The 57,671-nt window shown below is 41.1% G+C and carries 53 protein-coding genes, 2 tRNA genes and 2 riboswitches (2 of these 57 only partly in view); of the genes, 41 read left to right on the forward strand and 14 right to left on the reverse strand.

Annotation, left to right across the window (positions count from 1 at the left end; translation table 11 throughout):
- Both clpB and DESME_RS15630 read left to right on the forward strand, forming a co-directional pair.
- A protein-coding gene (clpB, locus tag DESME_RS06935; protein WP_006715432.1) for an ATP-dependent chaperone ClpB crosses the window boundary here: on the forward strand, window positions 1-2,128 show its 3' portion. The gene continues 464 nt to the left of window position 1, outside the view; the window shows 2,128 of its 2,592 coding nt (coding positions 465-2,592); its start codon lies off the left edge, out of view; the stop codon is at window positions 2,126-2,128.
- Between the two features lie 611 nt (window positions 2,129-2,739).
- On the forward strand, window positions 2,740-3,102 hold the full coding sequence (locus tag DESME_RS15630; RefSeq protein WP_006715430.1) for a putative signal transducing protein: 363 nt from the start codon (window positions 2,740-2,742) through the stop codon (window positions 3,100-3,102).
- A gap of 15 nt (window positions 3,103-3,117) precedes the next feature.
- Here the strand turns inward: DESME_RS15630 and DESME_RS06945 are convergent, their stop codons facing one another.
- A complete protein-coding gene (locus tag DESME_RS06945; protein WP_006715429.1) occupies window positions 3,118-3,618 on the reverse strand; it encodes a DivIVA domain-containing protein in 501 nt (166 codons plus the stop codon).
- Window positions 3,619-3,820: 202 nt separating this feature from the next.
- Here DESME_RS06945 and DESME_RS06950 point away from each other — a divergent pair, with 202 nt between their 5' ends.
- Both DESME_RS06950 and DESME_RS06955 read left to right on the forward strand, forming a co-directional pair.
- A complete protein-coding gene (locus DESME_RS06950) occupies window positions 3,821-4,030 on the forward strand; it encodes a hypothetical protein (RefSeq protein ID WP_006715428.1) in 210 nt (69 codons plus the stop codon).
- 16 nt (window positions 4,031-4,046) lie between these two features.
- Window positions 4,047-4,244 (forward strand): spore coat protein, encoded by a 198-nt coding sequence (locus DESME_RS06955; protein WP_006715427.1) that lies wholly within the window; start codon window positions 4,047-4,049, stop codon window positions 4,242-4,244.
- An 87-nt stretch (window positions 4,245-4,331) separates the two neighbouring features.
- Here DESME_RS06955 and DESME_RS06960 read toward each other — a convergent pair whose 3' ends face one another.
- The 7 genes from DESME_RS06960 to DESME_RS06990 all read right to left on the reverse strand — a co-directional run bounded on the left by DESME_RS06960 (window position 4,332) and on the right by DESME_RS06990 (window position 9,628).
- Window positions 4,332-4,952 (reverse strand): sigma-70 family RNA polymerase sigma factor, encoded by a 621-nt coding sequence (locus DESME_RS06960; RefSeq protein WP_006715426.1) that lies wholly within the window; start codon window positions 4,950-4,952, stop codon window positions 4,332-4,334.
- Window positions 4,953-5,071: 119 nt separating this feature from the next.
- Window positions 5,072-5,533 (reverse strand): 6,7-dimethyl-8-ribityllumazine synthase, encoded by a 462-nt coding sequence (ribH, locus tag DESME_RS06965; RefSeq protein WP_006715425.1) that lies wholly within the window; start codon window positions 5,531-5,533, stop codon window positions 5,072-5,074.
- Window positions 5,534-5,601: 68 nt separating this feature from the next.
- On the reverse strand, window positions 5,602-6,804 hold the full coding sequence (locus DESME_RS06970) for a bifunctional 3,4-dihydroxy-2-butanone-4-phosphate synthase/GTP cyclohydrolase II (RefSeq protein ID WP_006715424.1): 1,203 nt from the start codon (window positions 6,802-6,804) through the stop codon (window positions 5,602-5,604).
- 28 nt (window positions 6,805-6,832) lie between these two features.
- A complete protein-coding gene (locus DESME_RS06975; protein WP_006715423.1) occupies window positions 6,833-7,483 on the reverse strand; it encodes a riboflavin synthase in 651 nt (216 codons plus the stop codon).
- 12 nt (window positions 7,484-7,495) lie between these two features.
- On the reverse strand, window positions 7,496-8,626 hold the full coding sequence (ribD, locus tag DESME_RS06980) for a bifunctional diaminohydroxyphosphoribosylaminopyrimidine deaminase/5-amino-6-(5-phosphoribosylamino)uracil reductase RibD (protein WP_006715422.1): 1,131 nt from the start codon (window positions 8,624-8,626) through the stop codon (window positions 7,496-7,498).
- A 159-nt stretch (window positions 8,627-8,785) separates the two neighbouring features.
- A riboswitch (FMN riboswitch) is annotated at window positions 8,786-8,899 on the reverse strand.
- 44 nt (window positions 8,900-8,943) lie between these two features.
- Window positions 8,944-9,477, reverse strand: coding sequence for a GNAT family N-acetyltransferase (locus DESME_RS06985; protein ID WP_025248711.1), 534 nt, complete (start codon window positions 9,475-9,477; stop codon window positions 8,944-8,946).
- A 74-nt stretch (window positions 9,478-9,551) separates the two neighbouring features.
- A tRNA-Pro gene (locus DESME_RS06990) sits at window positions 9,552-9,628 on the reverse strand.
- 222 nt (window positions 9,629-9,850) lie between these two features.
- Here DESME_RS06990 and DESME_RS06995 point away from each other — a divergent pair.
- From DESME_RS06995 to DESME_RS07055, 13 genes are all read left to right on the forward strand, one after another.
- Window positions 9,851-10,711: a DegV family protein gene (locus tag DESME_RS06995; RefSeq protein ID WP_006715420.1), complete on the forward strand. Its 861-nt coding sequence runs from the start codon at window positions 9,851-9,853 to the stop codon at window positions 10,709-10,711.
- 444 nt (window positions 10,712-11,155) lie between these two features.
- Window positions 11,156-11,932, forward strand: a complete 777-nt coding sequence (locus tag DESME_RS07000) for an ATP-binding protein (protein ID WP_006715419.1) — start codon at window positions 11,156-11,158, stop codon at window positions 11,930-11,932.
- Window positions 11,933-12,014: 82 nt separating this feature from the next.
- Window positions 12,015-14,033 carry an anaerobic carbon-monoxide dehydrogenase catalytic subunit gene (cooS, locus tag DESME_RS07005; protein ID WP_006715418.1) on the forward strand — a complete coding sequence of 673 codons (2,019 nt, stop codon included), beginning with the start codon at window positions 12,015-12,017 and terminating at the stop codon, window positions 14,031-14,033.
- Window positions 14,034-14,052: 19 nt separating this feature from the next.
- The gene (gene acsB, locus DESME_RS07010) at window positions 14,053-16,233 is read left to right on the forward strand and encodes an acetyl-CoA decarbonylase/synthase complex subunit alpha/beta (protein WP_006715417.1); all 2,181 of its coding nucleotides are present in this window, start codon (window positions 14,053-14,055) and stop codon (window positions 16,231-16,233) included.
- A 113-nt stretch (window positions 16,234-16,346) separates the two neighbouring features.
- Complete coding sequence (acsC, locus tag DESME_RS07015; protein WP_006715416.1) at window positions 16,347-17,675, forward strand: acetyl-CoA decarbonylase/synthase complex subunit gamma; 1,329 nt, start codon at window positions 16,347-16,349, stop codon at window positions 17,673-17,675.
- Between the two features lie 87 nt (window positions 17,676-17,762).
- Window positions 17,763-19,673, forward strand: a complete 1,911-nt coding sequence (locus DESME_RS07020) for an ASKHA domain-containing protein (protein ID WP_006715415.1) — start codon at window positions 17,763-17,765, stop codon at window positions 19,671-19,673.
- 45 nt (window positions 19,674-19,718) lie between these two features.
- Window positions 19,719-20,477 (forward strand): ATP-binding protein, encoded by a 759-nt coding sequence (locus tag DESME_RS07025; protein WP_006715414.1) that lies wholly within the window; start codon window positions 19,719-19,721, stop codon window positions 20,475-20,477.
- Between the two features lie 58 nt (window positions 20,478-20,535).
- Window positions 20,536-21,504, forward strand: coding sequence for an acetyl-CoA decarbonylase/synthase complex subunit delta (locus DESME_RS07030; RefSeq protein WP_006715413.1), 969 nt, complete (start codon window positions 20,536-20,538; stop codon window positions 21,502-21,504).
- A 19-nt stretch (window positions 21,505-21,523) separates the two neighbouring features.
- The gene (locus DESME_RS07035; protein ID WP_025248712.1) at window positions 21,524-22,318 is read left to right on the forward strand and encodes a methyltetrahydrofolate cobalamin methyltransferase; all 795 of its coding nucleotides are present in this window, start codon (window positions 21,524-21,526) and stop codon (window positions 22,316-22,318) included.
- A gap of 157 nt (window positions 22,319-22,475) precedes the next feature.
- Window positions 22,476-23,390: a hypothetical protein gene (locus DESME_RS07040; RefSeq protein ID WP_006715411.1), complete on the forward strand. Its 915-nt coding sequence runs from the start codon at window positions 22,476-22,478 to the stop codon at window positions 23,388-23,390.
- A gap of 68 nt (window positions 23,391-23,458) precedes the next feature.
- The gene (locus DESME_RS07045; protein ID WP_006715410.1) at window positions 23,459-24,598 is read left to right on the forward strand and encodes a sensor histidine kinase; all 1,140 of its coding nucleotides are present in this window, start codon (window positions 23,459-23,461) and stop codon (window positions 24,596-24,598) included.
- Window positions 24,595-25,233 carry a response regulator gene (locus DESME_RS07050; RefSeq protein ID WP_006715409.1) on the forward strand — a complete coding sequence of 213 codons (639 nt, stop codon included), beginning with the start codon at window positions 24,595-24,597 and terminating at the stop codon, window positions 25,231-25,233. Before DESME_RS07045 ends, DESME_RS07050 begins: the two co-directional genes overlap by 4 nt.
- Before the next feature lie 33 nt (window positions 25,234-25,266).
- On the forward strand, window positions 25,267-26,943 hold the full coding sequence (locus tag DESME_RS07055) for an MBL fold metallo-hydrolase RNA specificity domain-containing protein (protein ID WP_006715408.1): 1,677 nt from the start codon (window positions 25,267-25,269) through the stop codon (window positions 26,941-26,943).
- Between the two features lie 12 nt (window positions 26,944-26,955).
- On the opposite strand, the gene DESME_RS07060 is transcribed toward DESME_RS07055, so the two are convergent.
- Complete coding sequence (locus tag DESME_RS07060; protein ID WP_006715407.1) at window positions 26,956-27,549, reverse strand: HD domain-containing protein; 594 nt, start codon at window positions 27,547-27,549, stop codon at window positions 26,956-26,958.
- Window positions 27,550-27,789: 240 nt separating this feature from the next.
- Here DESME_RS07060 and DESME_RS07065 point away from each other — a divergent pair, with 240 nt between their 5' ends.
- The 7 genes from DESME_RS07065 to DESME_RS07095 all read left to right on the forward strand — a co-directional run bounded on the left by DESME_RS07065 (window position 27,790) and on the right by DESME_RS07095 (window position 33,088).
- Window positions 27,790-28,536 carry a DnaD domain-containing protein gene (locus DESME_RS07065; RefSeq protein WP_006715406.1) on the forward strand — a complete coding sequence of 249 codons (747 nt, stop codon included), beginning with the start codon at window positions 27,790-27,792 and terminating at the stop codon, window positions 28,534-28,536.
- Window positions 28,537-28,558: 22 nt separating this feature from the next.
- Window positions 28,559-29,377, forward strand: a complete 819-nt coding sequence (locus DESME_RS07070) for an ATP-binding protein (RefSeq protein WP_006715405.1) — start codon at window positions 28,559-28,561, stop codon at window positions 29,375-29,377.
- Between the two features lie 81 nt (window positions 29,378-29,458).
- Window positions 29,459-30,049, forward strand: a complete 591-nt coding sequence (locus DESME_RS07075) for a hypothetical protein (protein ID WP_006715404.1) — start codon at window positions 29,459-29,461, stop codon at window positions 30,047-30,049.
- Between the two features lie 197 nt (window positions 30,050-30,246).
- Window positions 30,247-30,969 (forward strand): phosphatase, encoded by a 723-nt coding sequence (locus DESME_RS07080; RefSeq protein WP_006715403.1) that lies wholly within the window; start codon window positions 30,247-30,249, stop codon window positions 30,967-30,969.
- A gap of 105 nt (window positions 30,970-31,074) precedes the next feature.
- The gene (locus tag DESME_RS07085; protein ID WP_006715402.1) at window positions 31,075-31,782 is read left to right on the forward strand and encodes a hypothetical protein; all 708 of its coding nucleotides are present in this window, start codon (window positions 31,075-31,077) and stop codon (window positions 31,780-31,782) included.
- Window positions 31,783-31,874: 92 nt separating this feature from the next.
- Complete coding sequence (locus tag DESME_RS07090; protein WP_006715401.1) at window positions 31,875-32,504, forward strand: hypothetical protein; 630 nt, start codon at window positions 31,875-31,877, stop codon at window positions 32,502-32,504.
- An 11-nt stretch (window positions 32,505-32,515) separates the two neighbouring features.
- Window positions 32,516-33,088 (forward strand): ANTAR domain-containing response regulator, encoded by a 573-nt coding sequence (locus tag DESME_RS07095; protein ID WP_006715400.1) that lies wholly within the window; start codon window positions 32,516-32,518, stop codon window positions 33,086-33,088.
- A 44-nt stretch (window positions 33,089-33,132) separates the two neighbouring features.
- Here the strand turns inward: DESME_RS07095 and gap are convergent, their stop codons facing one another.
- Window positions 33,133-34,137 carry a type I glyceraldehyde-3-phosphate dehydrogenase gene (gap, locus tag DESME_RS07100; protein ID WP_006715399.1) on the reverse strand — a complete coding sequence of 335 codons (1,005 nt, stop codon included), beginning with the start codon at window positions 34,135-34,137 and terminating at the stop codon, window positions 33,133-33,135.
- 210 nt (window positions 34,138-34,347) lie between these two features.
- On the opposite strand from gap, the gene DESME_RS07105 reads away from it, so the two are divergent.
- The 3 genes from DESME_RS07105 (at window position 34,348) to DESME_RS07115 (ending at window position 37,271) form a co-directional block, all read left to right on the forward strand.
- Window positions 34,348-34,776, forward strand: a complete 429-nt coding sequence (locus DESME_RS07105; RefSeq protein ID WP_006715398.1) for an OsmC family protein — start codon at window positions 34,348-34,350, stop codon at window positions 34,774-34,776.
- Window positions 34,777-34,957: 181 nt separating this feature from the next.
- Window positions 34,958-35,938, forward strand: coding sequence for a phosphodiester glycosidase family protein (locus DESME_RS07110; RefSeq protein WP_006715397.1), 981 nt, complete (start codon window positions 34,958-34,960; stop codon window positions 35,936-35,938).
- 40 nt (window positions 35,939-35,978) lie between these two features.
- The gene (locus tag DESME_RS07115) at window positions 35,979-37,271 is read left to right on the forward strand and encodes a hypothetical protein (protein ID WP_006715396.1); all 1,293 of its coding nucleotides are present in this window, start codon (window positions 35,979-35,981) and stop codon (window positions 37,269-37,271) included.
- Window positions 37,272-37,367: 96 nt separating this feature from the next.
- Here DESME_RS07115 and DESME_RS07120 read toward each other — a convergent pair whose 3' ends face one another.
- The gene (locus DESME_RS07120; protein ID WP_006715395.1) at window positions 37,368-40,136 is read right to left on the reverse strand and encodes a UPF0182 family membrane protein; all 2,769 of its coding nucleotides are present in this window, start codon (window positions 40,134-40,136) and stop codon (window positions 37,368-37,370) included.
- A 200-nt stretch (window positions 40,137-40,336) separates the two neighbouring features.
- Here DESME_RS07120 and trxB point away from each other — a divergent pair, with 200 nt between their 5' ends.
- The 13 genes from trxB (at window position 40,337) to DESME_RS07185 (ending at window position 54,200) form a co-directional block, all read left to right on the forward strand.
- A complete protein-coding gene (trxB, locus tag DESME_RS07125; RefSeq protein WP_006715394.1) occupies window positions 40,337-41,251 on the forward strand; it encodes a thioredoxin-disulfide reductase in 915 nt (304 codons plus the stop codon).
- 239 nt (window positions 41,252-41,490) lie between these two features.
- Window positions 41,491-42,324: an electron transfer flavoprotein subunit beta/FixA family protein gene (locus DESME_RS07130; RefSeq protein ID WP_006715393.1), complete on the forward strand. Its 834-nt coding sequence runs from the start codon at window positions 41,491-41,493 to the stop codon at window positions 42,322-42,324.
- Window positions 42,324-43,604 (forward strand): electron transfer flavoprotein subunit alpha, encoded by a 1,281-nt coding sequence (locus DESME_RS07135; protein ID WP_006715392.1) that lies wholly within the window; start codon window positions 42,324-42,326, stop codon window positions 43,602-43,604. Before DESME_RS07130 ends, DESME_RS07135 begins: the two co-directional genes overlap by 1 nt.
- A 12-nt stretch (window positions 43,605-43,616) precedes the next feature.
- Window positions 43,617-44,909, forward strand: coding sequence for an FAD-dependent oxidoreductase (locus tag DESME_RS07140; RefSeq protein WP_006715391.1), 1,293 nt, complete (start codon window positions 43,617-43,619; stop codon window positions 44,907-44,909).
- The gene (locus tag DESME_RS07145; RefSeq protein ID WP_006715390.1) at window positions 44,906-45,184 is read left to right on the forward strand and encodes a ferredoxin family protein; all 279 of its coding nucleotides are present in this window, start codon (window positions 44,906-44,908) and stop codon (window positions 45,182-45,184) included. The genes DESME_RS07140 and DESME_RS07145 overlap by 4 nt, the downstream gene beginning before the upstream one ends.
- Window positions 45,185-45,342: 158 nt before the next feature.
- Window positions 45,343-46,320 carry a rhomboid family intramembrane serine protease gene (locus DESME_RS07150; RefSeq protein WP_006715389.1) on the forward strand — a complete coding sequence of 326 codons (978 nt, stop codon included), beginning with the start codon at window positions 45,343-45,345 and terminating at the stop codon, window positions 46,318-46,320.
- A gap of 223 nt (window positions 46,321-46,543) precedes the next feature.
- Entirely contained in the window at window positions 46,544-48,574 is a 2,031-nt protein-coding gene (locus DESME_RS07155) for a penicillin-binding protein (RefSeq protein ID WP_041484142.1), read from the forward strand.
- Between the two features lie 66 nt (window positions 48,575-48,640).
- A complete protein-coding gene (gene pepV / locus DESME_RS07160; RefSeq protein ID WP_006715387.1) occupies window positions 48,641-50,044 on the forward strand; it encodes a dipeptidase PepV in 1,404 nt (467 codons plus the stop codon).
- A gap of 88 nt (window positions 50,045-50,132) precedes the next feature.
- Window positions 50,133-51,230 (forward strand): M42 family metallopeptidase, encoded by a 1,098-nt coding sequence (locus tag DESME_RS07165; protein WP_174377956.1) that lies wholly within the window; start codon window positions 50,133-50,135, stop codon window positions 51,228-51,230.
- Window positions 51,221-52,237 carry a M42 family metallopeptidase gene (locus DESME_RS07170; RefSeq protein WP_006715385.1) on the forward strand — a complete coding sequence of 339 codons (1,017 nt, stop codon included), beginning with the start codon at window positions 51,221-51,223 and terminating at the stop codon, window positions 52,235-52,237. Before DESME_RS07165 ends, DESME_RS07170 begins: the two co-directional genes overlap by 10 nt.
- 22 nt (window positions 52,238-52,259) lie before the next feature.
- Window positions 52,260-53,270: a M42 family metallopeptidase gene (locus DESME_RS07175; protein WP_006715384.1), complete on the forward strand. Its 1,011-nt coding sequence runs from the start codon at window positions 52,260-52,262 to the stop codon at window positions 53,268-53,270.
- A gap of 80 nt (window positions 53,271-53,350) precedes the next feature.
- Window positions 53,351-53,426 (forward strand) — tRNA-Lys (locus DESME_RS07180).
- Window positions 53,427-53,582: 156 nt separating this feature from the next.
- Complete coding sequence (locus tag DESME_RS07185) at window positions 53,583-54,200, forward strand: 4Fe-4S dicluster domain-containing protein (protein WP_006715383.1); 618 nt, start codon at window positions 53,583-53,585, stop codon at window positions 54,198-54,200.
- Here the strand turns inward: DESME_RS07185 and DESME_RS07190 are convergent.
- Window positions 54,179-54,880, reverse strand: coding sequence for a Crp/Fnr family transcriptional regulator (locus DESME_RS07190; RefSeq protein WP_025248714.1), 702 nt, complete (start codon window positions 54,878-54,880; stop codon window positions 54,179-54,181). The genes DESME_RS07185 and DESME_RS07190 overlap by 22 nt on opposite strands.
- Before the next feature lie 96 nt (window positions 54,881-54,976).
- Window positions 54,977-55,109, forward strand: a riboswitch (molybdenum cofactor riboswitch).
- Here DESME_RS07190 and DESME_RS07195 point away from each other — a divergent pair.
- Window positions 55,104-56,126: a molybdopterin-binding protein gene (locus tag DESME_RS07195; protein WP_006715381.1), complete on the forward strand. Its 1,023-nt coding sequence runs from the start codon at window positions 55,104-55,106 to the stop codon at window positions 56,124-56,126. Its footprint overlaps the riboswitch before it by 6 nt.
- A 43-nt stretch (window positions 56,127-56,169) precedes the next feature.
- On the opposite strand, the gene DESME_RS07200 is transcribed toward DESME_RS07195, so the two are convergent.
- Together DESME_RS07200 and DESME_RS07205 are read right to left on the reverse strand one after the other, a co-directional pair.
- Complete coding sequence (locus DESME_RS07200; RefSeq protein ID WP_006715380.1) at window positions 56,170-57,525, reverse strand: VWA domain-containing protein; 1,356 nt, start codon at window positions 57,523-57,525, stop codon at window positions 56,170-56,172.
- Window positions 57,522-57,671 carry the final stretch of an AAA family ATPase gene (locus DESME_RS07205; RefSeq protein WP_006715379.1) on the reverse strand. 747 nt of this gene lie beyond the right edge of the window, so 150 of the gene's 897 nt are visible here — the last part of the coding sequence; its start codon lies off the right edge, out of view — the gene reads right to left on this strand; it ends in the stop codon at window positions 57,522-57,524. Before DESME_RS07205 ends, DESME_RS07200 begins: the two co-directional genes overlap by 4 nt.

Here is a 57,671-nt window from a genome sequence, read left to right on the forward strand (position 1 = left end):
AAACCCAGAGGGCACTTATCAGGCCTTAGAGCAATATGGACGAAATCTTGTGGAGCAAGCACGCAGAGGTAAGCTTGATCCTGTGATCGGACGGGATGAAGAAATTCGTCGAGTGATTCAGATTCTCTCACGGCGGACCAAAAACAATCCGGTTCTTATCGGCGAGCCGGGTGTCGGTAAAACGGCAATTGTTGAGGGCTTAGCCCAGCGGATCGTACGTGGTGATGTTCCGGAATCAGTGAAAGATAAGAAGCTTATTGCTTTAGATATGGGTTTACTGATTGCAGGAGCCAAATATCGAGGCGAATTTGAGGAACGTCTGAAAGCGGTACTCAAGGAAATCCAGGATCATGAAGATGTCATTCTCTTCATTGATGAATTACACACTGTGGTGGGTGCAGGTGCTGCTGAAGGCGCTATGGACGCCAGTAATATGCTTAAACCAATGCTGGCCCGTGGTGAACTTCGCTTAGTTGGGGCCACAACCCTCGATGAATATCGTAAGTATATTGAAAAGGATGCAGCTTTAGAACGTCGCTTCCAACCCGTTGTTGTAGATGCACCCAGTGTTGAAGATACAATTTCAATTCTTCGCGGTTTGAAGGAACGCTACGAAAGACACCATGGAGTGCGCATAACGGATGGGGCAGTTATCGCAGCAGCAGTCCTCTCTGACCGCTATATTAGTGATCGCTTCCTCCCGGATAAAGCGATTGATTTAATCGATGAAGCAGCTGCCAGCCAGCGTATGGAAATAACGAGTGACCCATTTGAGCTGGATCAGATCAAGCGACGGGTCCTCCAATTGGAAATAGAACGTGAAGCCCTTAAAAAAGAAAAGGATGAAGCAAGTAAAGAGCGGTTGACTAAAATTGAAGAAGAGCTCGCCAATCTTAAAGAACAAAAGAGTGGATTAGAAGCCCAACTCCAAGGAGAACGAGAAATCTTAGCTCAAATTAAACAACACAAAGACGAACTGGATCAAGCTCGTACCAAGATGGAACAGGCTCAACAAGTGTATGATTATAATAAAGCAGCAGAGCTTCAATATGGTATTATTCCACATTTAGAAAAAGAACTGAAGGAATTAGATGAGCAGTTAACTGGGCGAAAAAATTCCTTGCTTAAGCAGGAAGTCGATGAACAGGATATTGCCGAAGTTGTTTCTAAATGGACAAATGTTCCGGTTACGAGACTTCTCGAAGGAGAAATGGCTAAGCTTGTGCATATGGAAGACAGGCTTCATCAACGCGTTGTTGGTCAAGATGAGGCTGTCGTGGCTGTTTCTGATGCAGTTAGACGTGCACGTGCAGGATTGCAAGACCCTGATCGTCCTTTAGGATCCTTTCTCTTCCTCGGGCCCACGGGAGTGGGAAAAACTGAACTGGCGAAAGCCTTAGCTGAATTTCTATTTGATGACGAACAAGCTATAGTTCGAATCGATATGTCAGAGTATATGGAAAAGCATACAGTTTCACGGTTGATTGGAGCTCCTCCAGGGTATGTTGGCTATGAAGAAGGAGGGCAACTGACTGAAGCAGTACGGCGTAAACCCTATAGTGTGGTTTTATTTGATGAAATTGAAAAGGCACACCGAGATGTGTTCAACGTACTTCTTCAGCTACTCGATGACGGCCGTTTAACTGATGGTCAAGGGCGGGTAGTCAATTTTAAAAATACGGTTGTTATCCTAACAAGTAATATTGCCAGCCCAGCAATCCAAGAAATGAACCGTTCATCAGCTGGGCAAGAAGAAATCAGAACCCGTGTCACTGAAGAACTGAAAAATTACTTTCGCCCAGAGTTTCTGAATCGTCTCGATGATATCATTGTTTTTAATCCGCTCGGGCAAGAGCATATCGGTAAGATTGTTGAGATTCAGCTTCAGCAACTTCACGATCGTCTTGCCGAACGCAAGTTAATCATTAAGCTGAGTGACAAGGCCCGAGGCCAGATTGCTCAAGAAGGTTATGATCCCATCTATGGGGCACGACCACTCAAACGTGTTATCCAGCAACGACTTCAAAACCCACTAGCAATGAAACTTTTACAAGGCGAATTCAAGGAAGGACAGCAAATTCATGTGGATTTTAATCCTGAAGGTCATTTCATTTTTCGTTCCCTGTAATAGACGATTTAATAGATCAGCATCTCAATCAAATTATTGATCCCTTTTTGGGGATTAGGTATTTCAATTCTATTTATTGACTAATCCTGGCAGTTGCATGAGAGCAATTGCCAGGATAATTATGATGATTACAATATTTCATTGATATTCTCTATGAAATTTATTGTAAAAATATCAGTGAGGGTAGAGTTAAAGAAGAGATGGATTAACTTGCAGTCTTGAGTTTCTCAGTATAAACTAATACTTGAAACCTTTTTCATAAATAGGACTTTATTAACTGGGAGAAGGATGTGACTTATGCAGAGGAACAAGTTTGAAATGTTTCTTTTTATCCTCGTTATTGTTTTCATTTTTTTCTCGGGCCAACTTGAGCCAGCAATTACCATGACCATTACCGGAATCTTACTCGGCATCATTTTTATTTATCGGGCCCGCTCTAAAAAAAGGTAAATCTTTTGGTTACTTTGCCCAATCATGAATTCTCTAGCAATAGAAACAGTAACTTCGGTGATTGGTGTTGGAAAGAATAAAAGGGTAAGCAACAATGACAACAAAGGCTTGGCAAAAATATGCCAAGCCTTTTGTCTCAATTTGAGATGGAGGGGAGAACCATGTGGTCTTTTCTAGTCAGTGTAAATAGCGAGATGGAAGCTGATATTATCAATGGAATTCTAGAGGAAGCCAATATCCCTACGCAGAAAAAGTACCCCGGTGACTTAAAAGCCTCTTACGGAATCATTAACGGAGTCGAAGTTTGGGTTCCTAGTAATTCTCTTGAACTGGCTCAAGCATTGCTTGCAGCATTACCCCAACAGTTAGAAAGTTTGACCCCTTTCACCGAAGACGCTGGAAACGAACTTAACTCCTCTGCGAATGATTCGCCTAAGGCGAGATGGCGCTGGCTTTACAAATCTATCCTCATCTGTTTTATCTTAATTTTATTTGTCCTTTTTTATGGGTTTTCGCGAGGGTAGATCTTGATACCATAACTAGAGCTCTAACGTTTGACGAAGAAGTTCGAGTTGAGCAGATGCCTTCTCCATCCGTATTTCAAGCGCTTCTTTTTCCAGTGTAAGTTCGGATACCTGGTCTTGTAACTGATTCAGTGACGCTTCAGTTTTTATCTCTTCTTCTTTAAGTTCAGCTACCCTCTGCTCAGCTCGTTGAGTCGACTCATGTAAAAGAGTTTCGACCTCGTTCTTAGCGTTTTCTAAGAGCGTTTGAGCATCCTGTTCAGCATTATCTTTAACTTGACCGGCGACACGTTGTGCACTGAGCATAGCGTCTCGAAGGTCTTTTTCCATACCTTCATAGGACTTTAGACGATTACCCCATTCTGCGTTTTGTTCACGCAAACTATTGATTTGTAAGCGAAGTTCGCGATTAGAAGCGTTAGCTTCATCTAACTTATGTTGAAGTTCTGCATAAGCATTGTCCACTTCATCTGGGTCATATCCACGCATAATCTTTCTAAAATTAAGAGATTCCATTATACATCAGCCCCTTATGCGAATTTTATTATTATGTATAAAAAATATGCAATATCATTACCTTATTCAGTTTATCATGATAAACTTTTTCAGGATAGCAAAATTTTGCTTTTAAAATCGAAGTCTGTAACTCCGTGTATAAATAATAGAATATTTACGCATCCTGTAAGTGAAGTTTAAATCTAAAAAGGGGGATAGGGCAATGCAATATAATGAGGCTGAGACAAAAACTATCTTAGATGAAGGTATGATAACACGTAGCTTAATTGAAACAGAAGTCTCCATGAAAAAATGCCAGCTTTATAATGAAATGGCCACCGATCCTGCGGTCAAATCCTTTTTTAAAGACCAAGCTAAAGGACTTGAAAATGTCATGGGCTTCTTTAAAAATGGGATAAGTGATTTGAAATAGGGAAGGAGAGAATGGCATGAATATGTTTACCGATCTGGATATGCTCTATGATTATGAAAAAGACGTCGCTAGCGCTGCAGCTGGTTATATGACCTTTGCTACACGGGCCCATCATGATGAACTTCGTGATCGTTATCTACGTCTGGCTAATGAAGCAACGAATGCTCATTCAAAAGTTAGTAAACTAATTACGAAAACCGGAGGAATTGCTTAAACTAAGTCAGATTTAAGTTAAAGTGCAAAGAAGAAAAACGTGGGATTTTATTTGACTATCCCACGTTTTTCTTTCTTTTGGAAATGATTAGCCTGCAATTTGACGTGAACGGTAGGCGATTGTTTTACGGCGAATTCTTTGGATCGCATTGTCCAAAGATTTGGGATTCAAGCCTAAATGCTTCGTGACTTCACGTTGCTTCATACCTGCTAGAAAATGATAACGAAATACAGTGAGTTCCAAGCCCGAAAATTCACTCGTCAATTCATGTAGGAAGGAACGTGCTTCATCAGCCGCAACAATTCGCGACTCAGGGTTCTCGATATTAGGAATAATGTTGAGAAAACTTTCATCTTGATCCTCAGATAGAGTATTATTCAGAGAGAAGGCATTATTTAAATTCAAGTGTTTTTGTCTGTTATAGGCTCGTAAGCAATCAATCAGCTTTCGTTTAATGACCATACGTACGAAATGTAAGAAAGGAATCTTTGAGCTCGGATTATACGACATAATTGCCTTATATATTGCAATGCGGCCTTCTTGAAGTAAGTCTTCATAATCCGCTCGTGGTAAAAAATATTTGCAGGCAATTTTTCGAACCTCAGGCTCATAATCTTCGATGAGCTGATTCATTAAAAATTGATTTCCAGAGCGCGCAGCTTCAAGTTTTTGGTTATCTTGCTCAATCTTATCATTTAGTGAAGTCAATTGCGCTCATCTCCTCGTAAAAAAATACCCTACCTAAAGAGTCTAAAAAATATGCACTCTTTTGGCAAGGTATTTTTTGTGGACATTTACCCTAAATATTACATAAATTCCTTATTATCTTACAGCTGTTTCAATAAGTTAGCAGTTTCAATTGCGGTTACAGCAGCATCGTAGCCTTTGTTTCCACCTTTGCTCCCTGCCCGTTCAATAGCTTGGTCAATGGAGTCAGTCGTCAATACGCCAAAGATGACAGGGGTATGTGTTGACAGACCAACGTTGGCAACTCCTTTACTTACTTCAGAGCTGACGTACTCAAAGTGAGGAGTCGCCCCACGAATAACAGCCCCTAAACAAATCACAGCATCATAGCGCTTGCTTTCTGCAAGTTTCTGAGCAACTAAAGGTATTTCGAAGGCTCCTGGCACCCAGACAAGCTCAATATCTTCTTCTGAAGCTCCATGCCGATTCAATGCATCCAATGCTCCGCCAACAAGTTTACCTGTGATAAACTCGTTAAAACGTGCTACAACAATACCAAATTTCAAGCCCTCAGCGATCAAATTTCCTTCATAAGTTTTCATGGTTAATCATCCTTTCATATCTCTCTTTTTGATCATCTATTAAAGAGTTGAGTATTACACTCAATATGTTAACGAACCTCATGTAAAATATGGCCCATCTTTGATTTCTTAGTTGTCATATAGCGTTCGTTTTCGGCTTTAAGCGGGATTTCAATCGGTACGCGATCGATAACTTCTAAGCCGTATGCTTCAAGACCCACAATTTTACGGGGATTGTTCGTGAGTAAACGTAATTCTTTAATTCCTAAATCGGCGAGAATCTGGGCTCCAACACCATAATCTCTTAGATCGGCAGGAAACCCAAGCTCAAGGTTAGCTTCAACTGTATCCTTTCCTTCTTCCTGAAGCTTATAAGCTCGTAATTTATTGAGTAAACCGATTCCACGGCCTTCTTGGCGCATGTAAAGAAAGACCCCGCGTCCTTCAGTTTCAATAGCTTCCATCGCAACAGCTAATTGGTCTCCACAGTCACACCGACGTGAATGGAAAACATCACCGGTTAAACATTCCGAGTGGACACGAACTAAGACCGGTTCTCCATCATCGACTTTGCCTTTAACTAAAGCCATATGCTCTTGACCATCCAATAAGCTGCGATATCCAACCGCTTCGAAATCCCCGAAATCCGAGGGAAGATGGATGCTCTGTACACGCTCAACGAGGAGTTCCGTTCTGCGACGATAACGAATTAATTCTTCAATCGTTACGATTTTTAACTCATGTTTCTCTGCAAACTTCATTAACTCAGGTACTCTAGCCATCGTTCCATCATCATTTAAAATCTCACAAATAACGCCTGCGGGTTGTAAACCGGCTAGACGGGCTAGGTCAACTGAGCCTTCTGTATGCCCTGCGCGTACTAGAACGCCGCCATCGCGAGCTCGTAATGGGAAGATGTGCCCCGGCTGATGAAGATTTTCAGGTTTACTTTTGGGATTGGCCAAAACGGATACGGTCTCAGCGCGCTCAAAGGCTGAAATTCCAGTTGTACTTTTATCACTATCGACACTGATAGTAAACGCTGTTCCTTTTGGATCGGTATTATGAGCAACCATTTGATCTAAATTTAATTCAGTAAGCCGTTCACCGGTCATGGGCACGCATACGAGTCCGCGAGCATTCGTAACCATAAAATTAATGGCTTCAGGTGTTACTTTCTCTGCCGCCATCACCAAATCGCCTTCATTTTCTCGGTCTTCATCATCCACGACGATAATCATACGTCCTTGACGAATTTCTTCAATAGCTTCCTCAATTGTGCTAAATTCCATTACAATCACTCCCTGTACATTTTAAATTTTAAAGAAACCCATGTTGGGCTAAAAATTCCACGGATATGTCCTTGCGGACTTCTAGAGCAGGTTGACTTCCTAAAAATTGAGCAACATATTTACCAATTAAATCAGTCTCAAGATTTACTCTTGAGCCTACTCCTTTAAATCCTAAGGTGGTTTCCTGACGCGTATGGGGAATCAAGGAAACGGAGAAACTGCGTTGATCGACCTTTACAATAGTTAAGGAGATTCCGTCGATGGAAACAGATCCTTTGGGCAAAATGTATTGAAGCAGGGAAGGGGAGGCTTTAATCTCAAAAACCTCGGCAATTCCGATTTTTGTTTTCTTATAAATAGTCCCTATTCCATCAACATGCCCACTTACTAAATGTCCTCCCAAGCGTGTTGAGAGCTGTAACGCTCGCTCAAGGTTGACTTGACTGCCCCGGACTAATTCATCTAAATTGGTTTTTTGTAAAGTCTCCGCCATCACATCCACTGTGAACTGAGTTTCCTGGAGTTTTACAACAGTTAAGCAGACACCGTTGACGGCGATGCTATCCCCAATTTGCGTCTCTATTAATACTTTGTGGGCATTAATGGTCAAGTAGGCTGCATCAGGCAGAATCTGAAGATCGGCTACTGTTCCCAGTTCTTCAATAATTCCAGTAAACACGAAATCACCTCCTTAATCTTCAGCTGTATAAGATTTTTGCACTTGTGCTCGGACTCTAAGATCTCCTGTCTCTAGACTAATTTCCTCGATATCGAGCGGGATTGCTTTAGACATCTTATCAATTCTAAGGCCAGATAAGGGAGAAGGACCTTTTCCACCTATCAATTTTGGGGCAATGAAGAAATCAACTTCATCCACTAATTCAGCTTGAAATAAGGCTCCTGCTAAGCCTCCGCCGCCTTCAAGCAAAATGCTGTTCCACCCTCTGGTCACAAGGTCAAGCAATAGTTTTTTTAAGGGGACGTGCCGTGCTGTAGGATATTGCCAGACTTCAACTTGAGGCAAATTATTTAGATGCTCGATTTTGGTAGGAGAAGCGGCTTGGGAGGTTGCGATAATACAAGTTGCTGAAGAAAGAGGGGAAAGGACTTGTGCTTCCAGCGGAATTTTTAGAGATCCATCAACGATGACTCTGACAGGATCACGTCCTTCTGGTAATCGACAGGTGAGAGCTGGATCATCTTTAACTACTGTTTCGCTTCCTACAAGAATAACATCGAGTTGATTCCTTAATTCGTGTGCATAGAGGCGTGAAGATTCACTACTGATCCAGCGTGAATCACCAGTCTCAGTTGCGATCTTTCCGTCTAGTGTTGAAGCTACTTTATAAACAAGATAGGGGAGACCGGTTTGGATTGCTTTGAGAAAAGGCTGGTTTAATTTTTCAGCTTCAGCAGCACATAACCCCACTTCGACTTGAATTCCTGCTTCCCGTAGACGATTGATGCCTTCGCCACTCACGTGCGGATTAGGATCTTGCATAGCGATAACGACTCTGTGAATTCCTGATTTAACTAGGGCATCCGCACAGGGGGGAGTTCTGCCAAAATGTGAGCATGGCTCTAGGCTTACATAAGCGGTTGCATCCTTGGTTTTTTCGCCAGCTTGCCTCAAGGCATGAACTTCTGCATGAGGGGTGCCTGCTTTATGATGGAATCCTTCTCCAATAATCTCGTTATTCTTTACAATAACACAACCGACTAAAGGGTTTGGACTGGTTTTTCCGATCGCTTGAGCAGCCAGTTGTAAAGCACGGCGCATATAGTTTTCATCATTTGCATTAAAATTTGGTATGTCAATCATGGATCTTCCCTCTAAATCATTATGATTTCAATCTAAGTTTAGTTTGTAATAATTTAGGTTTCCCCGTTTGGCTTAAATAAATAGAAAAGCACCCGAAAAACCTCCGGGTGCTTGACGCACAAACCTAAAAAAGAACATAAAGACACAGAAATACTGTGCTAGCTCCTCTTTCCATCCAGACTATACTGTCGGCTCTGGACTTTCACCAGATCAGCCTTTCGGCTCGCGGGCTTTACCGCCGGTAAGGAATTTCACCTGTCCCCAGAGGGTATTATCATTTGAAATTGTTTATATCATACTCTAAATCATGTTGAAATTCAACTGTGATTGAAAAACTCTGAACGAAGCAAACCAAAAATCACGGCATCGTGATATTGTCCTTCTACAAAATGGGCATCTCTCAGCTTTCCTTCTAAGACAAATCCCAGTTTTTCATAAGCTTTAATTGCGCGTAGATTGCCATCCCAAGTATCTAGACTGAGACGATGAAAATTCCATTGCCCAAATAAAAAATGAAGGAAAGTTTTAAGCGCGTCAGTACCGTATCCTTGTCCCCAATGATTCTTATCTCCAATCACGATGAAAAGTGTAGCCGATTGGGCAGGAATATTTACTTCGCGAAAACCAAGTGTACCGATAAGTTCGTGTTGTAAATTGGTAATCGCATAACGATGTTCATCTGAATCTGGATCAAAAAAGCGACCTTCGAGTTCATCCTTGCTTAGTAGAGTATTAAGAGGCCAAGCTCCACTTGACCAAAGATTGACTTCTTGGTCATTATACCATTGATAAAATAATTCAATATCGTCTGAATCAAGAGGACGAATCAATGTTTTATGACCTTTTAACATGCAATCACCCATATTCATCAAAGTAGATATACAACAAAGGGTTTCCTCATCATGAGAAAACCCTTAACTAACAATGGTCGGGGCGACAGGATTCGAACCTGCGGCCTCTTGGTCCCGAACCAAGCGCGCTACCAAGCTGCGCTACGCCCCGTTTATCGAACGTGTTTTATATTAACAAACGGCAGGCATACTGTCAAGTATCCTTTTTAATCTCTACATGATTTCAACCTGTTTTTAAAATCTCTTGACTTAAGGCTTTTCTGCGTTTATTGCAGGAGAACTGTTTTTTAGTTATACTACTTAGGGTGATATTTTTTAAATAGAAATTTTTATAAAGTGTACAAATAGAATACTTATAGTGGAGGATACATTTTTGCGTAAAACTGCCATTGTTATGGATTCGACAGGATATCTGACTCCGGATATTCTTGATAAAAATAATATTTTGATCGTCCCTCTGACCGTAACAATTAAGGATGAAAGTTTTCCTGAAAATGAACTTTCTAACGAGAAATTTTTCATTAAATTAGGTAAAGGGACTTCAATGACCTCACAACCTTCAGTGGGTGCGTTCCTCCAAACTTATCAAGCCTTGATTACTGCAGGATACAAGGAAATTGTAAGTATCCATTTATCACGAAAAATTAGTGGTACGATAACTACTGCTCAAATGGCACGAGAATTACTTCCTGATGTTCCTATAGAAATATTCGATTCGGGTTCTTCAGCTTTAGGATTAGGACTTCTTGCTTGGGCCGCTACAGAGTGGGCTGATATAGGTCTTAGTGCCTCAGATATCATTAATCAGCTATCCAAATTAAAATCACAAACAGAGCTATATTTTATCGTTGATACACTGGAATATCTGCAAAGAGGCGGGCGAATCGGAGGAGCATCAGCGTTATTTGGAACTTTATTCAAAATTAAACCTATTCTCTACTTTAATGTTTCTGGTGAAATCGATGTGTTTGAAAAGGTTCGAACTAAGGGAAAAGCTTGGCAGAGAGTTTTTAAAGAGTTCGAACGAGCAAATTCCTTAGGAGTATCTTACCGAATTGCAGTAATGCACGTCGGTTTACCTGAAGAGGCAAAAGAAATTGCTAAGGCACTTAAGGAGAAATATCCAGCCCATGAAATCCGCGTGTTTGAAGCTGGACCTGTGATAGCTACTCATGTCGGACCTGGAGCTTCTGGGCTAGCCTTTCATCCTTGGCCGATGTCAACGAGAATTTAATCTGGCTTATATTCTATTGGATAGAGAGTTTATATATTATTTTAAAACATGGATTAAAATGAAAATGTGAACACCTTTTTAAGTTATACGTTAAAAGGTGTTTTTTCTTTCTATTATCGACATGAAAAGATAAGTAGTCTGAAGATTATTGTATATATGTAATTTTCAGAATTATTTGAGTATAGTTTCACAAAGAAGGATTATTAAAAACAATCGACGAAACTATTTAACAGTGAAATACAACGATTCACTCGAAAAAATATTCCATTGAAGGTTAACAATTAAATTTTCTGAATCTTTGCAGGATTTAGTGAACTTTAATAGAATAAACTTAAAATGGGATTTTTGCTATAAAAAGGAGTAATGAGAGAATATAAGAGCATGCAATTATATGTTTGAAATATGCATGATTTCATGATTCATAAGAATAGGAGATGATCCCAATTGAAGATTGCTATTTCAGGAAAAGGTGGGGTCGGTAAAACGACCTTTGCTGCAAATTTGGCCTTTTGGTTAGCAAAACGAGGTATACAGGTTCTTGCCGTTGATGCTGATCCTGATGCGAGTTTGGGTACAGTTTTAGGCATCTCAGATGATATATTAGCAGACTTAAAGCCGATTGTTGATATGAAAGAACTTATTGAAGAACGAATGGGGGGGAGTGGCGCTTTCTATCCTCTCAATCCTAGGGTTGATGATATTCTTGATGATTACTCGATTTTATTAGGGGATCCTGTAGGATTGATTCGTTTTTTTAGGATGGGAAATATCAAAGGTGGCGGAACCTCATGCTATTGTAAAGAAAATAGTTTTCTTCATGCACTTGTGAATTCCTTAATCTTAGGCGAAGATGACACGGTTATCTTAGATATGGGAGCAGGGATAGAGCAATTGACTCGAGGTACAGCCCAAGGGGTAGATATCCTCGTTATTATAACAGAAGCCAGTACAGTCAGTGTACATACCGTTAAGGTCATCCAAAACTTAGCGTTAGAATTAGGAATTCCTAAAGTTGTCGTCGTCGGTAATAAAATCCGCAATGTTAAGGAAGAACAACTTTTGCAAAGCCAATTTTCGGCGGAGACATTGTTGGGCCTTATTCCTTTTAGCGAGGAATTGCTTGATATGTCTGTCAACACTGGCTCGGCCGGTTTTCCTACTGGTACCCCAGGTTTTCAACTAGAAAACATTTACAAAAACATTATTTCAGAGGGGAGATGAGGAAGTCCGGTTTTAGATTCCAATTTTATGAGTTCATTCTGAGTGAGTAATCTGAGTGAGTAAAAAGGAGGAGGTTTGAATTATGCCCAGATATCGGGATTTAACACACACTGCCCGACCATCGGATGCACCGCGTGTGATCGAACCAAAAAATCCCTTGCGCACCATTGACCAAGGTGCTCTGGAAATGCTCAAAGTAGCGCAAGAGCAACATATTGAAACTGTTTTTGACCGTTTTGTTGCTCAACAACCTCAATGTGGATTCGGATATAAAGGAGTTTGTTGCCGGATCTGCTTAGCCGGTCCTTGTCGAGTGAAAACTGAAGAAGGCCCAGGTAGTAAAGGAATTTGCGGAGCTACAGCTTATACGATTGTTTCACGAAATTTAGTTCGAATGATCGCAGGAGGGGCAGCTTCCCACTCTGAACATGCTCGCCATGTTTTACACACCGCTCACGCTATGGTCGAAGGGAATGCACCAGATTACGAAATAAAATCACCAGAAAAGCTTCATAAATTAGCTTCCAAGCTTGGTGTTTCTATCTTGAATCGTGAAGATCAGGAGATCTTTAAAGATGTGACTGAAATTGCTTACGAAGATTTTGGACGATATCAAGACCGGCCACTCGCTTTCCTAGAAAGTTTACTTATTGAGCAACGCCGCAATAAATTCAAACACACAAATGTTATGCCACGTTCAATTGATGGCACCGTAACCGAGCTCATGGCTCAAACGGCAATGGGTGTAGATAATGACCCTGTCAATCTTATTTTCGGAGGCATTAAAGGCGCTCTTTCTGATTTGGGCGGAGAATATATCGGGACTACTTTAAGTGACATTCTTTTTGGTGTTCCAGAGCCGATTGTATCGGAATCTAACCTTGGGGTCATTGATCCTAAGATGGTGAATATTGCTGTTCATGGTCATAATCCAGTTCTCAGCGAAATGGTCGTTACAGCTGCTCGCAAGATGATAGATGAAGCTAAAAAAGTGGGAGCAGAGGGTGTGAATATTGTCGGGATTTGCTGTACTGGAAATGAACTGTTAATGCGCGAAGGAGTATATTTAGCAACTTCTTCAGCTTCCCAGGAAATGGCGATTTTAACAGGCGCACTTGATGCGATGGTTGTTGATATTCAATGTATTTATCCATCTGTTCAACAAGTGGCTGAGTGTTTCCACACAAAGATAGTAACCACTGAAGCTATCATGAAAACTCCTGGGGCACAGCATATCGCGTTTAATGCAGAAACAGCAATGGAAGATGCACAGAAGCTGGTTCGAATTGCAATTGAAGCTTATAAGAATCGGGATCCTCAAAAAATCTCAATTCCCAATGAGCGTCATAAACTTGTCGCCGGTTTTAGCCTTGAAGCTTTAACGAATATTTTCTCCAAGATCAATCCTAATCGTCCAATTTCAGTCCTCACTGACGCTATTTTGAATGGTCAACTAAAAGGGGTCGTTCAAATGGCAGGCTGTAACAATCTCAGACGTCCTCAGGACGAATCCCATATTGCTATTCTTAAGGAACTTGTGAAGAATGATGTCCTCGTGGTAGCAACTGGGTGCTCAGCTGGAGCAATAGCGAAAGCCGGGTTAATGAGCCCAGCTGCTGTTGATGCTTACGCAGGAGAGGGACTGAAAAGTTTTCTTAAGACTCTAGAAAATGCCAATCCGCAACTTAGCACAGGCCTACCTTTGGTCTTCCATATTGGCTCCTGTGTTGACAATAGCCGGGGTATAGACCTCGTTATGGCGATGGCTAATGAGCTTGGTGTTGATGTTCCGAAAGTTCCTTATGCTGCGTCTGCTCCTGAAGCCATGCATGAGAAGGCAGTAGCGATCGGTACCTTCGGTGTGGCCATGGGTTTACCAGTTCATGTTGGAGCTATGCCATTTATTGAAGGAAGCGATATTGTCTACGGAATTACTACTCAGATTGCCCATGATGTTTTTGGCGGTAATTTTATCTTTGAGATGGAGCCACAAGAGGCTGCTAAAAAGATTCTTGATGCTTTAGAATATCGAACTTGGAAACTCAGAGTTCATAAACAAGCTTCTGAAAAATTCGATACTCAAATCGCTCAAGGTTGGTAAGGAAAGGAGGAACTGTCCAATGTCCATGGAGCAAATTTATGAAGACGCTATTAAAGACCCTTCACAAGAGCCTAAAAAACTGTTACGCAAAGCTTATGACGGTACAATTACTGCCATGACTTATGCTGAAATTCTGCTTAATCGCGCCATCAAAGATTACGGTAAGGAACAAAGTATTGGTTATCCTGACACCGCGTATAACTTACCGGTTATTACTTGCCTATCCGGACAAAAAGTTACAACCTTAAATGAACTCGTCCCTATTCTTAACCGGATGAGGAATCAAGTGAAAACAGGGCTAACTTTCGAAAATGCACGTCTCTGGGGGGAATCTGTCCTCTATGCTGCAGAAATTATTGAAGTCCTCCATTACTTACGTGGGGATGAGCCTAAAGTAGCGCCCTGGACTGGTTTCTTAGGTGATCCTATTGTCCGTAAACATGGGATTAAGATGGTTGACTGGACAATACCTGGTGTTGCTGTCATTCTCGGTCGGGCTAAAGATTCTAAAGCAGCCAAAAAGATCGTGGATAATCTTATGGGAAAAGGGTTTATGATTTTTCTTTGTGATGAAATCATCGAGCAACTTCTTGAAGAGAACGTCAAGATTGGAGAAGATTATATCGCTTTCCCCTTAGGAAATTTCACATCAGTTATCCATGCTGTAAACTATGCTTTCCGTGCTGGCTTGGCCTTCGGCGGAATCCCAGCAGGTGAACGTGAACAACACCGTGACTATCAGCGTCGTCGTATTCGGGCTTTTGTTCTTAGTCTCGGTGAATTAGATGATGTCAAAGTAGCCGCATCAATGGGAGCAATCTTTATGGGTTTCCCTATTCTTACCGATCAAGAATTGGGAAGTGACATGCAAATACCAGATTGGTATATTTCCGAGCCTGATTACGAAAAAATAGTTCCACTCGCACTTGAGGTTCGAGGAATTAAGCTAACGAATATTGAAGTTCCGATTCCAGTTAACTTCGGGCCTGCCTTTGAAGGAGAGACTATTCGTAAAGGTGATACTTATGTCGAGTTCGGCGGTGGAAAAACAACAGGCTTTGAGCTTGTTCGCATGGTTGCCCAAGATGAAGTCGAAGATGGTAAAATCACGGTTATTGGACCTGAAATTGATTCAGTGCCAGAAGGAACCCGCTTACCCCTTGGTATTATGGTGGATATCTACGGTCGTAAGATGCAAGAAGATTTTGAAGGTGTTCTTGAGCGCCGCATCCACTACTTTACAAACTATGGAGAGGGTATATGGCATGTCGCGCAACGGGATCTCTGCTGGGTTCGTATTTCGAAAGATGCACGTGCTAAGGGCTTCTTAATGAAACACATTGGAGAACTTCTCCTCGCTAAATTTAAACAAGAATTCCCAGCTATCGTGGACCGTGTTCAGATCACCATTCTTACCGATCAAGCTGCCGTTAATGAGAATATAGTCAAGGCTCGGGAACGCTATCGTATTCGTGATGCTCGTCTTAAAAGTTTAACTGATGAAAGTGTTGATACCTTCTATTCCTGCCTCCTTTGTCAGTCCTTTGCACCAAATCATGTTTGCATCACAACTCCTGAACGGGTTGGCCTGTGTGGCGCAGTCAGCTGGCTTGATGCAAGAGCAGCTTATGAAATTACGCCGACCGGACCCAACCAGCCAATTCCTAAAGGACCGGCGATAGATGAAGTTAAGGGTATGTGGCAAAGTTGTAATGATTATCTTCGTCCTGCTTCTAACAATACGTTAGACGAAGTTAACCTCTATACGTTAATGGATAAACCAATGACCTCCTGTGGCTGTTTTGAAGCGATTATGGCAATTGTTCCAGAAGTTAATGGCCTCATGATCACTACTCGTGAACATAGTGGTATGACTCCATGTGGTATGACCTTCTCAACCCTAGCAGGAACCGTTGGCGGTGGCTTGCAGACTCCTGGGTTTATGGGTATCGGACGTTCATATGTTGTCAGCCGTAAATTTATTCCTGCTGATGGTGGTATTGCACGCATTGTCTGGATGCCGAAAGAACTTAAGGAGTTCCTGCGTGAAGATTTTGTACAACGATCCATCGATGAAGGTCTGGGCGAAGATTTCATCGATAAGATTGCCGATGAAACCATTGGGACAACGGTCGAAGAAATTATGCCTTTCCTTGAGGAAAATGGGCACCCGTGCTATTCGCTTGAACCTTTAATGTAATGCGAATTTAATTCTAACTATAGTATGTTTCCCGAATCTTTACCCCTCTGCTTTAGACCTTTTCACGAAAAGCAGAGGGGAATATCAAATCAGAAGAAAGGGGTAACCGTCACATGGGATTAACTGGACTAGAAATTTATAAACAGCTTCCTAAGAAAAACTGCGGGGAATGCGGAACTCCAACTTGTCTAGCTTTTGCGATGGCTTTAGCCGCGGGTAAAGGTGCCTTAGAGACATGTCCATATGTAACTGATGAGGCTCGTGAAAATCTTGCTTCTGCCTCTGCTCCACCAATTAAAGCAATTAAGTTCGGAAATGAATCTGTTCTTGGTGATGAAACGGTTCTATTCCGTCATGACAAAACGTTCTATCATCCAACAACTTTACTTATTAAAGTTTCGGATAAGCTTACAGACTCTGAAATTGAGGCGAAAGTCCAAGAAATTGAAGGCCTAGAGTTTGACCGGGTTGGATTACACTACAGTATTGATGGAATTGCAGTGGTGAATGAATCTAGTGATCAAGACCGTTTTAGCCAAGTCGTTGAGAAAGTCGCTTCGGCTACTTCGCGTTCATTGATGGTTCTTAGTGAAAATCCGGATGCTTTAAAAGCTGCTGTACCTGGAATTGCTTCTCGGAAACCGTTAATTGGTCCAGCAACCTTTGAAAATTATGAGGCTGTAGTAAACTTCGCGAAGGAGCAAAAAGTACCTGTAATCCTCAAGGCTGATGGTTTGGACGCTTTAAATGAATTGGTTGAAAGTGCTCAAAAACTGGGGTACAAAGAATTTGTTCTTGACCCGGGTTCGCGTAGCACGAGCCAAACTTTGGCTAACCTAACCCATTTACGGCGGCTAGCTATTAAAAAGAAATATCGTCCGTTTGGTTATCCAGTAATTGCCTTCACTGGCAAAAATGAACCGTTAGATGAGATTGCAGAAGCCTCAGTATATGTGGCTAAATATGCAAGTGCCATAGTCTTAAAAACTTCTATTAAAGCACATATTCTTCCGCTTATGGCGCTCCGCCAAAATCTATATACTGATCCGCAAAAACCAATTCAAGTTGAGCCCACGCTTCACGTGATCGGAGATGTTAATGAGAATTCTCCTGTCTATGTGACGACTAACTTCTCGCTGACCTACTACAGCGTTGAAGGAGAAGTTGAATCCAGTAAAATTCCAAGTTACATCCTTCCGATTGATACGGATGGAACTTCAGTCCTAACGGCTTATGCAGCCGGTAAATTCGAACCGGAAAAAATTGCGGATGCTTTAGCTGCCAGTGGTGTTGCGGAAAAGGTTAATCATCGTAATTTAATCATACCGGGGGCAGTTGCTGTTATTTCTGGAAAGCTCCAGGAAAAATCGAGCTGGAAAGTTGTTGTTGGGCCTCGTGAGTCGAGTGGTATTATTTCCTTCGTCCGAACCATGCAAGGTTGACCAGGTTTAAATTATATGTAGTGGATTAGAAAGAAAGCAGATAAGACTGCCAAAAGAGGGATTAGAATAAACAGGGGAGGGAAAGTCATGGCCCAATATCAAATCACATTCATGCCAGAAAATAGAGCCATTGAAATTGAGGCAGGAACCTCCCTGCTCAAAGCGGCTTCCAAAGCCGAAATCTATATTAAATCAGGCTGTGGCGGCGCTGGAACATGCGGAGCTTGCAAAGTTACGGTTGTTTCTGGCGAAGTCGAAACGACTGGAACAGGAAATTTGAACCCAGATCAAATTGCTCATGGTGTGCGTCTAGCTTGTCAGTCCTTTGTGCAAGGTGATTTAACAGTAGAGGTACCACCAGAATCTCGCCTTCAGGAACATCAGGTACTGATGGGAGATGTTAAAAAAGGGATTTTACAGGAATCTACAAACGACATCCTTGACAAATATGGGCATAAACCATTAGCGAATAAAATCAGAGTTCAGCTTCCTGAACCCACGTTAACAGACAATGCGAGTGATTGGGCCAGGCTATCTGTGGAACTCAAACGGAACCTTCCTTATGAAAAAAATATTGAGATACCATTATCGGTCTTACGTGATTTGCCCGAAATTCTTCGTCAAGCGAACTGGGATGTTTCCCTTACCTTGACTGATTTGGACGACAAGTACACGATAACTCGGATCGAACCAGGAAATGAGCAACCACCGTATGGGTTAGCCATTGATATCGGTACAACTACTGTTGTTGTTTACCTTGTTAATCTTAAAACGGGTGCGATTGAGGATAAACAGGGAACATACAATAAGCAAGCTAAATTCGGTGATGATGTCATTTCCAGGATTGTCTATGCCGTTGAGACACCTGATAGTATGCAAGAGATTCACCAAGCTGTAATCGACACTATAAATGAACTAACGGACAAATTGCTTGCACGTCAAAACTTAATACAGGCCGATCTAACAGCAGCAGTTGTAGCTGCCAATACTACAATGACCCAACTATTCCTTGGGATAAACCCACGATATCTTCGTTTAGAACCATATATTCCTACAGTTAGTCTTACACCCTCTGTTCCAGCAAGAGAACTCGGCCTACATATCCTGCCTGAGGCCTTAGTTCATTCCTATCCGTCTGTTGCCAGTTATGTAGGCGGAGATATTGTCTCAGGTGCTCTCATTACGGATATGGCGAATAAGGAGGAGGTTACTCTCTTTATTGATATTGGCACAAATGGTGAGATTGTACTCGGAAATCAAGACTGGCTCGTTTCCTGTGCTTGTTCGGCCGGTCCATGTTTTGAAGGTGGCGGAATTAATTTTGGGATGCGTGCCATGTCGGGCGCAATCGAGCGAGTTGAAATCGATCCTGAAACTTTGGACGTGAATCTTACTGTTGTAGGGCGAATTCTTCCTGTCGGGATTTGTGGATCTGGACTGGTAGATTGCTTAGCGAAAATGCGTAAAGCAGGAATTATTGATCGAGCGGGTAATTTTCAGCTTGAACGCTCTTCCTATTCAGCACGCTTACGTCAAACGCCAGATGATAAAGAATTTGTCCTTGCTTGGGCGCATCAAGCTGGTGGGGATAAGGATATTGTCATTACGGAAAATGATGTTAAGAATCTGATCCGGGCAAAAGGCGCTATCTATGCGGGTATTCGATCTTTGCTACAAATGGTGGCTATGGACATTGATTTGATTGATCGGATTGATATCGCTGGTGGCTTTGGAAACTACCTCAATGTTCCTGACTCGGTTCAAATTGGTTTACTTCCTGACTTGCCAGCCGAGAAATATGAATTTATTGGTAACTCTTCTGTTAAAGGGGCTTGCTTAGCCTTGTTATCACAAAAGGCCTGGCGCGAAGCGGCTGACTTAGCGCGGAAAATCACGTATGTAGAGCTCTCCATCGGGACTACTTTTATGGATGAGTTTGTATCAGCCCTTTTCTTGCCTCATACTGACTTGTCCCTATTCCCTACGGTTGAAGGATAAACTACATCCTGACAATTCTTACAAAAAGCTTGGAGGTATATTAATATGGCAAAATACGTAGCCGTTGCAGGAAAAGGCGGGGTAGGAAAAACAACATTCACAGCCCTTTTGCTTAGACAAATTATAAATAACAATCGTGATATTTCTATCTTAGCTGTTGATGCTGATCCAAATGCCAACCTAAATGAAGCCCTTGGGCTCGAAGTTACAGCGACAATTTCTGATCTCTTGGAAGAGACGAAAAATCCTAAAGCGATCCCAGCAGGGATGCCAAAAGATGTGTTCGTTGAATACAAACTTCAACAAACACTTGTGGAATCACAAGATATTGATCTTTTGGTCATGGGCGGACCGCAAGGCCCGGGTTGTTACTGTTATCCCAATGATCTTCTTCGAAAATACTTAGAGAATTTGGGAAGTAACTATGACCTGATTGCCATTGATACCGAAGCAGGTTTAGAGCATATCAGTCGTAGAACGATTCCGCATGTGGACATGATGTTTGTTATTAGCGATTCTTCAGCTCGTGGAATTCGCTCCGCTGGACGTGTTCATGATTTAATTAAAGGTTTGCATTCGGCAGTGGGTGAAGTTTATTTAGTAGTTACTAAAACTTCAGATAATAGTTTGGATGCGCTTTCTGAAGAAATTGCGAAAACCGGACTCAAGTTAATCGGTGAAATTCCACTTGATTCTTCGGTCGTGGAACTTGATTTAGCAGGGCAAGCCCTCTACAATCTTCCCGATGACTCAAAAGCAGTTCAAGCGGTGCAGAAAATCCTTGAACGAACTCAAATTTTTTAATGTACCAGATTGCTTCTTAAACTCCGAATTCAAAAAGGCTAGAGAGGAGAGAAATGCGATGCCCATAACACTCGTAAAAGAAAAATATCAGAGTAAAGTAGGTCAAGTTATTATCGGCGCTACTCCAGATCAAGGAGGCACCCGTACGAAGGTTATCGTAGCTGGGGGAGACAGTGCCTTACCTTTTCTCCATTTTGAAGGAAAGGTCGAAAATCGTCCTGTAATCGCGATGGAGGTTACCGATATCATCCCCCCTTGGAATGATGTAATCAAGGAACAGTTTGGTGATGTTTTAGATAATCCGATCGCTTGGGCGAAAAAGTGCGTAGAAGAATATAATGCTGATATGATCTACTTAAAACTCATAGGCGCGAATCCAGATGGCGAGAACAGGAGCCCCGAGGATTGCGCTCGCATTGTAAAAGAAGTTTTAGGTGCAGTGGGTGTTCCCCTAGTAGTTGTGGGTTGTGAAGATTCAGATAAGGATAATGAAGTCATGGCTGCTGTTGCTGAAGCAGCGGCCGGTGAAAATCTCCTCATCGGTTTGGCAGAGCAGGATAACTACAAATCCATTACAGCTGCAGCGATGGTGCACAAGCATAATGTCATAGCGCGTTCTCCACTTGATATTAACATTTGTAAGCAATTAAACATTCTTATTAGTGAAATGGGTTTACCCCTGAACCGCATTGTGATTGACCCAATGATCGGAGGCTTAGGCTATGGAATTGAGTATGCTTACTCGATTATGGAGCGTGCTCGTTTAGGTGCTCTTGCTAACGATAAAATGCTTTCGATGCCGATGATCTGTACAGTAGGTTATGAAGCTAATCGAGCAAAAGAAGCGAATGCCTTAGCAGAAGAATTCCCGGGTTGGGGAGAGCTTCAAGATCGATCCATTCTCTGGGAGACTTTGACTGCAACTGCACTTCTTCAGGTTGGTGCTAGTATTCTTCTTATGAGAAATCCTGCAGCAGTGCGACTTGTGCAACAAAATATTGCGGATCTTATGGAAGCTAACGCTTAAAAGAAAGGGTGTGTTTTTGTTGATCATTATCGGTGAGCGGATTAATGGAATGTTTAAAGATATTGGAGACGGCCTCCGTAATAAAGATCCTAAACCCTTACAACAGTGGGCTTTAACACAACAAGAAGGGGGAGCCCATTATCTCGATGTCAACTCGGGCCCTGCAGTTCCCACGGAAGAAAGACCACAAGCTTATGAATGGATGGTTAAAGTCATCCAAGAAGTATCCGAATTACCGCTATGTTTAGACTCAACCAATTACAATGCGATTGAAGCGGGTCTTAAACTTTGTAAACGTCCTGCGATGATTAATTCAGTTCCTGCAGAGCGCCCCAAAATCGAGAGAGTTTTCCCGATGGCAGTTCAATATAACGCATCTGTAATTGGACTAACTATGGATAAAAAGGGGATTCCAAAGGATTCAGAAAACCGCCTGGCGTTCGCTATGGAGCTTGTCGCAGCCGCTGACGAGTTTGGCTTACCAATGGAAGATCTTTTTATTGATCCGCTCATTTTACCAGTTAATGTTGCCCAAGAGCATGCACCAGAAGTGCTAAAATCCCTTCAAATGATTAAAACGTTGTCTAACCCTGCTCCTCGGACAGTCCTAGGTCTCTCGAATGTATCTCAAAAATCTCCTGACCGTCATTTAATTAATCGAACATATATGGCAATGGCAATGGCTTGTGGGCTTGACGCAGCCATTATGGATGCTAATGATGACGATCTTGTCGATGTTGCGGCTACAGCTGAAATTTTGTTGAACAACAGCATATATGCAGATTCTTATTTGAAAGTTTTCCGTCAACGTTAATTTCTTATAGAAAGAAGTTAAATTTTTATAATTCGAAGATACCTGCTCTCGAATCACGGGAGTAGGTATTCTTCGTTTTTTATTTAATGTTTGTATCATACAATCCTGACAAATCGCATAGCTATCAAATTAGAATAGCTAGCGGAGGTGGACAAACATGGAGACCTATTTCAAAGAAAATACAGATGTCCAAGCATGGGTTGATTTATTGATTGAAAAGATTTTTACCGTATGCCTGCTCAATGGTTCTGATGCCGATTCGGAATTTTCACGAGGAAGGCAGGCTGCCAATAGGATAGCTGGCATTCTTCAAGGCCTTTCTGATTTTCCTGAAGATACACTGAAGGAAGGAATTCGCCAACTTGTAGAGCAACGTCTTCCAGACCCTCGCGTGATCGATAACTTTCCTCAGTTCTATCGTCTGATGGAGGATATGATTAAATCAGGATTACCAAACGTACAAACTAGTGAAGTTGAATCGGATATACCCGATTCAGCGCTTTCTGAAGAAACACCAAGTTCAAAAATCAAACTCACGCGAAGACCTGAGAAAACAGAGAACTATTCTCAAGTAATTATTCCCGAAGTTGCTGTTTTCGATAATGAGAATTGTGTTGCTATCAATGTTTTTGCAGGATTTTCTCCCCTTACCCCACCTAATGAGCCTATTCCTTCAATTCTTCCTGAACCGAAAATTGCTTCCTCTGAAGCAGGACTTACTTTAATTGAAACAGAAATTCCTCCTAAGATAGAACGTGTTAAATCGTACCCGGTCGAAGGCGAACAATTATTAATGATCCTCAAAAAACTTTATCCTGAAATGCAACCCCTTTGGAATATAAATATAGATGAAATTCCGATTTTTATACAAATTGATAACCTTGCCTTTTTAATTTCCAAGGAAAACTTCTCCGAAACAGAGGACATGAAAAAAAGATTGGAGAAACAAGGCTTGACAGTAATTATTTGTCAACAAGAAGACCTATTTTATTCTAGGCGCTTAGAACGTTTCATCCGTCAAGCATTGCGGAAGTCGGTAAATGCGAAGACTTCTTCATCCTTTTTAAGTTAAAAGGTAGGATTCCTAAAATTGCTGTCGAATACTATAAATTATATTAACACTTGAAATGAGGGACGACAGTGGCAGACCGCTTGGGTGAGATTATGAAGAAAACCTTATTGGCTATCGAAACAGGAAAAGAGGAAATTTTCAACATTGCTGAATCATCAAGAACAGAAACGCAACGCCTAACCCAAGAACTTGCCCGGCTCCGGATGGACATTTCAGAAACAATCAAACAAGTGGACCAGTTTCAAAAAGTAGATCGTAAGATGCGTCAACAGTTAATGGAAGTAAGTCGGGACTATAAAAAGTTTACTGAAAAAGAAATGATGGAAACCTACGAAAATGCTAAAGAGACCCAGGTTCAATTACAACTTCTCGAAGCAAAAGAATTACAATTACGTACGCGTCGCGATGATATAGAACGTGCTTTAAGGCAAATGATGATAACGATTGAGCGAGCAGAGAATTTAATGAGTCAGGTCAGTCTAGCCATTAATCTTCTTCAAAGTGGAATTGACGAAATGACCCAAGATCAGAATTTAGAAAAACGCCAAGAAGTTGCTCTTCGAATTATTATGGCCCAAGAAGAAGAGCGACGGCGTGTTGCTCGCGAAATTCATGATGGACCAGCTCAAAACTTGGCCAATATTGTTTTGCGTTTAGAAATTACGGAAAAACTATTAGAGCTTGATCCAAAACAAGCTAAGAATGAACTTCATGATTTGAAGGCGCTTGTCCGCTCGAACTTACAGGATATTCGCAGAATCATTTTTGATCTTCGTCCAATGGCACTTGATGACCTTGGAATAGTTCCCGCATTACGTCGTTTTATGGATAATTTCCAATCAACTTATGAAATTGAATGTGAATTTAAAGTGAATGGGCGGGAGCATCGTTTGCTTCCAGCGATGGAAGTTGCGATCTTTCGCCTGATTCAAGAAGCAATGACCAATGTTGCGAAGCATGCGCATTCTGAAAAGGTTAAAATTGAAATTAACTTTAAAGAGGATATAACGATTGCACGAATCATTGATTTTGGTCAAGGATTTGATTTCGATGCAGTGTTAGATAATCCCGGTGAACATTTTGGACTTATCGGAATGAAGGAAAGGGTAGAAATGTTTTCTGGACATTTTTCCATTATATCTCCCTCTGGGGTAGGCACGACGATTGAATTATCAATCCCCTATAAAAAAGAGGAGGAAATGGAATGATAAGAGTAGTAATTGCTGATGATCATCCGCTCCTCCGTGAAGGATTAAGACGAATTCTTGAATTCGAAGAAGGAATCCAAGTTATCACTGAGGTAGGCGATGGGCAAGGAGCTATAAATATTGCCCGGTCACAAAAATTTGATGTTCTGCTTATGGACTTAAATATGCCAGGGGTCAATGGCTTAGAAGCCTGTCGTGTCATACGACGTGAACACCAAGAAATTGGTATTCTTGTACTTACAGTTGATGATTCTGATGAAAAAGTCTTTCAAGTTCTTCAGCTCGGGGTTGCTGGATATTTATTGAAAGATGTGGAGCCCAAGACCTTGGTCGAATCGATATTTAAAGTCAATAATGGTGAACCCATTCTCTCTCCAGCAGTAACGGGTAAACTTTTAGGACAATTATCGCATCCTCCTCAATATAAACAAAATTATGGACTGAGTGACAGGGAATTAGAAATTCTGACCTATGTTGTAAAAGGAGCTTCAAACAAAGAAACTGGACAAGCTCTTTTTATAAGCGAAAAAACAGTGAAAAATCATCTCTCCAGTATTTTTCGTAAACTCGAGGTAGAAGATCGTACCCAAGCTGCTTTAAAAGCGATCAAGCTTAAGCTAGTAAGTTTGGATTAACATTTTCTTATTGTAATGGAGGATTATTTATTGATGAAGATTAGTTTTTTCGGCGCTGCTCAAGTTGTCACGGGCTCATCTTATCTGATTGAACTGAATGGATTCCGACTCCTCATAGATTGTGGGTTATTTCAAGGAAACAAAACGCTTAAAGAACTGAACTACAATGATTTTCCGTATAACCCAGCTGATATTGATGCTTTGATTTTAACTCATGCACATACCGATCACTCCGGACTTATTCCCAAGCTAATTAAATACGGCTTTAAAGGGAAAATCTGGACGACATTGGAGACGGTTAAACTCTGCTCAGTTATGCTTCCAGATAGTGGACATATTCAAGAAATGGAAGTTGAACGTCTCAATCGCAAACGTAAACGTGCTGGTTTAGAATTATTAACTCCTATCTATACCTCAGATGAGGCTCTCGAAGCTATTCGCTTTTTTCAACCTGTTAATTATCAAGACACAATCGAATTAGCCCCAGGAGTATCTTTCACACTCTATGATGCGGGACATATTCTCGGATCTGCTCACATCTTTCTTGAAGTTGAAGAACCGGGCTTCCATAAAAAAATCGTCTTTTCTGGGGATATTGGTAATCAGAATCAACCTTATATTCAGAACCCTCAGATCCTTAGTGATGCGGATATTGTCGTCATGGAAACAACCTATGGTGCACGCTTGCATAATGAAAAAGCTAACCGAACTGAACAGTTAGCTAATGTCATCCGTTCTTCTCATAAGTTAGGGGGAAATCTGATTATCCCTGCCTTTGCAATTGAGAGAACTCAAGATCTTTTATATTATATTCACGAACTTCAGACATCAAATGAAATCCCAATTCTGCCCATCTATGTTGATAGCCCTCTCGCTATTTCTGCAACAAAAATTTTTCAAACAAATTCTGCTCATTTTGATGCTGAAACGCAGGCCCTTCTTACTAAGGGTGATAGTCCGCTCATGATGTCAAACCTTCATTTTAGTCAAACAACAGAAGACTCGATGGACTTGAATGAGATTGAAGGTGGAGCCATTATTATTGCAGCCAGTGGTATGGCTGACGCAGGGCGGATTAAACATCATTTAAAACATAATCTTTGGCGTGAAAACGCCACAGTCCTTTTTGTTGGTTATCAGGCAGAGGGTACTTTAGGACGGCGAATTATTGAAGGGGCTGATGAAGTCACAATTCATGGTGAAAAGGTCGCAGTTCGGGCGCGGATTATGAGGATCGAGGGTTTTTCTGCGCACGCGGATCAAGCGGAATTGATGGATTGGCTTGCATGTTTAGGTACTCAAGCTGAAAAAATTATTTTGGTGCATGGCGAACTTGACTCACAAAACGTATTTTCTGAGCTTGTCGAGAAGAAGTTCGGTAAGAAACCAATGATCCCACAACTTGGTGAAACCTTCTCTTTTAAAGCAGAAAACATGGAGCGTATTTTACCTGACTATCCCTGGTTGCGCTCTCTACCAGTTGCTTCTCCCAATGTCAATCCTCCAGAAGATAAATCTCCAACGCTTTCTCCAAATAAGTCTGAACGTAGAGTTTCTCAAGCACTGGTTAATAGGGCTTATCTTCGCTTACGACATAAATTAAAAGCATTAATCGATCAGGGACAAAGAACGCATCATTTAGATCAGGTCCTCGCACAATTAGATGCTATTTCTCGTTGGTTGGATGATCAACAGCCGAAGAAACATTAGAATAAAATTTTCTTACAATATTGCAGCGAAGTCGGACGATTGTCGCTTAATTCCTGAGAGAAATCTTAACATTTCTTCTCTACGTTTTACAGCTAGACGTCGTCCTGCTTTAGTATAGACTTTATTAGGTAATGCTTCAGCAAAGGTCCGAGCTCGTTCAAGTGCATCTTCAGGTGTTCGTATTAAATCATCATGCCCGATCAAGCTGAATAACTTCATCAGTCCAATATTTCCTAAATTATCTAAGATATCGGCATCTCTTAGATAAATGGCTTCATCGCTTCGACCCGGTTCGGAATAATACATATGCGTTTCAATTGCTTCAAGGACGATTGGAATTTTAGTGGAAGGAAAGGCCATGCGTTGTAAGAGATTACTTGCTACTCCTTTCGAACGGAGAGTATGATCCATATTAGGCCGTGCATATGCTGGATATCTTCCTGTATCATGGAGCATGGAAGCTATATATAGGATTTCTTCATCAAGAGACAAGTGCTGGGAGAGGTCTTTACTCAAAAGATAGACCCTGGTACAATGTTTGAGGCCCCATGCAGAGTGAGCTCCAGATTTTTCGAAAATATGTAATATGTCTTCTCTTTGACTCATGTGACAAACCTCCTCGTTAACCTTCTTTGAAGTTATACGCTAAAGGAACACAAAATACCTCCCAAAATTTAGAAAATAAATCTCGTGTATATTGCAAAACGAGGGCATTTTTTTGCGTTCTTCATAATTATCGTCATAAATCGCTTTTAATCGAAAGGATTAGTGTAATAGATACCGAATTTCAATTAGGTGCTCTTTGTAAATTTTGCTGATCGCTACAGTCTTTGAGGAGTGAATTAGATGTCTAAAGTCAATGTATATGGGAGTTTTATGCAAGCTCTTTTCTTTTCAAACACGGTCTCTGTTCCAAAGTACTTTCTCTCGCATTATTCTAAATTAGGATTGAGCAACGAAGAAGCGATGCTTATTATTCATATCTTTGGGGAAGCTGATACATCGAAGGTTTTGAATCCTGAAGACATTGCTCAACGAATGAATCTTGAGCTGGCTCATGTGGAAAGGATTCTTGCTAATCTAACTAAACAAAGTTTCTTGGACATCGAAAGGCGCTGGGATTCTACGGATAAAGTCTGGTATAATGGGTATAATTTCGTAGGACTGATTGATGAATTAGCTGAATGCTGGGCTATTGAGCAGGTTAAACAATTTGAAGAAGAACAAAAACAGGCTAACCAAGGTCAATCCTATTCAGACCCTTCCTTAGAACATTTAATGCGTGCTTTTGAACAAGAGTTAGCTCGTCCTTTGACGGAAATTGAATGTAACTTTATCCGTGATTGGCGAGCTACACAGTTCACGGAAGAAATGATTTTAGAAGCGTTAAAGAGGGGGGTCAGTGCTGGAATTCGCAACTTTCGGTATATCGACTCCATTTTAAGAGAGTGGGAAAAGAAGGGCCTTCGCACACGAGCTGAAGTAGAAGCTGATGATGTTTACTTTCAAACGCGTCAAGAAAGTAAAGGAAAAACTAAGGCAAAAACCGTGCGAAAAATTCAGCCGGATAAATATGAGAACTTTTATCTCTAACTTCTAAGAGAGGAGGAAGAACGTGAAAAGTCTTAAAGAGCTTATGCAAGATGACTATCTTGCCGATCTAAAAAAGCGGAGGGAGACAGCCCAGATTTCCGAGTCAGCTTCACCGCTTACAAAGTCAGAGTTCAAATGCCCGATCTGCTATGATCGGGGAATTATTGTTCAAGATGATGTTGCTTATCCATGTTCCTGTATGCAACAAAAAAAAATGGAAAATCAATTTCGTCACGCACGCATGGCTAGGGGATTGATCAATTGCCGATTCGAAAACTTTCGCCAGGAATACTACCGATCTTTAAATTCTCAGGATCGTACCTATTTTGAAAATGCTAAAAAAGCACTTTTAGCTGCCCAAGAATTTGTGCGTCAATGCTTACAAGACAAACATGGATTAGGAATCCTTTTTACAGGTCCGGTTGGGTCTGGTAAGACCTTTTTAGCCGCCTCGATAGCGAACGCTTTAATGGAAAAGGAAAAGCAGGTATTATTTCTTGTTGTTCCAGATCTTCTCGATGAATTAAGAGCAACCTATAAATCAGAAGCAAATGAAATTGATCTTTTAGATACTGCTCGGGAAATCCCTATTCTTATTCTAGATGATCTAGGAGCGCATAATTATACAGAATGGACCCGTAATCGAATATATTCAATTATTAACTATCGATTAAACGAAGAATTACCCACCGTAATTACAAGCAATCTTCCCCTCGAGGATATGGAAGAGCATCTTGGCGCTCGTACAACTTCAAGACTAATTCAATCTAGTCGTATTTTTAGACTCAATGTTGATCAGGATATTCGGTGGATTAAATATCAAGAGCGTGAAAAAAGATAAAAATATTTTCTTAAAGTATGCATGTCTGACAAGGACATGCATACTTTTTTCTAAGAGAATAATTTATGGAGGTGGCTAGTCATGGCCAAAATTATTGCGATCAATCGTAAATATTTAACTCTGACCCTGAGCGCACTGTTGATTTGCTTCATTGGGATCGCTGGAGTGACGCTTTGGAAAACAGCTAACGCGAGTACAACAAAGACGAACATGGTTCCTGAGGTGAAAATGTTAGGATTGGCCGTAGAACCAGCTTCCCTCACACAAGATTTAACGTACGGTTCCGTAACACTGAAAGGGAGTCAAGTCATCACGAGTAAAACGTTTGATTTTATTGTAACTGTCCAAAATACAACGGGACAAACAATGTCTAACATTCCGGTCGAATTAGAAGTTTCTCTCATTGGGGATGAGAAGCAAAAGGTAAGCAAGCTCGGAAATCTTCCTTCCCTTGAACCTGGTGCAACAGCCCGTGTAGCTTTTCGCCAAGTGAAAGCATTAGGAGATGCTCAAGGGAAAAGCGCAACTGCAGGACAACATAAAATTACCTTAAGGGTAAAACCAAATGCAGCTGGAGGAGTGAATCAGGTCACCGAAGCAACATTCTATTTTAATGTGGATACAGCCGCGAAAGCTCCTAAGTCCGCTAACTCTGCAGCCAAAAGTAACTAATCCTGTGCTATTGAAGATCAATCATAATCTCGTAACCGTCATACTGATATGCTCCCCTTGACAGGGAGCATATCATATAACGGGTGCGGGGTTTTATTTTTTACTGACCAAATATATAGATTTTGTTACAGATAGCATAAGTGCAAGCATAGTTAACTTAATTCCAGGGTTATAATATTCAAGGAGGTGTAGTTACCTTGGAAATTTTAGCAGATTTACATACCCATACAATAGCTAGCGGGCATGCCTATAGTACACTCTCTGAAAATGTTTCTGCTGCCGCGCGCAGAGGAATAAAACTTCTCGGGATGACAGACCATGGCCCAAGCATGCCCGGGGCACCCGATTTATATTACTATGGTAATTTTTCAATTATTCCTCAGATGCTCTCCGGAGTTCGAATCCTGCCAGGGGTTGAAGCAAATATAACCAGTCATGAAGGTGAATTGGATATTCCTCTCCGTTACTTAAAACAAATGAGCATAGTTTTAGTTGGTCTGCATGTGATCTGTTATCCTGGCGGAAACTCTGAACAGAACACTGAAGCATATTTAAAAGCGATGTCAAATCCGTTTATCGATGTTATGGTACATCCTGGACGTCCAGAGTTTGCAATGGATTTGGAAAAAATTGCTTATACATCTGCACAGTTAGGAGTACCCGTGGAAATCAACAATAGTTCCTTGAGTTCTGAGAAGGGTGGCGCTTGGAGCAACTGTCATTATTTTGCCCGCAACGCTGCAAAATATGGCTGCCCAATTGTTTTAGGAAGCGATGCACACTTTTGGGATCGAGTGGGAGGATTAGACCTTGCGCTCGAGCTGGCTGCAGAGGCTGGGATAAGAGAAGAACAGATCTTAAATTATTCACCAAGTCGGATTTTATCTTATCTCGAGCAACGGAGAAGACATAGATGTTAAATCGGTAGATTACCTTCTAGCACACTCTTCTTGATATATCCATATATTGTCATAGATGAAACGTAGTTTAACTCAAACATCAATTAGAGGAAGGAGGGAAAATATATGAATTCTGGGAATCCTTCCATTGATCAAGGATCATTTACCCCCATCAATATGGGGATTTTTATCTCCGTGCCCCTTAGTAGTGCAGAAGGTAGTCCAGGTTTGGCCTATAGACAGCCTCTATTGACAGGCCATATCTTTTCCTCGGCAGGCGTATTAATTGGTGCCGAATTTTTTTTGTTGTTAGCAAAGTATATTTTCAAACTCGAGTCAATTCCGATTTGGGATTTGGCAAATCAACAAATCATCGAAATGCCTATCAATGAATTGCAAGAATTTTTGGAAATTCTCAACGTAAATGAAAAAGATTCTACACCATCAACTTCCTTATCTACAGGTTCCTCTAACAGAGCGGTATCTTCATTAGGTTTTCCTGCTGGCTCTCGAGGGTTTATTTCACCACTGCCTCCAGAGGCGCCTTTAGTCGTTTCTGTATATATAACTTCAGATTATACTAATAATCTTTATTCTCCAAATCTTTGGATTCTTGTTCCTTTGATTGCCTTTCCTGGTTTACGAGGTGCATTGCCAATATTAATTTTAACCTTGCTTGGAACAATATTTGTGCGTACAGTTGTAGCTCCAGAAACAACAGGTGCAAAACCTTTACCTAAACAGGGTGATCAGTCAAATTCATCCCTAAAATTTAGTTCAGAAGAATTGTTGCAGATTCTCAGCCGTTTTGGTAAATATTTTAGCTCTAATTAATTTGTTCGTCATAACAATTTATAGTACAATGAGCAGGGTGTTAAAATAATGTAGAGAAAATCAAGTTAAAGTAAAAGGACGTGCAACGTTTCATGCAATTACGACTACAAAAACCATATGGTAGAGAGCAAATAGCTGCGTTAATAATTTATTGCTGTATAGCTCTTACCCTTTTTTCTGTAATAGGTGTTCGAGCTTTGGAAGTTCAAGCTATTAATATTGAAGCGGTTGACCGCGCTCTCTATACTGTAATTACGCAAAAGGGACCCGTAAATGTTGAATCTAATGACGTTTTAAGAATTGAAAGAACATATACAAAAGCAGCTGTTACAGGTGCACCTGTAGAAATTGATAAAATCTATACGACTAAAGGGTTTATTTATTCTTCCTCAACGGATTATTATTATGAAAATACACGCCAACTCATAAACTCTGTTGACTTCGATGGTCTTGCAATGTGGGAACGTGAGAATACAACATGGCAGTCGGTGCAACCTTATGCTTATGCAATCGGCACGCCTAAATCATTGATACCTTGGTTGTTTTTCTTGCTTTCTATTCAATATTATATGTTAAGCATCGGAGGATTAGCTCTCATAATTTTAACCTTCCCATTACCATGGAAAGAACTGAAGGAAGAAAATAGAGATAAACGACTTAGCAAACAACCTCAAGAACAAGACTTTAGTTCTGAGGAACAGCTGAGTTCGGCAGCTAAGTAGTCACATCTATTATGAAACGAGCCTTAATAATCGGAAATTCACGACAAATATCAGAACTTAAAACAATAATTCCTTTGGCAGATTACCAGGCGATTGCTACGACGTCCAATGGAATTGAGGGTTTACGTCTCCTTCACCGCTTTGAACCTGACTTAGTCATAATGACTTGGAACATTCTTGGCCTGAGTACTTTTGATTTATTGCAAAATATTGTTTCGCAAAGACTTTGTCCTGTTATGGTCGTCATCTCACAAGAGGATATAAGTGCCTTGCCTGAAATTGTAAAATTAAACCCACATTATGTACTTGTTCAACCTCTTCGCGCATTTGATTTAATAACAGGCGTTCTCTATATCGAACACCTTTTTTTACAAGAACAAGAAACGCTTAAGAAAATTACTCGTTTAGAGAATGATCTAAAATTACGTAAAGTTCATTATCAAGCCCTCCTTATGCTTATACAAGAAAAAGGATATGACGAAAAAACAGCTTATCGAAAGATGCAACAATATGCGATGTCGAAAAGAAAAACTTTATATTCTGTCGCCATGGAAATAATTAAAGGAAACTGGTTACCAGAATAAAAAAAAGAGCCCGATGGCTCTTTTTTTGTACTATTAGGATAGGACTATAATTGATTTCCAACCCATTCAACTAAGTCTACAACTCGGCAGGAATATCCCCATTCATTATCATACCAGGCAAGAACTTTTAATAAATTATCTTCCATAACCATAGTGGATAATCCGTCTACTGTTGTAGAAACGGAACTGCCATTAAAGTCACTGGAGACAAGCGGAAGCTCTGTATAATCCAGGATGCCCTCCAGAGCGCCACGACTTGCATCTCTAAAAACAGCATTTACCTCTTCTTTGGTGGTAGCTTTTTCAATTTCAACGACTAAATCCACTACAGAAACGTTGGGAGTAGGGACTCTCATTGCGAATCCGTTGAGTTTTCCTGCTAGTTCTGGGAGGACTAAAGAAACAGCTTTAGCTGCACCCGTAGTCGTAGGGATAATATTCATACCAGCAGCTCTTGCACGGCGAAAATCTTTATGCGATACGTCTAATATCTTTTGATCATTAGTATAGGAGTGAACTGTCGTCATGAATCCCCGTTTAATGTGAAAGGTTTCATTCAGTACTTTAGCCACGGGAGCTAAGCAGTTTGTAGTACAGGATGCATTTGAAATCACATGATGGATCATGGGGTCATAAGTTTTTTCATTGACTCCCATGACGATGGTGATATCTTCCTCCTTGCCAGGAGCACTTATGACGACCTTCTTCGCTCCATTTTTAAGATGCTTTCTACATGCGGGGCCATTATTGAATTTTCCACTGGCTTCAATAACAACATCAACTCCTAGGTCTCCCCAGGGAATATCAGCGGGATCAGTATGAGAAACAACCTTAATCAGGTGATCATTGATTAGAAAGCCGCCCTCAGTATATTCAATTTTTCCAGGGAAAACACCATGAACAGAATCATATTTAAGTAAGTGGGGGAGGATTTCCCCTGAAGTTCGGTTATTAACTGCCACAATTTCTACATCCTTGCGCCCACTTGCTACTCTAAGAACATTCCTTCCGATTCGACCAAATCCGTTAATACCAACACGAATTGCCAATGATCGCACCCCTTTTCTTTTAGTGGTATTTCTTGCATAGATATCTTAGCATTTTTTTGAGTATGACACAATTATTTTTTATGCATTACTTTATTCCTTAAGTGATTTTATTGTGACATACTTTAGGACTGATTTTTTTGATTATACAAACTTTTTATTCGAGTCTAAATGAGGTAAACTAAAGCTATTAACGTCAAGGAGGATTTGAAAATGCAAGTTAAAGTTAGAAATATTAAAGGAATGCATTTTGAAGGAGAAGGACAATCAAAAATCCGTACCCAAATCGATTCAAGTGTAACGAACGGTGGAAGTGGTATAGGATCGAGCCCGATGGAAATGGTACTCATGGCTATAGCAGGTTGTAGTGGTATGGATGTTGTATCCATTTTGGAGAAAATGCGTATTCACTATCAACGCTTTGAAATTACCGTCCAGGGCGACCGAGCAGCTGAGCATCCAAGGGTTTTTACGGATATCGAAGTTGAATATCAATTTTGGGGCGAAGGGCTTGAAGAGGAGCATGTTCAACAAAATTTAAAGCGAGCTATTGATTTATCCGTGGAAAAATACTGTAGCGTTGCCAACATGATTGACAAAGTTGCTAATTTAACGTACAAATTGGAAATCAACCCAAAATGAAGGCCAAAATGAAGGGAATTTGATAATTATGAACTATTGAATGAATATAGCTCATTTGCTATACTAATGTGTATCGATGTTGAAAATGAAGGCCGCACTCATATCAAGGCGGCTTGTTTTTTTGAGTAGATTTAAGAATAAACTATTTATATCAAGAAATAGAGGAGAAAAGGAATTTAATATGAAAAAAAGGAAAATGAGGACTCAAAAAATCCGTTGGAAGATGATTATTTCCTTTATTGCATTTAATCTTGTTTGCGTAACTATCCTCGCTCCCTTTATTGTTTTTTGGGGACCCTTCGAAGCGATAAAAGTAATGGCGGTTGGCTCTATTGCAACTTCTCGACATCCGCAGGTTGTTCAACTTTTTCTTTCTGAAGAAAAAATTAGTGAAATCATGCATACGTATGATTCTGCTGGTGCATCAACGGGTCTAAATGTTGAGACCGCTCAAGTGATGAATGATCCATCCTCAGGTATAACGATTGAGGATATAAAGGGTCAGAATTTCAAAGGAAAAGTGATGCTCATTAAAGATCCGACGCGGATCAAGGTTGCAGTGACTCAGGAAATTGGAGTTGCTGGTGAACGATTGAGTGATTTCGTTAAGGATACCAATGCTGTTGCTGCAATTAACGCGGGGGGCTTCTATGACCTCAATGGAAAAGGAAATGGAGCTTTTCCTGATGGGCTAACAGTTCATAATGGAGATATTGTTCACAACAATGTCGATAATAATCAAGTCAATCTAATAGCGCTTGATAAGAAAGGCCAATTGACAATTGGGGATATGTCAGCCGATCAAATTGCTCATAACAACATTCTAGAAGCCGTAACTTTCGGACCCAATCTTGTGGTTAATGGTCAACCTGTAGTTTCTGGAGACGGAGGGTGGGGGATAGCTCCACGAACTGGTATCGGCCAAAAAGCGGATGGGACAATAATCTTTGTAGTAATTGATGGTCGACAACCTACTTGGAGTATTGGCGCAACTTTACGCGATATGATGAACGTCTTTATCGAGTATGATGCCGTGAATGCGGTTAATTTAGATGGTGGATCTTCTTCTGAGATGGTTTATAATGGTAAGGTCATGAACAAACTCTGGAATGTATTTGGAGAACGTTATCTTCCAACAGCTTTTGTTGTGTTGCCAAAATAACCCTCTGAGGTAAAGAAGGAATTGAAAAGGGGAAACACTCGTGAAAAAAAAGCTTCGAATGATCGTGAGCTGGACCCTCGTGTCCTTAATGCTACAAATTCCAACTTATTATTTGTTAAATCGTCAAATTGAAAAAGTGATGACTCCACCCGAAACACAGGTGGTTGTTCGCACTTTAAAAACGAATATTCCAGGTAAGTCCTTTGAAAATATGCAGATTTCCTATGCTAAGGATTATATCGCCTATGAAGATGATGGTGTGCTGAAGGTTTACAACCTCGAACAAGAAAAGCAGATATTCTCAAAAGCAGCACCAGGTAATGACAAGAATTTAGGAGTTCTCTATTTTCAATGGTTGCCAGATCGAAATACTTTAATTTACTTTTATGCTCGAAAGAATCCTAATCCTGTGACGACTGAAGTTGTACCGGTGGACCCTACACCAAACTCGCAATCAACTACGTCTGAGAGTTCAGGTACTCAAAATACTGCCCGTACACAATCCAATCCTTCGACGCAAGCTACAAATTCTAATACGATTAAGACAGAGGATCCGCATCAAGCTTCTACAGTACCTACAAAACCTGCTCAACAGCAGCGAGTAGTTACACGCTATAATAATCCTCAAATAACCGATCTTTATACGTTAGAATTACCAGAGAGTAGTGACACGACGACTCAGCCAGATGATCGATTTAATGAGAGTATCAATAGTTTCCCTACTGGCGGAAAAATTACCAATATGGTCGTCTCAACGTTTACTAATCTAATGTATCTGACCATTAAGAGTGGCACAAATCTTCAACTGATGGAAATTGATGTTATGAAAAATGTAAGAAATTTAAATCGTTCAGCTGAAGTTATTACAGAAACTGCTGCTTCTGATAAATTTGGAACGCTTTATATTGAAAGCAAAATTGGAAAATTAAAGACGATTCAAGCGCTTGAGGGTTCGAAACGCCAAACTATTTCTGACGATGAAAAGGAGACAATTCTCGGAAATCGGGAGGGTACCCTTTATCTTGGTAAGATTGAGGGTAATAATCTTGTCCAAATTCGCGCAGCAGCTGAGAACGCAGATTCTGCAAAGCTAGAATTTAAGACGGTGTGGGAAGGATCAATCCCCTTCGAAAATTCTAAAGTTATTATTGGTATAAATAAACAGATTGTGATTTACTCTAATCAAATAGCCAATATCATTCAAAGTGATGGTCAACAAAAGCAAGTAAACTTATCAGGAAAAGAGAATTTTATCTCCCAAGATGGTGCAGAACTTGTAGAACTTACTCCTAATGGAAATACAACGGATATTGAGCTTAAACCTCTTGAGTGACTTGTGAGACGGCAATAATCATTAAAAAGGGTCATCCCTGGAAGGTTTTATTTCTGGGAATGTCCCTTTTGTCTTTTGATGCATTTATCAGTTCATTTATGGATCAGTACCAGATGAGGGTTCAGGTTGTAAAGACTTCAATTGGGTTTCCAGTTGATCTAAGATTCCTCGAAGTTGGTTCATTTGCTCTAAAATATTTGCGACATCAACAGGTCCCATGGTCGAGGAATTCGCAGCGAGAGCTGGAGTTTGCATCGAAACGGGTGTTGAGACACTGTTGCCTGCTTTCAGTTGAGGAACATCTGGTCCAAAAATTTGCGTTAGAGCCTCTCCCAAGGTTTCTGTCATGACCAGCTTATCTTCATAGACCATGATTACCCGCTTCATTTCAGGAATGCTTCCACCTTGAGTAGCTTGCAGGTAAATAGGTTCGATATAAATGAAGTTTCCTTGAACAGGTAATACCAGAAGATTACCTCGGATAACATTCGAACCTTGTTGATTCCAAAGCGCTAGTTGTTCCGAAATATCAGGATCTTGGTCGATCCTTGATTCGACTTGGAGAGGTCCATCGACCTCGGTGTTTTTCGGAAGTTTATACAAAAGGAGTTCTCCGTAATGATCATCATCCATGCGGGCTGCCATCCAGGCGATCATATTATTGCGTGTGTTAGTACTACTAGAAGCGGGAGTAAACGGTAACATTAAAACGTACTCGGATTGTCCGGTGCCGGGAATTTGGAGTATCGTATAATAAGGATCAATGTCATGAGGTTGAGAACTGAAAAGTTCTTTAGAGATATCCCAAGCGTCCTCTTTGTTGTAAAATACTGTAGGGTCAGTCATATGAAAGTTCTTTAGCATATTGCTTTGAATGGTAAATAAAGTTTCTGGATAACGCAAGTGAGATTTTAGGCTTGGGGGCATCTGGGATAAACTTTTGAATACTCCCGGAAATATTTTCTGATAGGTTTGTAAAATGGGTTCCTGAGGACTGATAGCGTAAAAATCAACAGTTCCATCATAAGCATCAACCACGATTTTAACGGAATTGCGGATGTAATTTAGATTAAGATTAGAATTAGTATAGTTACTTGAGTAAGGTAAGGCATTTGATGTAGTATAAGCGTCGATAATCCATTTGAGGCGTCCTTGATCGATGATAAGATAAGGATCAGGGTCGTATTTTAGAAAAGGGGCAAGTTTTTGGACACGTTCTATGATGTTTCGATGTAATAAGATCCGACTTTGGAAGTTGACTTCATTGGCCAAATAGAAGCGAGCGGTTCCATGTTTGAGTGAAAGCATTAATTTATTAAATGGAGTTAAATGAATTCCCGTTATGCCCTCATAGTTGCTCTCTGCGTTCATATTCCCTTGCGGATAATCAAATTCTTTGATAGTAGTGTTTACAACCACCCAATCATTGGTCAATTCTCCATAATAAATACGCGGTTCTTTAAGATAAAACTCAGGGTGCACTGTGTTTGGCGGAACATCCTTAATCGCGAAACTTGGAAGGCCTTCAGTGGTAACTTCATTGGCAAAAGAGGCAGCAACTCCATAACCGTGAGTATATTTAAAACGAAGATTAACAAATGTCTTAGCATTGCTATCCAAATCGTCAGTGGATAGTTCTCGAGCAGAAAGCATAACTTGTCGATTCTCTCCCTCGATGGGATAGCGATCAATGTCAATATCATTGAACTTATAATAAAGTCTGATTCCCTGCTTTTGAGTAAAAGTTTTGAGTAAGGGACGGGGATCATTGAGACGAATATTGTTCAGGGTGGCTTGTTCGTTATTGAGGACTAGAGATGTCAATGGTACATCCCCTTGATAATTCTGCTCTTGAATTAAATCCAAACCATAGCCAAAACGGGTCATCGCAATTTCATTTTGAATATATGGGGTTTCCTTTGCTAATTCATTCGGTATGACGATAAAAAACTGGATCAAAGTAGGATACACTCCATAGAGAAGGGAGCCGGCGACAATGAGGGAGACAAGAGGAACAGTTAAGAGTCTTACTTCATGTAAAAAGAGAGCAAAGAAGGCGGCCAGAAAGCCGAGATTGCTTAATACGACAAGAAAGTTTAAGACGGGTAAATTAGCCGTTAAATCAGTATAGCCTGCACCGACCACATGGCCGTGCTGTGAATAGAGGAGTTGATACTTATCTAAATAGTAGCCAAATGCTCTAAGAACAAACAGCACAGAAAATAATAAAGCGAGATGACGCCGTGCTACAGAACTAATACCTATAGCATCTCGTTTCCAAAATTTTAAAGTGTGAAAATGTAAAACACCAGTTACTGTATAAAATAGCGTAGTGAAAAAAGTAAGAATAAAAAAGGGGCCATAGAAAGCGTTATAAATCGTTTGAAGAAAGGGTAATTGGAAAAAGTAGAAGCCTAAATTCTTTCCAAAGACAGGGTCCTCTTGACCAAAAGGGGTATATTTTATAAAAGAAAGAACTTCCAGCCAACCCGTAAATCCTGCGATAAAACTTACTCCGAAACTGACCAAAGCGGAAATAACAAGTAGCCATATCGTGACACGTTTTTGGCTTAAATGATAAACTGGACGGTCCATTTCATGTACTACTCGAAGGCGATTTCTCAGCTTTTCGGTAACAAAGGTCAAAATAGAATGACGAATCGAGAAGAGTGTCCCTGCAATAAAGAGGAAGAGAATCGTCCCATTTACAATTTGAATAAGTGCTTTACTTAGGAGTGGAGTCCAAAATAGTTGCTCATAGCCCAAATCTTTAAACCACAACCAATCTTCATATAAGCCGCTCGAAGCTGTTAAAAATATGATCAGAAAAACAACTCCAACGATAATCCTTATAATACGGCTCAAAATTAGACCTCCTTTGATATCAGACTTGATATTGTGCCCAATTTGAAATGTTTTAATATAATTACGTTTATATTCTTCTGGTGGAATGAAAATACCTTCATCAAAGGCTGGAGTAAATATATCCTCTTTATTTTTTTGGCAACTATGTTATACTAGAGATACCCATATGGGGTATAAACTATCAACTGGGAGTGTTTGCTATGTATGATGTCCTAATTATAGGAGCGGGTCCAGCAGGACTGACCGCTGCAATTTATTCCGCCCGCGGTGGATTAAAGACGGGTATTATTGAAATGGGAATGCCTGGAGGACAGGCTGCATCGACTGAAAAAATTGAAAATTATCCGGGATTTCCAGAAGGAATCGGCGGCTATGAACTGATGAATAAATTCCATCAACAAGCGGAAGCCTATGGTGCTGAATTTATATTTGAGGAGGTTCAAACGTTTGAACTTCAAGCATCTGTTAAAAAAATCCATACGGATTCTAAATCTTTAGAGTCCAAGACCGTAATCATCGCTGCAGGTTCAAAACCACGTTCTTTGAATATTCCTGGAGAAGATACTTTTCATGGCCGAGGCGTTTCATACTGTGCAACTTGTGACGGCGCTTTTTTTAGAGGTAAAAAAGTAGTCGTGATAGGTGGAGGTGACTCAGCTTTAGAAGAAGGAACTTATCTTACTAAATTTGCTGATGAGGTGACCATTGTTCATCGACGTGCAGAATTTCGTGCAGCCCAAATTGCGGTAGAACGTGCTAAAAATAATTCTAAAATCAAATTTGTTTATAATTCGATTCCCGAAGAAATATTAGGAATTGACCATGTTGAAGGGATAAGAATACGAAATCTTCAAACAGAAGAAACGACGATCTTGCCTGTAGATGGAGTATTCGTTTATGTTGGGACAGAACCCAATGATAAATTTATTCAAGGAGAACTTGAAGTCGGAGAGAGGGGCTATATAAAAACAGGAAATCTTCTCCAAACGAATATCGAGGGCGTTTTTGCCGCAGGTGATATTCGTGATACCCCTTTGCGTCAAGTTGCGACTGCCGTTGGAGATGGTGCTCTTGCAGCTGTTGAAGTCGAAAAATACTTGGCCCACCAGAAATAATAAGGCATTTAAAGTAAAAGGCACTGTAAAATACAGTGCTTTTTATTTTGATTTTCACAATACACTATAATGCTAAATTTTAACATTATGTTTCAGATATTTCAAAATGTTTTAATATATTAGAATTTCCTGGCCAGAAATGCTTGTATTTTTCACAAGTTTGTACTATCATTTATTGTGTTAACGTTTAAGAAGAAGTTCACAAGTGATCAAGACAGAAGGATGAGGAGGGAGCTAGTTTGCATTTCGTAGTCTGTTTAAAGCAAGTACCGGATACTTCCGAAGTACGGATTGATCCCGTGACGAATACGCTTATGCGCCAAGGTGTGCCTTCGATTATTAACCCTTATGATGCACATGCATTAGAAGAAGCCATTCGTCTAAAAGAAAAAGTGGGAGGGAAAGTTACCATCGTGAGCATGGGGCCCCCGCAAGCCCTCGAAGCTTTGAAAAAAGGGATGTCCTTCGGAGCGGATAGAGCAATTTTGCTCAGTGACAGAGCTTTTGGTGGCTCTGATTCATTAGCTACCGCTTATATCCTATCAAACGCAATTGGAAAAATTCATGAAGAGGACCCGATCGATCTCGTTTTTGCAGGAAAAGAAGCAATTGATGGTGACACCGCACAAACAGGTCCCGGAATTGCGCAACGTTTAGGTTTTCCTCAAATTACGTACTCTATTAAGGTACGCGAGATTACAGAAACAACAATTACAGTTGAACGTAAAACTGAGGGCGGGCGTCAGGTTGTCGAAGCTCAATTGCCTGCGCTTCTTACCGTCGAGAAAGAGCTTAACGATCTTGGTTACGCCTCTTTGCCGAATATGATGAATGCAGCTAAATATGAACCTGAAATCTGGAGCGCTCAATCATTAACGTTTGATGCGACTCAAATGGGTCTTAAAGGATCGCCAACGAGTGTAGTACGTATTTTTGCACCCCCAGTTCGTTCCGGTGGAGAAAAAATCGACGGTACTAAAGATCCATCAGGTACTGCAAATGCACTTGTAGAGACCTTATTTAAAGAAAATATTATTTCAGATCGCCCCCTAGCGAAGGGAGGAAAAATCTAATGGCTGTTATTATTGACAAGGCTAAATGTATCGGATGCGGTGCATGTACAGTAGAATGTCCCTTTGAAGCACTTGATCTGGTGGATGGATTAGCCGTAGTTGATCCGGAAAAATGTAAAGATTGTACCAAATGTACTAAAATATGCCCTGGAGATGCACTCAGCATGCCGGAACGAGCCGATAAGCCTAAGGCAAAATCTTCTGAAGCCTCAGCAGAACAACCGGTTCAAGAGAAGAAAGTCGTAAAAACTGCACCGGTAGCTGGTGGGGATGTTTGGAGTGGCGTTTGGGTCATTGTTGAATATTTAAATGGAAATGTTTCTGGAGTATCTTGGGAATTGCTTGGTGAAGGACGAAAGCTTGCAGATGCGCTTGGATGCGAACTGGCTGCTGTGGTTACAGGCTATCAGGTAGAGCATGTGATCAGCGAAGCATTTGCTTATGGAGCTGAAAAAGTTTATATCGCGGATAATTCAGTGCTCAAGGATTATCGTACTGAACCATATGCCGATGCAATTGTCAAACTTGTTCGAAAATATCAACCGGAGATTATCCTTTGCGGTGCAACCTCGATGGGACGTGACGTTTTCCCAGCAGTTGCTACTCAAATGCAGACAGGCTTAACTGCGGATTGTACGGTTCTAGAGATTGATCCTGAAACCAAGCTGTTAAAAATGACACGTCCAGCCTTCGGTGGAAACATTATGGCGACAATTCAATGCCGTACTCATCGTCCCCAAATGTCAACTGTACGTCCTCGCGTTATGGCAATGCCAGAACGGGTTGAGGGACGCGAAGGGACTATTGTTAGGGAAGAATTAGCACTTAATGATGCTGATTATCGTACGAAAGTAGTTGAATTTATCTCTGCTACAGCAAAGAGTGCTTTCTTAGATAAAGCTGAAATTATCGTTGCAGTCGGACTCGGTGTTGGCTCACAGAAAAACATGGCTGTTGTTGAAGAACTTGCTGATGCGATTGGTGGGACGATAGCGGGTACTCGTGGTGCTGTTGAATCCGGTTGGATTTCGCATGATCAACAAGTGGGACAAACAGGGGTCACTGTACGTCCTAAAGTTTATATTGCCTTGGGAATCTCTGGTGCAATCCAACATCTGGTTGGAATGCAAACATCAGACTATATTATAGCTGTTAATAATGATCCAGATGCTGCGATTTTCAATGTCGCAAACTACGGGATTGTTGGTGACCTTCTCCAAGTGGTGCCTGCCTTAACAGCTGAATTTAAAAAGCGCCTGCAAAACGGTGCAGCGAAATAAGGAGGGGCAAACATGGAAAACTTTGATGTGATCGTCGTCGGTGGCGGTCCTGCTGGCCTGTCTGCCGCAATTAGTGCTGCAAAGGCAGGCATGAAAACTGTAGTTATTGAACGTGGTGATTATCCGGGTACGAAAAACGTAATGGGTGGAGTGCTTTATACTGAAGCAACAGCAGCAGTTATTCCTGAGTTCTGGAAAGATGCTCCACTTGAAAGACCTATTGTTGAACAACGTTATGGACTTTTAAGCGGTGACGAAATTGTCACTGCCGCTTATCGCAATCCGGCTTGGGGTCAAGAACCTTATAATGCGCACAGCGTACTTCGGGTGAAATTTGACGGCTGGCTTGCGAAGCAGGCAGAAAAAGCAGGGGTCATGATCATTCCTGAGACGGTCGTTGAAGATCTCCTTTATAAGGGGGATCTGGTAGTTGGTGTACGTACAGGTCGTGCTGAGGGAGATCTCGGCGCCAAGGTCGTAATCTTAGCTGAAGGAGCTAATAATTTTATTGCCCGCAAAGCAGGTTTAGCTCAGGAACTTCAACCGGATAAAGTTGCAGTCGCGGTTAAAGAAATTATTAAACTTCCCGAGGAGAAAATTGAAGACCGCTTCTGCCTCGAGCCAGGGCAAGGGGCGACGATTGAATTATTTGGTGGCTCGACAGACGGTATGATGGGAACTGCTTTTATTTACACCAATCAAGATTCAATATCGATTGGCGTCGGGGTTCTTCTTAACCAACTTATCGAGAAAAAGTGGACGCCAAATGATCTTTTGGAAAACCTTAAAGCGAAGCCTTATGTTAAGCGGTTGCTGCAGGGCGGTGAAACGAAAGAATATCTTGCGCACTTACTTCCTGAGGGCGGTTATAAATCTATTCCGAAGTTGTACCGTCAAGGTGTTCTCGTTGCAGGGGATACAGCAATGCTCGTTAACGGAATACATCGTGAGGGCTCGAATTTAGCCATGACTTCTGGCCGAGTTGCTGGTCAAGTGGCCGCAGAAGCTATCAAATCAGGAGATATTAGTGCCCAAGGTATGAGCGTTTATGATAAGAGACTTCGCGACTCTTTTGTGGTTAAGGATCTTCATACCTACCGTAATCTTATGACTTTATTAGATAGCAACCCACACTTCTTGCAAGTATATCCAGAAATAGCTGCAAATGCTATGCATAAGTTCTTCACTGCGAACGATACACCGAAGGGTGATGTCTTTAAGCAAATTATGAAAAACGCTTTTGAACATCGTTCAAAAGGTGCTATGTTTGGAGATCTCTTTAAAGCTTGGAGGGCACTGAAATGAAATTAGATGACAAATTATATTTGGTGCGCTTTAATACTGACAAGCAAAATCATATCAAAATAGCTGATAATGATGTATGTCTTAAATGTCAGGATAAGCCCTGTACTCGTGTATGTCCAGCTCATGTTTATGACTGGGACGAAGAAGAAACCCGCATTTCAGTAGGATATGAAGGGTGTTTAGAATGTGGTACTTGCCGCATTGCCTGCCCTACTAACAATATTCTGTGGCAGTATCCACGAGGCGGTTTCGGAGTATCCTGGAAAAACGGTTGATTCTATTTATTGTTGCTAATAGCAATGGGGTTGTTACGCTATGAACTCTAAGTTCAAACGTAGCAACCCCTTGTAGGTTTATACGACTGTATTCAAGGAATTTTTGACAGCTTAAGTCTTGCCCTTTAAAATGGTAACTATAAGCTTAAGTGCTAACCATGACTAGAGAGGAGACGGCGCATATCTATCAGCAGATTTTATATAACCTTGGTTATGATGGCTGGTCAATTGAGACTTTAAGCTCGGGTTGGTACACCGCAAAGAAAGAAAATCGCGGGCTGCTCTTTTGGTCTTATCAGACTAACCAGCTTATTTCACAAGTTCCTATTGATCCTGAAGTGAGGGAATGGGAAGCCTTTGTTTTCTGTCCAGAAGGATTAAGCTCTCAGGATCTTGAACAACCCGTTCTTAAAAACATCCAAGCCTGGTTCATCGATCTCCAAACTGGACTCGCATTTCCGTATCCCCCAAATCCAAAGCAAAAAACAATAGATTGGCTTCTTACTTACTTGACAATCAATAATCAGGCTCATCCTTCATACATTGGGACTACTGAGAGAGATAAATACTTCGAATTTTTTCGAACTAACAAATTTGTGCCCTATGTTACGATTATTTTAGCTGCGATCAATATTATCGTTTTTAGCTTGATGACCTTGGCGGGTGGTTCAACTAATACAAAAAATCTTATTTTATTTGGTGCAAAAGTTAATGAACTGATTCTTCAAGGACAAGTTTGGCGTCTTTTTACAAGTATGTTTATTCATATTGGATTTCTGCATCTTGCCTTTAATATCTACGCCTTATGGATACTGGGTTCCTTTAGTGAGGAACGTTTTGGACGTTGGCGCTTTCTTTTTATTTATTTATTGAGTGGACTAGCTGGTTCTGTGACCAGTTTTCTTTTCACAGACGCACTTTCTGCCGGAGCTTCCGGAGCTATCTTTGGAATTTTAGGTGCCTTGGTCCCGTATAGTTGGAAAAACCCCCGATTATGGAAGTCTGGGTTTGGAAAAAACCTCGTTGTTATTATTGCTATCAATTTAGGAATAGGATTAATTCAACCCCAGATTGATATTTATGCTCATCTAGGGGGGTTGCTTATTGGATTAGCTATTGGTTTTTTATTTCCATAAAATACATTTCTACACTCCGCATGCTTTTACGGTTCGAGGAGAAAATAGAATTGTAGCTCACAGTTCTTAGCGAGGTGGTATTTTTGGATACTATCGATAGTTAAGAAAAGTGAGCTACTTCGTTGCTCCTGAACATGCTATAATCAAAATGATTAAGTTATTTTGTAGCTAAATAGAAAGATGTTTGAGAGAGAGTGGAACAGATTTGAAAACTCCCAAGAAAATGATACGTAAAAAGAGATACTTTACACGTGAAAAATTCGTTTATCTATTTTTATTTGCATTTGTGTTTTCGATTATCAGTAAATTAGTCATGATGCAGGTTGTTCAGGCATCCGACCTTAAGGCTTTAGGTATTGAACGGCGTACACAAGATCAGAGCATTCAGCCTGAACGAGGACAAATATTGGATGCTCAAGGGCATGTACTTGCTCAAAGTATTCCGGCTAAGAAAGTCTATGCGGATCCAAGAACCTTGAATGCACTTATAGCTGATGGTAAGGACTATGACAAGCAGGATATTGCGAATAAGCTCGGGGACATTCTTGGAGTAAATAGTACAGACATCTTGGATAAATTGAATAAAGATCTTGCTTGGGTTAGCTTAGCCCATCAAGTAGATTTAGAAAAGGTCGAGAAAATTCAAGCATTAAAGATTCCTGGTGTCGGCTTTGAAGACGAACAGAAACGGGTTTATCCCATGGAAACACTGGCCTCTTCTGTTTTAGGAATTGTTAATCTTGAAGGACACGGAGCTGAAGGGGTTGAAGCGTACTATGATAAAGATCTTTATGGGACTCCCGGTTATACCTCGCAGCAACAAGATTCTGGATTATCGTCCGTATTAGAAACTATACATAATAGTGGAACTCCTCAAAAAGGCGCTAATTTAACAATGACACTTGACTCAACGATCCAATATTTAGTTGAACAACAACTTGATGATTTAGCCAAAACGACAAAAGCAAACCGAATTTCAATTCTAGCCATGGATCCTATGACTGGAAAAGTCTTAGGTATGGGGTCGCGTCCTAATTTTAATCCAAATGACTATAATCAAACTAATCCAGAAAATCGTAAGAACCTAAGTACGAGTATGTCTTATGAACCCGGTTCTACTTTTAAAATTATAACGGGTTCAGCTGCCCTTGAAGAGGGAGTTATAACCCCTGATGAAAAATTTGAGGATCCTGGATATTACAAAGTCGGTTCTCGTGTGATTACAAATTGGGACTCAGATACCTCAATTCATGGCTGGCTAGATTTTACCCAAGGCATGGAACTATCTGATAACGTTGTCCTTGCCCAAGTTGGAATGAAGTTAGAGATAACCCCTTTTTATACCTATCTCAAGGCCTTCGGGTTTGGAAGCAAAACGGGAATTGATCTTGCTGGGGAAGAAAGTGGATTACTTGTACCTCAGGATCAGGCAAGACCGATTGATCTCGCGACAATGTCCTTTGGGCAGGCCAACCTAGTCACCCCTATCCAGCTCTTGTCTGCAATCTCTGCTGTTGCTAATGGAGGAACCCTCTATCAACCCTATGTTGTCGATAAAATTGAGTACCAGGATGGCACAGTGAAACAAAACAACCCAACACCCGTTAGAAAAGTCGTTTCTAAAACGACAGCAGACCAAATGACCAAGATTCTTGAAAAGGTCGTGGATGAAGGGACCGGACGTCTCGCACAGATTCCGGGTATTCGCGTGGCTGGGAAAACTGGAACGGCACAGAAAGTGGACCCTAAGACTGGAGGATATTCAACGACTGATTTTATTGCTTCATTTGCAGCCTTTGCGCCTGCAGATAATCCCAAAATTGCAGTACTTGTAACCATTGATACTCCACGTGGAGATAGCCACCAAGGAGGAACCCTCGGCGGGCCTCGAGCTAAAGCTATTATTGAAGGGGCTTTACAATATTATGGAATTCCTGTTGCTAAGGAAACACAGAGCATAGTCTCTACTTTGCCTGTTCAGAACTTTGTTCGTCCTATGCCTCAACCGTTTACTCCTGTTCGTCAACCTCTTGCAGGGGAGACAGTCATACCTGACGTGACGGGCTTAACTCTTCGTCAAGCTGGAGATGTGCTTGCAAAAGCTGAACTTCATTTTAGCTTCTCTGGAACCGGCCTAGCTCTATCTCAAAATCCTGCTCCTGGTCAAGTGGTTAACAAAGGCTCAACAGTCGAGATAAAGTTTTCACCCCTGAATGATTTAATAAATCCAGTTCAAGAGGAGAATTCACCCTAAAAGTACAACTTTGATGGAGGATAAGGGTAGTATAAAAGAGTATAAAGAAAAAATGGAGGAATTAGGATGCGTCTAGATCAAGAAATTGATGAATTGAAAGAAGAACTGATTACGGCTGTCCAAAAATGTATCCAATTAGACAGTGTGAAAGACTTAGAAAAAGCGGGTCCAGGTGCACCGTTTGGAATTAAAATTCAACATTGCCTAGAGTGGACACTTGCATTGGGTGAAAAATTAGGATTTGCAGTTCATAATTTTGAGGGCTATGCGGGACATATTGAAATGGGAGAAGGAAAACTCCTAGGAATTCTAGGTCATTTAGATGTCGTTCCTGCAGGAGATGGGTGGTCTGCACCTCCTTTTAGCGGTCAAATTGGGGATGAAAGAATTTACGGTAGGGGAGCTACTGATGACAAGGGGCCAAGCTTGGCAGCTTTATTTGCGATGAAAGCAATTAAGAATGCAGGACTTCCTTTAACTAAACGGGTCCGTCTGATTCTAGGGACGGATGAAGAATCGGGTTGGGCAGATATGGATTACTACAAGCAGCATTCAGATCTTCCCGAAATAGGATTTGCACCTGATGCTGAATTTCCTCTTATTCATGCTGAAAAAGGGATTCTCCATCTTGAATTATCAAAGGAATATGATCAATTACCCCATGTGCTTCTGGTTCAAGGCGGCGAACGCGCTAATGTAGTTCCTGACCTTTGTCGAGTCACTCTAAAAGATTTGAATTTTCAAGAAGTTACAACTCAATTAAATGACTTTAATTTTCCAGAAGGGGTAACCGCGCATATCGAGTCTCATTCAAATGCCTCGCCGCTTCAGATTGTATTCCAGGGGGCTGGAGCACATGGAAGTATGCCACAAAACGGAAAAAATGCTGTACTTTATGCCTTGCGCTTTTTAGAAACATTGCCCTTAAACTATGAAGAACTACATCTCATTAACTGGTTGAATCAATATCCGGGAACAGGTTTTGGCGGGGAAGGCTTTGGCATCACTTTAAGTGATGAACCTTCGGGTAAACTTTCCTTAAACTTAGGAATTATGAATTTGACCTCAGATAAAATCTCCTTTGTCATCGATATTCGCTATCCAGTAACTTTTAAAGAGGCGGACGTGCTTAAACCCATAAAACAAATTGCTTCAGCTAAAGGTTTTATAATAAGAATCGACGAGAATCAGAACCCACATTATGTTCCTAAAGATAGCCCCATCGTAACCGCATTGTTAAGCGCATATACCAATGTGACGGGTAACGAAGGTGAGGCCTTCGCCATCGGTGGAGGAACTTATGCCAAGGTAATGCCTCAAGGGGTTGCCTTCGGTCCAACATTACCTGGGGAACCCGAAATTATCCATTGCCCAGATGAATATATCACGATTGATAATTTGATCTTAACGACGAAAGTCTATGCACAGGCTATTTTAAACCTTGCTTTAGATCCAAATTATCGCGACTAACTAAAAAACTTATTTCCTTTTATGAATGAAACGCATTTCGCCCTTTTATAAATAAATATAGAAGGGCTATCTTATATATCTATTTATAATGATTAGTATTCTGTTTCTTAGGAAGGTGAAGACCGTGGAAAATGAACGTGTTCAACATGCCAAGGAATTTTTAAAGAAACTATCAGAACATCATGGCGTTTCCGGATATGAACGCACAATCGCTCCTCTTGTTATTCAAGAATTTCAGACCATTGCTGAGGAGGTTCAAATCGATCGTTTCGGGAATATTTATGCTCACAAAAACGGAGAAGTGGGGCGTTATAAAATAATGCTCGCAGCACATATGGATGAAATTGGTTTAATGGTCAAAAAAATTGATCCTCGAGGCTTTTTGCGGTTTACCACAGTTGGGGGAGTAGATCAACGAACTCTTCTTTCTCAGGAAGTTATCATTCATGGCCGTCAACCCATCCCCGGAGTTATTGGTGCTATGCCTCCTCATCTAGTACGTGAAGATGGTGACAAGGCAGTAAAAATTGAAGATATGGGAATTGATGTTGGACTTTCTTTTGTGGAAATCCAAAAAATGGTCCAAATTGGAGATGTTATTACGCTCAAACGGACTCCTCTTGAACTGCTTGGGGGACTTCGTGCCGGAAAATCCTTAGATGATAGGGCCGGGGTAGTTGTCATGCAGATCTGTCTTCAGGAGCTTGACCGTTTACATCATGCACACGATGTTATAGCTGTAACTACGACCCAGGAGGAGGTAGGTCTTCGTGGGGCTTTAACCAGTGCCTATACTTTAAATCCAGACCTTGCTATCGCTATCGACGTAACCCATGCAGCAACTCCTGATACGAAGGGGCAGGTTAGTATTGAATTAGGAAAAGGGCCAGCAATCGCTCTCGGTCCCAATATTCACCCTCTCGTCTACGCAAGCTTAACTGAGGTCGCTCAAAATGAGCGCATTCCTTTTCAAATAGAACCCGTTGCAGGGATGACCGGAACGGACGCGTGGGCGATTCAGGTCGCTCAAGCTGGCATCCCCACAGGGTTACTCTCTATTCCCCTCAGGTATATGCATACTTCTGTTGAAACTCTAGATATGCAAGATGTCATCAATTCTGGGCTTTTGCTCGCCCATTTCATTGCTAGCTTGCCGGAGGACTTGGAGGGAAGTTTATGTTATTAAAGAAACTAAGCGAATTACAGGGGACGTCAGGGGCTGAAAAGGAAGTCCGTGACCTATTACGAGAAGAAATCACTGCTTGGGTGGATTCAATTTCTGTTGATAAAATCGGAAATCTTATTGCCACAAAACAGGGTTCAGAGAATACCCCTAAAATTCTCCTGGCAGCGCATATGGATGAAGTTGCACTTATGATCACGGAAATTACGACAGATGGATTTTTAAAATTTCGTCCTGTTGGTGGGATCGATCCTCGGGTTCTTGTTTCCAAACCTATAAAAGTTTCAGGAATAAACGGGATTATAGGGGCTAAGGCTATTCATCTTCAAAAGGTTCAGGAACGTCAGAAAGCGCTTAAACTTGAACAACTCTACATTGATATTGGGGCCAAATCAAAAGAAGAAGCTAGCAAGCATGTGAACTTAGGAGATTATGCTTACTTTACGACAGAGTTTGAAGCTATAGGTCAAGGCTTTTTTAAGGGGAAGGCCTTTGATGATCGCGTAGGATGTTATGTGCTCACTGAAATTTTGAAAAGAAAATTCGATCTGAATTTAGTAGCTGCTTTTACCGTTCAGGAAGAGGTCGGTTTGCGGGGGGCGAAAGTAGCTGCTTATCATGTTCAGCCAGACTTGGCAATTGTCGTAGAAGGAACAATTTCGGCAGATATGGCTCATATTGAAGAAGAGGAATGGGTTACGGAGCTCGGTAAAGGTCCAGCTCTTTCTATTCAGGACCAGACTACGCTATATAATCCAGAACTGATACGGAAAATCGTGGATATCGCTCAAAAAAGAGGAATCCCGTTTCAATTTCGACGGGGAACGAGCGGGAGTAATGATGCGGGTAAGATTCATTCAAGCAGGGCAGGTATACCAACGCTATCGATCAATGTTCCTTGCCGGTATATTCATTCAACAGTATCGTTAGTTAAGCAAGAAGATATTGACCATACGATACAACTTTTAGAAGAGATTCTTAAAGCCATTCCAAATGATTTTAAATTTTAGTCGATTAAAGGAGGACTAGAAAATGTCTAATGAACAAGATAAGTTAGACTATTCCTTATTAGAGCGTCTAACTCAAATTTATGCTCCTTCTGGGGTGGAAAAAGCAATTGCCGAACAAATCTCGGAGGTTATTCGCCCTTATTGTGATACACTTGCTCAGGATAGACTAGGTAACCTCATTGCGGTCCGCAAGGGGAGCGGAAAAAAGATCATGGTGGCTGCCCATATGGATGAAATCGGGGTCATGGTTACGCATATCAATGAAAGAGGATTTTTACGATTCACAACTGTTGGTGGAGTTCATGTTGACGAATTGCCACACCGCAGAGTTCGATTCCAAAATGGCCGAACGGGTGTCATTGGTGTGGAGAAATTAGAGAAGCCTTCCGACTTAAAACTCTCTAAACTTTATCTCGATATTGGTGCAGCGAACCAAGAAGAAGCGGCTAAAATTGTCCGCATCGGAGATAGTGCAGTATTCATTGGAGAATTTGTACACAATGGTTCGCGTATCGTTTCAAAAGCCTTAGATAATCGCGTGGGTTGCTTTGTTGCAATTGAAGCACTAAAGCGGGTTCAGTCGGAACATGAAATCTCTATTGCTTTTACGGTTCAGGAAGAAGTGGGGCTTAGAGGGGCACAAACTGCGGCCTATGCGCTTGAATCTGATGTTGCAATTGCAGTTGATGTAACGCTAACCGGAGATACGCCTAAAGCCCATCCTATGGAAGTTAAGCTGGGGAGTGGTGTCGCGATTAAAGTTTTTGATCGCTCCATGATCACTCCTCCAAAAGTCAAACAGTGGATGGCTGATACAGCTGAAAAGCAGCAAATTCCTTACCAATGGGAAGTCCTCGAATTTGGAGGTACAGATTCAGGAGCCATTCACCTGACGAAAGGTGGAATTCCAGCGGGAGTACTCTCTGTTCCAACGCGATACGTTCATAGTCCATCCGAAATGATTGATACCGAGGATGTTGAAGCAGCGGTTAACCTCCTCGTAGCTCTGCTTGAAGGTCTTGTTCCTTTCTAATTTATCTATTAATATTTTCTTGTCGAAAAGTCTTGTATTTTAATATTGATAGATATATAATAAATGAGTCGTTTCGATACGCGCCACTAGCTCAGCTGGTAGAGCATCCGACTCTTAATCGGCAGGTCCAGGGTCCGAATCCCTGGTGGCGCACCATAATAAGTTTTAAGCGCAAGTGTCTTATCTAAGATACTTGCTTTTTATATTGCTTTGTAAATTGTGACATAGACCACAGATAACTTACACTTTCTTTGATAGACTGAGTTTAATTATTGTTCGTTCGTTAGAATATGTGAGTTTGGAGGTTAGAGAATGGCGAAATTACCTAGTTATATTTTGGACCATTGCCGCGATCATTGCCCTAAGGCTACTAAAGATTGGACCGGATTTTATACACAACTTGAAAAAGAGATCCAGGAACTTAACCTAAAAGCAACGCTTGAGGAACGTTTTCAATCCTTCCAATTCCACCATATCCCTAAAATTGCTTTGGCAGGATGTCCCAATGGATGTTCGCGACCTCAAATAAAAGATATCGGAGTAACAGGCTTCATGACTCCTCAACTTTCTGGAAATGATTGTTCAGAATGCCAAACTTGCATCTCTGTTTGTCAGGAAAATGCGATTTCGTGGTCTGAGGATGGGATTGCTATTGACACTCAAGAGTGTATATCTTGTGGCGAATGTATTCGTAGTTGCCCGACTGAAAGAATCAGTGCTAAAGAATCAGGATGGTTACTTAGTTTAGGAGGCCGCTTAGGCCGGCATCCTCAATTTGCTAAAAACGTAGGGCAGGTCAGAACAGGGCAAGAGGCTAAGAAGTGGATTTTGAGTATACTCCAAGATTATTGTAATCAGGGGTTAACCGAAGAAAGGCTGAGTCATTATCTCGAGCGTAATAAATGGGTTTATGAACCCAGTCGTTCATGAACCCATTCCCTTAATTTTTCCTTATTTAATATCTTGATTTTCTTTCGTTCGACTTCGATGATCTCTAATTCTTTAAGTTCGCCTAAGATTCGGCTTACAGATTCGCGAGCTAAGCTGCACATGCCAGCTAATTCAGTTGTCGAGAGTGGAATTGTGATCAAAATGCCATCTCCCACAGGCTGACCATGGGCATGAGACAAGGCAAATAATTTTGCGCCAAGACGTGATCGCGCATCGCCAAGGGCCACGTTTTTAATCTGGCGATAAGCACGTCTTAAATCTAAAGCCATACTTTGATAAAAAGGCATCAGGGCTTGAGGGTTTTCATTAAGGTAACGTAATAAGATCGTTCGATCAAGGACCAGTACTTCAGAATTTTCTACAGCTAAAGCGGCATACGGATAAGTCTTCCCATCAAGAGCGACTTCGGGAAAGAAATTTGGAGCCTGAATAACTCTAAAGATTTTCTCTGTAAATTCACTCATTAATAATAATTCAACTCTGCCCTTCAATAGAAGAAAGAAGGTGTTCGCTTCTTCCCCAGAAAAAAACAGATACTGTTTAGATGAATAATGCCGAACACGACTATGCAATTGACAGAGTTCCCAGAAGGTTAAAGGAAGTTGATCCCAGGGAGAACTTTGAGAAAATCGTTCTAAATCATCCTTATTTTTCATCATGGAGATCTTTTTTACTCCTTTAAGATTAGATTTGTTTATTCTATTATTATCATACCATTCTAGCATCAATAAGCCTAAAATTTTATAAAAATTATGCTATAATAATTGTACCGAGCCTAGAGACCTACAGAGTTTCCATGGTCCTAGGCCGTTTCAGGATTCCTGAAACCGGGGTATATCTAGAAATGGATAGGCCTTCCAAATGAAAAGGAGGATTTAGAGCATGGAGAAAATCCGTGTTGAGGATGCAGTTGGAGCTGTACTCATGCATGATATGACACAAATTATTCCTGGACAAAGTAAAGGTCCCCGATTTCGCAAGGGGCATATTGTGAAGGAAGAAGACATTCCTGTACTTCTAAGTATGGGTAAAGAGCATATTTATGTTTGGAATCAGGCTAAAGGGCTTATCCATGAAGATGAAGCAGCTGAGCGTTTAGCAAAAGCGGTAGCAGGTCCTGGACTTACCTTTAGTGAAACCAAGGAAGGAAAAGTCAATCTTCTTGCTGAATATGATGGCTTACTTTATGCTTCAGAAGAGGGTATTTTAGCCCTTAATTCGATCGAAAATGTTGTTCTGGCAACACTTCATAATCATCGTCCTGTGAAAAAGGGCGAAAAAATTGCGGGTACACGGGTTGTGCCGCTCATGGTTGAAGGTGAAGTTGTTTTGGAAGCTGAACGTATAGCCCATGAGTTTTCAGAACCGATTCTCCAAATCCGCGCTTTGCGGTCTCATAAGATAGGGATCGTGACGACCGGAAGTGAAGTCTATCATGGACGGATTGAGGATAAGTTTGGTCCGGTTCTGCGTAAGAAAGCGGAGAAGTTGGGTTCTGTTATTATCGAGCAAAGCTTTGCTGATGACGATGTGTCCATGATCCAAGCTAAGATCCGGGAGCTCATTGGTCAGGGGGCAGAAATGATTTTTGTAACGGGTGGTATGTCTGTTGATCCTGATGACCTTACTCCGACAGCTATTCGGAGTATGGGGGCTGACTTGGTTACCTATGGCGCTCCAGTATTACCTGGAGCGATGTTCCTACTCTCGTATCTAGATGGGATTCCAGTTATGGGGTTACCGGGTTGCGTGATGTATTCACGGACGACAGTTTTTGATTTAGTCGTAACTCGGCTTCTAGCAGGTGAAAAATTAACTCGACAAGATATTGTTAAATATGGGCATGGTGGATTATGTTTAGAATGTCCAGAATGCACCTATCCTCATTGCCCCTTCGGAAAATAATATGGATATGAAACAAAGAGACCTTCTGGGTCTCTTTGTTTATCTAGAAGATCCTTCTGCTTACGAGCTGAAGATCTTTAATCGTTCGGCATCTGAAAACACCAGTACAATAAGGCAAGTATTCTTTTAGAATATTATCTGATGAGTACCAATCCTTTTTATCAAGAGGATTCAGCCAATAGACCCGCTTTACTTTTTTGTTAATTTCTTGCAGATATTCAACTTGAGAAGGACAATAATTATTTCGCCCATCACCAAGGATCAAGACTGTTGCCTGTGAAGAGATTAGAGGTAACCAATCGTTTTGAAACTCTGAAAGTACTTTCCCGTAATCGGAATATCCTGAGGAGTTACGATGACTCCAGGCTTGGGCCGAGTCCAAAGTATTGAAACCTTCCTCATGGGTAATATCCCAAAGGGAATCAATGAAAAGAAAAAGCCTGGTTTTACGAAAACGCAACTTGAGGTGAGAGATTAAGAAAAGTAAGAATTTGGAGTAGGGGAGAACTGAGTTGGAAATATCACAAAGAACAACAAGTTCTGGTCTCTGTGGAACACGCGCTTGGTAGCTCAAACGAAAAATAGTCCCGTTCCCTTGTACAAGTTCCTGTATAGCTCGATGGATACTGATTTCTCCGTGTCTTGAGGACTTCTTCCTGAACCCTGGCCGTTGTGCTAAGCGTTTGCCAAGGATTTTGAGGGCCTGCTGGACCGTGCTTTTTTCTTCTTGGTTAAAAGATTCTAGGGGCCTGTATAGCCAATGCTCGGCTTTTAGAAGCTCCCACTGATTTTCCTTTTTGATTCGGTTCCATAGTATTTGTTGACGAATTTTTTTGTGAAATTCAGATTTTAAGGTGATAAATTGCTGTAATTCATCTTCAGCAATTTCACCTTTTTGGTAAGACAATTCTTTTAAATTAAGGACCTGATGTAGGCCCATCTGACCTAATACCCACTGAATTTGATCTTCAGTTCCTAATACTTCGATTTCTTGAGGCATAAGCTGAAGGTAGGTTTGAAGGCTCTGGGGAGATGTAAGCTCACTTTTAAAACTAGAGGGGTTTGGAAAGACACTGACCCCTCCAAAACCTCGTCCTAGACCTTGACCACCGGGTGCAATTGGCACTTCTAAGGGAATATTTGCTTCTTCATTTGGTTCAGGGTTGCCATAGGAATCCAGTAGCAGCATGGACCAAATAGTGTCGAAAAGCGGATTCTCGTGGGAGGAATGAACAAAATTGGCTTTCAACATTGTTTTTAGATCAAGTTCAGGAAATTGGGTTAAGCAAAATGAAACATTTTCAAGATCAGCAAGCGATATTGAAAATTCAGCCTGCCTCAGAGCATAGATCAATTGAAGAAGAGACCACCCGTTGAGTTGTTTCTCCTTTGAATTCATGAGTTTTGCCCCGAATGTTCTTTTCTCTGAACTTCTTCAGCTTGCCAGATTTTTAGACGATCTTCTAATTTTTTTAAGTCACCAGGGTATTTAAGAAGGAGGTTCAGCGCACCGGATAGCTGATCCAAGTCTATTCGCTCTTGCTT

Source organism: Desulfitobacterium metallireducens DSM 15288 (assembly GCF_000231405.2).
Taxonomy (GTDB): domain Bacteria; phylum Bacillota; class Desulfitobacteriia; order Desulfitobacteriales; family Desulfitobacteriaceae; genus Desulfitobacterium_A; species Desulfitobacterium_A metallireducens.

Bases quoted from the DNA above. Each gene is read 5' to 3' on its own strand.
- DESME_RS15630 (WP_006715430.1), top strand. From the start codon at position 2,740: ATGTGGTCTTTTCTAGTCAGTGTAAATAGCGAGATGGAAGCTGATATT.
- DESME_RS06945 (WP_006715429.1), bottom strand. From the start codon at position 3,618: ATGGAATCTCTTAATTTTAGAAAGATTATGCGTGGATATGACCCAGAT.
- DESME_RS06950 (WP_006715428.1), top strand. From the start codon at position 3,821: ATGCAATATAATGAGGCTGAGACAAAAACTATCTTAGATGAAGGTATG.
- DESME_RS06955 (WP_006715427.1), top strand. From the start codon at position 4,047: ATGAATATGTTTACCGATCTGGATATGCTCTATGATTATGAAAAAGAC.
- ribH (WP_006715425.1), bottom strand. From the start codon at position 5,533: ATGAAAACTTATGAAGGAAATTTGATCGCTGAGGGCTTGAAATTTGGT.
- DESME_RS06970 (WP_006715424.1), bottom strand. From the start codon at position 6,804: ATGGAATTTAGCACAATTGAGGAAGCTATTGAAGAAATTCGTCAAGGA.
- ribD (WP_006715422.1), bottom strand. From the start codon at position 8,626: ATGATTGACATACCAAATTTTAATGCAAATGATGAAAACTATATGCGC.
- DESME_RS06985 (WP_025248711.1), bottom strand. From the start codon at position 9,477: ATGTTAAAAGGTCATAAAACATTGATTCGTCCTCTTGATTCAGACGAT.
- cooS (WP_006715418.1), top strand. From the start codon at position 12,015: ATGCCCAGATATCGGGATTTAACACACACTGCCCGACCATCGGATGCA.
- acsB (WP_006715417.1), top strand. From the start codon at position 14,053: ATGTCCATGGAGCAAATTTATGAAGACGCTATTAAAGACCCTTCACAA.
- acsC (WP_006715416.1), top strand. From the start codon at position 16,347: ATGGGATTAACTGGACTAGAAATTTATAAACAGCTTCCTAAGAAAAAC.
- DESME_RS07020 (WP_006715415.1), top strand. From the start codon at position 17,763: ATGGCCCAATATCAAATCACATTCATGCCAGAAAATAGAGCCATTGAA.
- DESME_RS07025 (WP_006715414.1), top strand. From the start codon at position 19,719: ATGGCAAAATACGTAGCCGTTGCAGGAAAAGGCGGGGTAGGAAAAACA.
- DESME_RS07030 (WP_006715413.1), top strand. From the start codon at position 20,536: ATGCCCATAACACTCGTAAAAGAAAAATATCAGAGTAAAGTAGGTCAA.
- DESME_RS07040 (WP_006715411.1), top strand. From the start codon at position 22,476: ATGGAGACCTATTTCAAAGAAAATACAGATGTCCAAGCATGGGTTGAT.
- DESME_RS07050 (WP_006715409.1), top strand. From the start codon at position 24,595: ATGATAAGAGTAGTAATTGCTGATGATCATCCGCTCCTCCGTGAAGGA.
- DESME_RS07055 (WP_006715408.1), top strand. From the start codon at position 25,267: ATGAAGATTAGTTTTTTCGGCGCTGCTCAAGTTGTCACGGGCTCATCT.
- DESME_RS07060 (WP_006715407.1), bottom strand. From the start codon at position 27,549: ATGAGTCAAAGAGAAGACATATTACATATTTTCGAAAAATCTGGAGCT.
- DESME_RS07065 (WP_006715406.1), top strand. From the start codon at position 27,790: ATGTCTAAAGTCAATGTATATGGGAGTTTTATGCAAGCTCTTTTCTTT.
- DESME_RS07075 (WP_006715404.1), top strand. From the start codon at position 29,459: ATGGCCAAAATTATTGCGATCAATCGTAAATATTTAACTCTGACCCTG.
- DESME_RS07085 (WP_006715402.1), top strand. From the start codon at position 31,075: ATGAATTCTGGGAATCCTTCCATTGATCAAGGATCATTTACCCCCATC.
- DESME_RS07090 (WP_006715401.1), top strand. From the start codon at position 31,875: ATGCAATTACGACTACAAAAACCATATGGTAGAGAGCAAATAGCTGCG.
- DESME_RS07095 (WP_006715400.1), top strand. From the start codon at position 32,516: ATGAAACGAGCCTTAATAATCGGAAATTCACGACAAATATCAGAACTT.
- DESME_RS07105 (WP_006715398.1), top strand. From the start codon at position 34,348: ATGCAAGTTAAAGTTAGAAATATTAAAGGAATGCATTTTGAAGGAGAA.
- DESME_RS07110 (WP_006715397.1), top strand. From the start codon at position 34,958: ATGAAAAAAAGGAAAATGAGGACTCAAAAAATCCGTTGGAAGATGATT.
- trxB (WP_006715394.1), top strand. From the start codon at position 40,337: ATGTATGATGTCCTAATTATAGGAGCGGGTCCAGCAGGACTGACCGCT.
- DESME_RS07135 (WP_006715392.1), top strand. From the start codon at position 42,324: ATGGCTGTTATTATTGACAAGGCTAAATGTATCGGATGCGGTGCATGT.
- DESME_RS07140 (WP_006715391.1), top strand. From the start codon at position 43,617: ATGGAAAACTTTGATGTGATCGTCGTCGGTGGCGGTCCTGCTGGCCTG.
- DESME_RS07145 (WP_006715390.1), top strand. From the start codon at position 44,906: ATGAAATTAGATGACAAATTATATTTGGTGCGCTTTAATACTGACAAG.
- DESME_RS07150 (WP_006715389.1), top strand. From the start codon at position 45,343: ATGACTAGAGAGGAGACGGCGCATATCTATCAGCAGATTTTATATAAC.
- DESME_RS07155 (WP_041484142.1), top strand. From the start codon at position 46,544: ATGATACGTAAAAAGAGATACTTTACACGTGAAAAATTCGTTTATCTA.
- pepV (WP_006715387.1), top strand. From the start codon at position 48,641: ATGCGTCTAGATCAAGAAATTGATGAATTGAAAGAAGAACTGATTACG.
- DESME_RS07165 (WP_174377956.1), top strand. From the start codon at position 50,133: ATGATTAGTATTCTGTTTCTTAGGAAGGTGAAGACCGTGGAAAATGAA.
- DESME_RS07170 (WP_006715385.1), top strand. From the start codon at position 51,221: ATGTTATTAAAGAAACTAAGCGAATTACAGGGGACGTCAGGGGCTGAA.
- DESME_RS07175 (WP_006715384.1), top strand. From the start codon at position 52,260: ATGTCTAATGAACAAGATAAGTTAGACTATTCCTTATTAGAGCGTCTA.
- DESME_RS07185 (WP_006715383.1), top strand. From the start codon at position 53,583: ATGGCGAAATTACCTAGTTATATTTTGGACCATTGCCGCGATCATTGC.
- DESME_RS07190 (WP_025248714.1), bottom strand. From the start codon at position 54,880: ATGATGAAAAATAAGGATGATTTAGAACGATTTTCTCAAAGTTCTCCC.
- DESME_RS07195 (WP_006715381.1), top strand. From the start codon at position 55,104: ATGGAGAAAATCCGTGTTGAGGATGCAGTTGGAGCTGTACTCATGCAT.
- DESME_RS07200 (WP_006715380.1), bottom strand. From the start codon at position 57,525: ATGAATTCAAAGGAGAAACAACTCAACGGGTGGTCTCTTCTTCAATTG.